Genomic DNA, 57,671 nt, shown 5'->3' on the forward strand with positions numbered 1-57,671 from the left:
CAGATAGGCGGCGTGATCCGGCGTCAGCGTCGGCGCGTCGAAGGCCTGCGGCTTGGCCGCCAGCTCATCCTGCAACAACAGCGTGCCCATCGCGGCGAAGCGCGGCGCCAGCTCGGCGCAAGTGACGATCAGCGCCGGCCTGGCGTCGGCCACCATATAGGCCAGCCGCTCATCCGGATAGCCGGTGTCCAGCGGCAGATAGGCCGCGCCGGCCTCCTGCGCCGCCATCAGCGCCAGGCTAAGGTGCACCGAGCGCGGCAAGGCCACGGCGACGATGTCGCCCGGCTTGACGCCGGCCGCGCGCAACCGGCCGGCCAGATGGCCGACCTGGGCGCGGGTTTCGGCGTAGCCGAGCGTGTGCGTCTCGTCCAGCAGCGCCGGCGCGTCCGGCGTCCTGGCCGCTTGTTCCGCCAACAGCGACGGCAGCGTGGCTTCGGGTATGACGGCGGCGGTGGCGTTGACCTGTTCGATCAAGGTGCGCTCGGCGCCGGTCAGCGGGTCGAAGGCCGACCACGGCAGCTCGGGCGAGAAGGCCAGATGCTCGAGCAGCGCCAGCATCCGTTCGGCCAGCTGCTCCGGCTCCTTGACCAGGTCTCGATACTCGATCAGCAGGCGCAGCCGGTCTCCCGGCAACGCCAGCACCGTCAGCGGATAGTGGGTATGGCCGCGATTGCGCAGCGCGGCGATGCGCGCGCCGTGGTAATCGCGCGACTGCATGTCCTGGTCCGGGTAGTTCTCCACCACCAGCAGCGTGTCGAACAGCGTGGTCGCGCCGGCCAGGCGCTGGATTTCGCCGAGGCCGATGCCGTCGTGCTCCAGCAGACGGATCTGCCGCGTCTGCAAGTCGGCCAGCTGTTCCCACAGCGGCGCGTCCGGCCGCAGGACCACCCGCACCGGGATGGTGTTGCTGAACAGGCCGATATGCTCGTCCACGCCGTCCACCGGACTGAAGCGGCCCGACACCGGCGAGCCGAACACCACGTCGCTCTTGCCGGTCAGCACCGACAGCAGCGCACCCCACATGCCTTGCATCGCGGTGTTCAGGGTCAGGCCGCGTTCGCGGCAGCGTTCGGTCAGCGCGTCTTCCAGCGCTTGCGGCAGCAGCAGTTCGAATTCCCGCACCTCAGGCGCGGCCGTCTGCTGGCCGAACAGCAGCGTGGGCTTGACGCCGTCCAGCGTCTGCAGCCACAGCTGCCGCGCCGGCGTCAGGTCGCGCGCCGCCAGCGCGCGGACCACGCTGGGGTAGTCGACGCGGATCGCCGGCAGCATGTCCGGTCCGTCGCCGTAGGCAGTCAGCAGGTCGCGCAGCATGATGGGCGTCGACCAACCGTCGACGACCAGGTGGTGCGCGGTCAGGAACAGCGTGGACAGCTTGCCGTGGCGCGCCAGCGTCGCCTGCAGCAGCGGGCCGTCGCCGGGGCCGCCGACGGCAAAGTCGCGGTCCAGCTCCTCATGCTCCAGCGCCTGCAGCGCCTCGGCCTCGTCGGCCGACGCGGCCAGCTCCAGCTCGCGCCACGGCCATTGCGGCAGCGCCAGCGGCAGCAGTTGCAGCGGCTCGGCCTGGGCCTCGCTGTCGAAACCGGCGGCCAGCTGCGGATGGCGGCGCAATACCGCCGCCAGCGCGGCGCGCAGCCTGTCGCGATCAAGCTCGCCCTCGAAGGTGACGCGGGTGATGGAGTTGTACTTGCCGGCCGCCTCGCCCAGCTGGGCGTGGAACAGCAGGCCCTGCTGCAGCGGCAGCACCGGCAGCGCGGCGGCCAGGCTGCCGTGGCGCTCGGTCAGCGCCGCCAGTCCGGCGTCGGACAGCGGCGCGCCGCCGCCGCCCAGCGTCTCGGCGGCCACCAAGGTGTCGGCCGCGGCCAGCGGGTCGCGCTCGGCCAGGGCCGAAAGCGACGCGATCGCGCTGTCCATCCGCGGTCCCAGCCTTTCGATGGCGTCGGCGCCGAACAGCGCGTCGGCCCAGGTCCAGTTGACCGCCACCCGCGGCGCGGCGCCGGACTCGTCGACGAAGACATTGGCCTCCAGCCCGTACTGCAGCGGCAGCGCCGGGTCGATATCGACGGCGAAGGCGTCGGCGAAGCGGCCGCCGGCGGCCAGCGGCGTCCATTCGCCGTCGCCGGCCTGGAAGCGGCCCAGATAGTTGAACAGCAGCGCCGGGCGGTTCTGCGCCTCCAGCGCGGCCAGCGCCGGACCGTGCTCGTCGTCCAGATGGCGCAGCACGCCATAGCCCAGGCCGTGATCCGGTATCGCCCGCATCACGCGCTTGACCGCGCGCAGCGCCGCCAGGGCGGCCGCGTCGCCGGCCGGCTGGGCCGACAGGTCGAACAGCGCCGGGTATTCGGCGGTCAGCCAGCCGACGGTGCGGCCAAGGTCGATGCCGTCGTCCGCCGCGTGGCGGCCGTGCGATTCCAGACCGATGCGCAGCCGCTGCGCGTCGAATTCGCCGCGGCAGGCCAGCAGCAGCGAGGCCAGCAGGATTTCCTCCACCGTCGCGCGGCAGGCCTTCGGCAGTTTTTGCAGCAGCGCCGCGCTGGCCGCCTCGCCGAGCAGCGCGCGGCTGTGGCGGGCCGCGTCGTGACGGTCGCGGGAAGCGTCCAGCGCCTTGGCGCTCAGCGCGTCGGCCGGCGCGGCCAAGGTGCCGCGCCACATCGCCAACTCGCCGCGGCGGGCCGGCACCTGGGCCGCCAGCGTTTTCGCCCACTCGCGCAGGCCGAATTCCTCGCGCGGCAGCTGGACGGCCAGACCGGCCATCGCCGCCTCGCAAGCGGACTGCAGCGCCGGCAGCAATGCGCGCCAAGACACGCCGTCGACCGCCAGGTGGTGAATCGCCAGCAGCACATGTTTGCCGTCGGCCCCATCCCGCAGCGCGGCCTGCAGCATCAGCCCGTTTTCCGGGTCCAGGCGCGCGCAGGCGGTTTCGAACAGACTGTCCGGCGTCGCCTCCGGCGCGGCCTCGATCAGCACCCGCGCGTCGAGCGCCGCCGGCGCGGCGTCCAGATGCAGCTGGCCGTCGGCGGCGCGGCTGCGCAATGCCGGGTGGGCGCGCTGCAAGGCCAACAGGCCGGCGGCCAGGTGTTCGGCGCCCAGCGCCGCCGGCGCCTTCAGCCACACGCCCTGGACGAAGCGGCTGGCCATACCGTATTGCTCGGCGAACCAAGCGACGATGGGCAGCTTGCCCAAGGGCCCCGCCGCGTCGTCGGCGGCCGGATTCGCGGCCGACAGCGGCTGCAACGCCGCGGCCATGCCGGCCGGCGTGCGCTTGGCGAACACGTCGCGCGGACGCAGCAGGAAGCCGGCGCGGCGCAACTCGGTGCCCAGGCTCATCGCCGAGATGCTGTCGCCGCCCAGCTGGAAGAAATCGTCGTCGGGACCGGTCTGATCCAGATTCAGCACCCGGGCCACCGCCGCGCACAGCAGGCGCTCGGCGTCGTTGGCCGCCTCGCGTCCGGCGGCGGCGTTTTGCGGCCGGATCGCCGGCAGCGCCTTGCGGTCTATCTTGCCATTGATGTTGACCGGCCATTCCGGCAACACCGCCAGCGCCGACGGCACCATGTAGTCGGGCAGCGTCTCGGCCACCTGCGCCAGCAAGGCGGCGGACAGGCCTTCCTCCTGATGGCGGTCGGCGTCGGCCATCGTGCAATAGGCGATCAGCCGGTGGCTGCCGCCAACCGCCTCGGCCAGCACCACGGCGGCGTTGACGCCCGGCAGGCTGGCCAGCGCGTGCTCGACCTCGCCCATCTCGATGCGGAAGCCGCGCACCTTGACCTGGTGGTCGACGCGGCCGATGAAGTCCATCTGGCCGTGGGCGTTCCAGCGCACCAGGTCGCCGGTGCGGTACATCAGCTCGCCGTCGCCGAAGGGGCTGGCGACGAAGCGGGCCGCCGTCAGCGACGGACGGTTCAGATAGCCCAGGCCCAGGCCGGCGCCGGCCAGGTACAGCTCGCCGGCCACGCCGATGGCGACCGGGCGCAGCGCGGCGTCCAGCACCAGCGCGCGGGTATTGGCCACCGGCCGCCCCACCACCGGCTCTTCGGCGATCGAGCCCGGCGCGCCCAGCGCCGAGATCGTGTATTCGGTCGGCCCGTAGAAATTATGGAAATGCAGCTGCGAGTAGCCGCGCATCTCCTTCCACAGCGCCGGCGGTACCGCCTCGCCGCCGACCATCACCATGCCGGGCTGCCAATGGCCGTCGTCCATCAGGCCGCAGTCCAGCATCTGCCGCAGCAGCGACGGCGGCACATCCATCTCGTCGATGCGCTCGCGGCGCACCAGATCGACCAGCTGCTGCGCGTCGCGGCGCAGCTCCTCGTCGCACAGATGCACTTCCTGGCCCATCAGCAACCAGAACAGCTGCTCCAGCGCGCCGTCGAAGGACAGCGAGGCGGTCTGCATCGTCCGCACGCGGCGGCCGCGGGAGCGGACGAAATCGCCGAACAGGCCGGTCTGCTGGCTCAACAGCAGGTTCAGGAAGCTGGCGTGGGCGATCATCACGCCCTTAGGTTTGCCGGTGGAACCGGAGGTGTAGATCATATAGGCAAGCCGGTCGCCGTCCAGCGGGCGCAGCCGTTCCGCGTCGTCCAGCGGACGGGCGGCATGGGCGGCCAAGCGCGCGCGGACCTCGCCATCGTCCAGGCACAGCGCCGGCAGGTCCGGCAGCCGGTCGCGGACGTCGGTGCGGGTCAGCAGCAGCGCCGGCGCGGCGTCCTCGCACATCAGCGCCAGCCGCTCCGGCGGATAATCCAGGTCCAGCGGCAGGAAGGCGGCGCCGGCCGCCAGCGTGCCCAGTATCGCCACCACGGTGTCGACGCTGCGCGGCACGGCGACGCCGACGACACTGCCGTCGCCGATGCCGCGCGCCAGCAGCTCGCGCGCCAATTGCGCGACGCGGGCCGACAGCTGGCCGTAGCCCAGCCGCTCGTCGCCGCAGACCAGCGCGGTCTCGTTTTCGTATTGCGCGGCGCTGGCCAGGAACACGTCCATCACGGTGCGCACGCCGGCCGGCGCGTTGACGCGCGGGCCCTGCGACCATTCATCCAGCGCCGCCTTCTCGGCGGCGCTCAGCAGCGGCGCCTCGTCCACCGTCGCGCCGCCGGCCAGCGCGGCGATGAAGCCTCGCAGCCGCCAGGCGTGCCATTCCAGCTCCGCCTCGTCGTAGCGCGCCGGATTGGCGCTCAGCTCCACCATCAGCGCCTCGCCCTGCTGCCAGATGCCGAATTCGATGTCTTCGATCGGTCCGACCGCCAGCGGCAGCGTGACGCCGTCCACCTCGTCCAGTTTCAGCGACTGGTCGTAGATCTTCAGATTCAGCGTCGCGCCGTACAAGGCGCGGCGCGAACCGACCATGCCGCTGTCGCGCTGGATCTGCTCGGCGTCGTAGCGCTCGTGGCGGCGCACCCGCTTCAATTCGTCGGTCAGCCGCCGCGCCAGCGCCGGCAGATCGTCGCCGCCGGCCACGTCCAGCGCCACCGGCAGCACATTGACCACCGGCCCGGTCGCGTGCAGCGCCGCCGCCCCCATCCGCCGCATGAAGGGCAGGCCCATCGCCACCCTCGCCTTGCCGCTGATCCGCGACAGATAGGCGAAGGCCGCCGCCATCGCCCGCTGCGGCGCCGCGGCGCCGCCCAGCGCGCGCGTGGCGTCGCCGCGCAGCTCGAAACGCCGGCGCAGCACGTCGACGTTGGCCGCCTCGTCTCCGGCCAGCGCGTCGCGCGACGACAAGGTCGACGGCGCCGGCAGCGCCGCCGCGTAGTCCAGCCAGAACGCGCGGTCCTCCGCGCAGCGCGGGCTGGCCAGATAGGCGTCGCGCTCGGCCGCCACTTCGGCGAAGGAGACGAACGGCGACGGCGGCGGCGTCTCGCCGCGCCCCAGCGCCCGGTAGATGTCGGCGATGCGCCGGTTCAACGCGGCGAAGCTGTAGCCGTCGACGCAGACATGATGGTAACGCTGATACCAGAACCAGCGCTCGCCGGCGCCGTCCGCCAGCTTGAACAGACTATGCAGATACAAGGGACGCTCGCCGTCGGCCGCCAGATCGGCGGCCAGATCGGCGCGCATCCAGTCGCGGGCCCGCGCTTCCGGATCGGCCTCGGCGCCGAGATCCCAGCAGTCTGGCAAGGCCGCATGGTCGCGGGTCCGCAGCGCCGGTCCCGCCGACGTCTCGGCATAGTCGGCGACGACGGTGTCGGCCTCGGCCAGCCCCAACCGTATCGCCAGTCGCAGCCGCTCGGCGTCTATCGCGCCGTTCAGCTCGACGCAGTGGGCGACGGTATAGGTATTCCTCTGTTCGGCGATCTGGTCGGCGAGCCAGATGCCCAGTTGCGAACCAAACAGCGGCAGTTCCCGCTCGATGGCGGATGGTCTTGTTGCAATGCTCAACACGATGTTTTCCTGAATGCGGGTGATTCGGAACGGCGGCTGCGCCGCGGCCTAGCCGCCGCGCAGCGCGAGCGGCCGGATGTCGGTCCATTGGCGGTCGAGATAGTCGACGCAGGCGCCGCGGCCGTCCGGCCCGAAGACCGTCCGCCAGCCGGACGGCACCGACAGCTGCGACGGCCACAGGCTGTGCTGCTCCTGGCCATTGACCAGTACCAGAAAGCTCAGGCTCTCATCATCGAAAGGATTGGTTTGTTCGGTGCTCATCGCGAATGCTCCGGCAAGCGAGCCGTCCCTCGGTCGGGACGATTCTGTGTTGTTCTCAAGGCGCAGCCCACGGCTGCCACAAACAGCCCAGGCCCTGCAGCAGGCCGCCGCGCCAGCAAAGCCAGTCGTGGCCGCCTTCGAATACCTGGTAATGCACTTGGTGGCCGGCGCGCAGCAGCGCCGCATGCAGGCTGTCGTTGACGTCGACCATCACGTCCTCGCGGCTGCCGACCTCCTGAAACACCCGCAGTCGTCCGGACGGCGTCGCACCGGCTTCCAGCGTCTCGGTCAGCCGGCCCTTGCTGCCCGGCAGCCTGCCCGTCGGCGCGGCGCGCGCCTGCTGGTGCAGTTCGACATAAGGCCACCAGAACGAGCCGGACTGGCTGAGCACGCAACCGAAGCGCTCCGGCCAGTGCAGGCCGGCGAACATCGCCGCCAGGCCGCCATAGCTTTGCCCAGCCACGACGGTGCGCTCGGCCAGCTCGCTGAACGGCGCGATCAGCGCCGCCTGCGGCAGCAGCTCCTGCTGCAGCGCCAGCCAGAACTCGGCATTGCACGGCAGGTCCTCTTCGCGGTGCCGGCCGTCTATGCTGTCCACCAGCAGGTAGACGGCCGGCGGCAGCCGACCGCGGGCGGTATCCTCGTCCAGCGCGGCGAACACCGGCAGCCGCTCGGCCCAGCTCTGGCCATCCAGCAACACGGCCAGCGGCCGCTCGGCCCAGCGCTCGCGCGGCGCGTCGCCGGTCTGGTAGACCCAGACCCGGCGCGCCTTGCCCAGCCGCGGACTGTCCCAGCGGATTTCGCTCAGCCGGCGCGGATCGGCACTGCGGCGCTCGCTGTCCCATGCCTGCCAGGCGGACTGGTCCGGCGCCTCGCACAGGTGCAGCGCCGACAACGGCGCGCCCCAGCCGCTGCGGTAGCCGGCGTCGCGGTTCAATGGGTCGGCCACCGCACGACTGATGACGTCCATCCACCACTCGCGATGGCGCTGGCGGTTCTGGGCGGCGTCGGCGCCCCGCTCCGGCGGCGTCTGGCCGGCGTCGGCCGGGATGTAGGCGTAGCTGCCGCGCCAGTCGGCCGGCAGCACCGCCTGCCACCACCAGACATCGGTGTCGCCGAGGCGCGCCAGCGTCTGCGGTTGCGGGCTGTGATGGTCGGTGACGGAGTTGACGTCGGCGTAGACCCGCACCGTCGGGGAACTTGCGGAACCGCCGGCCGGATCGCGCCACAGAAAGGTGACACAGATTGATCCATCGTCCAGCCGCTCGCGCAGCGGCGCGCCCTCCGCCGCCAGCCGCGCCCACCAGTGAGGCGCGCCCGCCTCCGGGTGTTGCAGCCAGGCGGCACTGCGCGCAGCCATTTGATTCAATTCCATTTTTCCCTCCGGATCGCCATGCCAAAAGATTATTAAAACCGTTGTTTTCCGCGCGAAACGACTTGTTTGTTGCATAATGTTAATGATAAATATTATCATTCGCATCACCTGATCGCAATCACAACGCAGATCGGTTCCGGTCCGGACAGTTTCCATTCGCCGCAGCAGCCAACGATTCCTCGCCAGCCAGACGACGCCATAGAACTGCCAGCGGCCGGTCCGCCAACAGGCTCTAAAACAATCTCAAATAATGGGGAACATGAAACGATGGGAACAATCCCGCGCCGCAAACTCTCGCACCTCGCCCAGGCCACCCAACTGGCCCTCGCCTGCCTCGGCAGCATGGCCGCCGTCCAATCGGCATGGGCTGACGCCGCCCAGCAGGATAATCAGACCGCCCTGCCCACCGTCACCGTCACCGGCGAGAAGGTCAACCGCTCGCTGAAGGACACCACCACCGCGGTCTCGGTACTGCGCGACGTGGACAACGGCGACAGCAAATCCGTCTACGACTCGGCGGCGGCCACGCCGAACGCCACGCTCAACGGCGCCGGCATCGTCAATATCCGCGGCATCGAAGGCACCGGCCCCGGCACCGGCTACAACACCCTGGTCTCCGGCTCCCGCCCGCGCGTCAGCACCACGGTGGACGGCATGCCTGAAAGCTGGACCGGCCAACGCTATGTCGACGCCAGCCCGTGGGACGTCGAGCAGATCGAAGTGCTGCGCGGACCGCAGTCGACGACCCAGGGCCGCAACACCATGGCCGGCGCCATCGTCGTCAACACCAAGGATCCGACCTTCGACTGGGAAGGCGCGCTGCGCGCCGGCTACGAGAATCAGGGCGGCCGCGCCACGCTGGCCGGCATGGTCTCCGGCCCGATCACCGACGAACTGGCCTTCCGCATCACCGCCGAGGGTCTGAACGGGCACGGTTACATCGACTACCCGGGCCAGATGCCGTGGGACGCGTCCCAGATCAATCACAGCAGCTACCGCGGCAAACTGCTGTGGAAACCCAGCGCCCTGCCCGGCTTCAGCGCCAAGCTGACGGTGTCGCACCGCAAGGACAAGGGCGAATACCTGAACTACGTCGACGGCAATTATTTCGACTACCAGTACCATCGCTTGTCGACCCAGGCGCGCTACCAGGACTCGTTCAACAATACCGTCAGCAGCGATCTGCAATACCAGTTCAACGACGCCTGGAGCGCCCACCTGCTGCTGGGCCACGCCGACAACGTCAGCTCGTTCAAGGACACCGACACGCCGCCGTTCTACATGCGGCTGGACGAGAAGAGCAACACCGCCGAAATGCGGCTGGCCTACGCGCCGCAAAACGGCTGGCTCAGCGGCATGATCGGGGTCTACTACTACGACCGCGACCAGGATCTGCGAACCTTCCTCTACCCCAATCTCGCGGCGAAAGATCGCCTGAAGACCGAGGCGTTCTACGGAGAGGCCACGCTGGCGCTCAGCGACAAGTGGAGTCTGAATCTGGGCGGACGGGCGGAACGCGAAATGCAGCGCCGCAACACCACCTTCAATCCCGATACTAGCAAGCAAAGCGAGGCCAGCTACAACGTAGGCGAGACCCTGTTCCTGCCCAAGGCCGGCCTCAGCTACCGCTACAGCCCGGACACCACGCTGGGCCTGACCGCGCGCAAGGGCTATAACGCCGGCGGCTCCGGCCTGGACAACGACTACGTCTACTACACCTACAACAAGGAACAGGTCACCGCCTACGAGCTGAGCAGCCGCTCCAGCTTCATGGACAACCGGGTCAGCCTGAACGCCAACGCCTTCTTCAATCAGTACACCGGCTATCAGGCGATACTGAACTCGCGCTTCACCAATATTCCGAAGGGGGAAAGCTACGGTCTGGAAGTGGAGACCCAGGCAAGGGTGACGCCGACGCTGACCATCAGCGCCGGCATCGGCCTGCTGAACACCAAGGTGACCGGCACCGACGCCGCCAATCCCGGCATCGAGGGCAATCAGTTCAACTACGCGCCGCACACGACGGTCAATCTGGGCTTCAAGCAACGCCTGCCGCACAACTTCTATGTCGGCGGCAGCCTGAACCGCGTCGGCTCCTACTACTCCGACATCGTCAACAACCCCAACCTTAAAGCCGGCGACTACACCGTGGTCAATCTGAACACCGGTTACAAGGACGCCCGCTGGGGGGTTCGCGCCTATGTGAACAACCTGACCAACCGGGGCGTGCTGTATTCCCAGATTTCGTCCCGCAGCAATAATCTGGGCGTGGTCGGCGCGCCGCGCACCGTCGGCGTGACCGTGGACTACCGCTTCTTCTGATAGCCGTCCGTCCCGCCCCGGGCGGGTCCGCCGGACCGAATGCCAGCCAAACACCATTGGCTGGCATTTTATTTCCGCAAGCCGCTCGACCGGGGGCGATTTCAGCCGGCGCAGGCCATGACAACGACAGCCGTGCGGCACTTTCTTGCGGCTAGGTGCATAATCCACAATGGAACGACAGGGCGGCGCCCCGCCCTGCAGCCATTGCGGAAACCAAAAACATGCCTGATAGCCAAGCAGTTCCCCGCCCGGTGCACGTCGCACTGCTGGACGACCACCTGATGATCCTGCACGGCCTCGCCGGCCATCTCGCCGGAGAGGACGGGTTGCGGATATGCGGGAGTTTCAGCGCCAGCGCCGACCTGATGCGCGCGCTGAACGACGGGCTGGACGAGACGGCGGACGTGCTGGTTCTCGATTATTCACTGCGTCCCGACGACATCGACGGACTGAATCTGATCCGGGCGCTGCGGATACGCCATCCGCAGTTGCGCATCCTGGTGATGTCGGCGCTGTACACGCCGGCCACGGTGGCGCTGGCCCTGCGCGGCGGCGCCCACGGCTTCATCGGCAAGGAACAGGGGCTAGACGAGCTGGCCTCCGCCATTCGCAGGCTCGCCGCGGGCCAGGGCTATCTGAGCGAGCAGATGGAGCTGGCGCTCAGCCAGCGCAGCACCGAACCGGCCGCCGAATCGGCCCCGCCGCCGACGCTGCTGGACCATCCGGAACTGTCGCCGCGCGAGCGCGAGGTGCTGCGCTGCTGTCTGCTCGGCCTGTCGGTCAGCGACATCGCCGGCAAGTTTTCCCGCAGCATCAAGACCATCAGCAATCAAAAGCAGTCGGCGCTGAAAAAGCTGGGCCTGCGCGGAGACCACGAATTGTTTCAACTGCAGCAACGGCTGGAGGAGAAATGATGCCGGCGCGGCAGCTGGCCGCGCTGCTGGCGCTATGCCTGCTGCTGGGGCATGGCCGCTCCTGGGCCGCCAGTCCGTACAACGCGGCCGAGCGCGCCTGGCTGGCGCACCACCCGGTGGTCCGCTACGCGATAGACCCGCACGGCTGGCCCATCGAGTATCTGGAGGATGGCCAGCACAAGGGGCTGACCCAGGAGTATCTGCAGCGCATAGGCGACATCAGCGGCATCCGCTTCCAGCTGGTGCCGGTAGCCAACCGCCAGCAGGCGATGACCATGATGCTGTCCGGCCGGCTCGACCTGCTGACCGCCACCTCGCCGAAGCTGATTCCGGCGCCGTTCAATCGCCAGCTGCTGTTCAGCGATCCCTACTTTTCCGGCAGCACGCTGCTGGTGACCCGGCCGGACAAGCCGATAGTCTTCGATCCGGCCAAACTCGCCGGCAAGACGGTGGCGGTCGAACAGGGCGACCCGTACGAATACTTCCTGCGCCAGTACTACCCGGAAATCCGCGTCGTGCCGGTCGCCACGCCGCTGGCGGCGCTGGACGCGGTGGCCGACGGCAGCGCCTACGCCGCCGTCGGCCTGGACGCCATCCTGCAGGCGGTGATCCAGCGCCGCTACTACGGCGCGCTGCACATCGCCGGCAGCGTCAGCGAAATGCCGCGCCTGGTGTCGATGGCCGTCAATCTCAACCAGCCGATGCTGCGCAACATCATAGACAAATCGCTGGCCCAGCTGACGGCCGAGGACACCGACACCATCCTCTACAACTGGCTGCACACCACCGATTACGGCATGCCGTCCTGGGGCTCCATCGCCCGCTACTACGCGTTCGAACTGTCGGCGCTGGGACTGGGTCTGCTGCTGCTGGTGCTGTTCGCCCGCAACGCCCATCTAGCCCAGCGCGCCGCCCAGCGCAGCGAGGCGGAAAAGTCGCTGTTCCTGGCGATGATGAGCCACGAGATCCGCACGCCGATGAACGCCATTCTGGCCTCGGTCGAACTGCTGCGCCGCGCCGCGCTGCCGCCGCGCGAGCAGGAGCTGGCGGCGCTGGCCAACGCCTCGGCCGTCAATCTGCTGGAGCTGCTGGACAATGTGCTGGACATTTCCAAGCTGGACGCCCGCAAGCTGGCGCTGGAGCCGGTGGCCACCGACATGGCCGCGCTGGCCAGCGGCGTGGCGGCGATCTACCGCCCCTGCGCCGAGAAGAAGGGACTGACGCTGACGGTGCAGCTGGCCGGACTCTGCGGCCAGCGTCTGCGGATAGACCCGGTGCGGATGCGGCAGATACTCAGCAACCTGCTGAGCAATGCGGTGAAATTCACCCACCAGGGCGAAATCCTGCTGCGTGTGGACCTGCAGCCGGGCGACGCCGGACGCGGCCTGCTGCTGTTGACGGTGAGAGACACCGGCATCGGCATCGCGGCCGAACAGCAGGGCAAGCTGTTCGACGCCTTCAGCCAGGCGGAAGACACCGCTCGCCGCTACGGCGGCTCCGGCCTCGGCCTCGCCATCTGCCGCCAGCTGGTGAATATGATGGGCGGCGACATAGAGCTGGCCAGCCGCGAGGGCGAGGGGACCACGATGACGCTGCGGCTGCCGGTGGCCTGCGAGGCTTCGCCGGTGCTGGAACCGGCGCGCGACGCGCCGGCCGCCGCCGACGCGCCGCGGCCGCACGATCCGATACTGGTCGTCGAAGACCAGCCGGCGAACCGTTTCGTCATCGAGGAGCAACTGCTGGAACTGGGCTACCGAACCGAGATGGCGGAGGACGGCGCCACCGCGCTGGCCCTGCTGGACCAGGGCCGCCGCTTCGCCATGGTGCTGCTGGACTGCAATCTGCCCGGCGCCAGCGGCTATGAGCTGGCGCTCAGGATGCGCCAGCATCCGGCGCTGAAATGGCAGCCCTATCTGCCCATCGTCGCGATCTCGGCCACCACCGGCATCGAGCACCAGCAACGCTGCCTGGAGAGCGGCATGGACAGCTGTCTGTCCAAGCCCTTGCGGCTGGAACAGCTGGAGCAGATGCTGGCATTGTGGCTGGATCACCGGCCGCGCACCGGGCCGGCCGCGCCTCCGACATCGGCCGACGCCAAGGAAGACCTCTACCTCAGCAGCTGCGCCGACGACGCCGAACGGCTGCGGCAGGCGCTGGATAGCCGGGACTGGCCTCAGGCGACCCATCACGCCCACCGCCTGCACGGGGCGGCGCTCAGCGTCGGCCACGGCGAGCTCGCCGAGATCGCGGCGTCGATGCAACTGGCGTTGCAGCAGCCGCAACCGGATCCGCGGCGGCTGCGCGGCCAGCTGGACGCGGCGCGCGACGCGCTGGTCCGCCGCCAGGCCTGAGGCAGGCGCTCAGCGCGGCGGAAACCACCATTGGTCGCGGAAGGCGTCGCGGATGCGGGAGCGCTCCAGATCGCCGGTCTCCATCTGCCGGGCGATCAGGGCGTAACGCAAGGCCAACACGACGCCGATGGCCGAAGCCATCACCAGATTGTAGGCCAGCAGATAAGGCAGGCCGTAGATCAGGGCCAGCGCCGCCAACAGCGGGCCGGCCGCCGTGCAGTACCAGATCAGCCGCGAGGTCTTCGCCGCCACGGCGCGGACCGCCTGATGATCGTCGGGCCGCAGCCAGTCCTGCCCGTCGCCCCCGCCCACCGGCGGCCGCAACAGACGCTTCAGCGTGGAGAAGGCCCGAAACGGCGCCAGCAGCGGCGCCAGAAAAAACCCAAAGAAACGCATATCGATTCCCGCGATAGTTGAACAGGCTCTCAATCAGCCGTCTCGCCTTCGGAGATGAACAAATGATTGCCGCTGACGCCAAACAGGCCGGCAACCTCCTCCGGCTCGAACTGGCCGTCCCGGACGCCGCTCCGGAACGCCGCCGGTGGAATGGAACCGCCGGCGCCGCCATCGGCGTGCGCCGCATGATTCAGCGAACGGAAGAATTGCCTCAGATCGCTCTGGCTCAATTCATCCACCACCACCTCGCCGGCCGCCTGCCGGCGGCCGGGCGCGCACCGCGCGCGCAGACGGAAGCTCGCATAGGCCCGCATCGCGCAGCGTTTGCGCAGCACGCGCAACTGCGAATGGGCGCGCTCTTCGCGCTCGAACAACCAGCGCGCCCGGCCTTCGGCCCGGACCTCGGTCCGCCGCCGCCCATCGTCGACGAAGGACAGCCAGGCGCAATACGCGGCCCCCAGCGCCGCCACCGCGCACGGAATGACGAAGGGAGCGGACAGCACGGCCAGCATCGCGGCGAACCCCAGCGCCCCGACGGCCAGCAGCGCCGTCTGCAACGGCCGCTCGACCCCGTCCGCCGGCTGCGGCGGCGGCGCCTCGGATGCCGACTCCCCCAGCGCCGACCGCAATTCGGCCAAACGGTTGCTCGCCCGCCCCGGGCGCATCGCCTTGCTTGCGCTCTCCATCGTCACACCTAAATTTATTTAATAAAGTAGGTATTTTAATAAACTTTTTCTAACCTTGCCAATAACGAAGCCGCCCGGTGTCGATATGGACGAAGCCTTTGCCTGGATAGTAACCGACCCCGCCGGCGCGCAGAGCCGCCGACATCTGCCACAGCTGCGCCGTCGTCAGGCCGCGCACCCGCATGTCGACCGCCTTGCCGTAGGTATGCATGGAATTCCTGGCCGCGCCTTCTATGCCGCGATTGCGCAGCGAATTGCGATAAGCCGAGGTCACCACCAACGGTTCATACACCCCGTTGGCCAGATACCAGCTCTGGATCGCGTACAGCATGTTGAGCAGCCCGAGATCCATCTGCCTCACCTCGCCGACAACGGTGTCGCGCAGCATCTGGCAAGCCTCGACATAGCCGTCGCGCAACCAGCCCTCGCGCGGATCCCACAGCAACAGGCGGCGGCGCTCGCCGGTCGCCTGCCTGTGGATCACCACCTCGCGCGGCCGCTGCCAGATCGCCGCGAACGGATTGCCGGCCTGAGAGACGGCGGCCAACTCCTCGGCGACGGAGCGTTCGGCCAGCGCCGGCAGCCCCGCCAGCGCCAAGAAGGCGCCGCCGGCCTGCTTGAGAAAAACGCGGCGGGACAGATCGCCCGGCACAGCGACGGAACCGGCCACGCTACATCGCCAGCGAAGAGGGAGTGGGCTTGGGATTGCGCGCGTCCTTCATCACATCGGCCGGAGACTCGCCGCTCAACAAGCGCTTCACCAGCGTCTGCTCGGTTTCACCGAGGGCGCCCATCCGCCGCTCCACCCGCTCGGCCAGGCCTTTGGCGCCGTGCGCCTCCTCCAGCGCCACATTGATCATCAGATCCTTGCGGTACTTCGCATTGCCGCGCATCTGGAAGAAATCCAGCAGATTGCGATCGACATTGACGCCTTCCGGCTTGGCCTGGGCCGCCTGCTGCATCGCCGCCATCTTCTGCACCTCGCGCGGCGCCAGCGGCGTGACGTCGGTCGGCCGGATCGCCTGATCCACCAATTCGCGCGTCAGATTGGCATGGCCGGAAACCGCGGCGCGGCGCACCGCGGAGGCGTCCAGCGCCGTGATCGGCGCGCTGCTCATCGGAAACAGCGTGGACAAGGGCATGTCGCCCAAGGCGTTTTGCTGGCTCAGCGCCTCGGAGCGCAAGAAAAACTTGGCGACATTGCTGTCGGTCATCGACGCCGGCGGCGCGCCGTCCAGAAAGGCGTCCCGCTTCCATTCGTCGAAACGCTCCCGCAAGGCGTCCGGCACCTCGCCCTTGAAATAGCTCGACCTCAACTCTTCCGGCAGAACGGCGGCAAGCTGACGCTCATACACAGGTATGTTCACCGTAGACATCCATCACACCCTTTTGCGTTAGACCCGATCATTACCGAATGATACCTTGCTCTTTCAGGGCCGGCGTTTCGCCGGCGGCCACCCGCTCCATCCCTGCCTGCAATCCCAGCAACTTTGCCAGGCTCACCACTCCGGACACCGACAGGCTGGCCATCGCGCTTTGCTGCAGCATCGACGCCTCGGCCTCGCTCTTGGCCGCCACGAAGTTGACCACCGGATCGCGATCCGGCGAATGATTCTTGGAAAAACCCACCACCACGAAAATCTGCTCGTCGGGCAGCCTGCCGTCCGGGCGGCGCTTGACGCCATCCTGCATCAGGCAGATTTCATCGCCGGATGCGATCCGCTGCATATAGGCCACATACCGGCGCACCTCGGCCAGACTCATCACGCCGGCCGGCTGAAACTGGGGCATGCAGCGCTTGGCCAGGCTGGAAGCGACGGTCGCCGTATCCGCGATGACATACACCGAGGCGGCGGCGAAAGCTTTCTTGAGCTTGGCCCAATAGCCCGCCACCATGAAAATGCGTCCGTCATCGTACATATTGATTCCCTTCACTCAGTCGCCGCGAGCGAACAAGACTCTTGGCGCCAAGACCAGGAGATTTAGCGTTTCTTTTAGTTCCATTACTACTAGAGTGTACCACAAGGTCACAAAAAATCATTTCCCAGGAGTGCAAGCAGTTATTAAGCCAAATGAAGCGTTATTCGCGAGAGTTTGCGCCCGCCACGACAAAATACCGTCGCGCCTGAGCAGCGAAAAGGCAAAAAATGCCGCCATGCGGCCATTGGCCGGCGGCGCTCAAGCGGCCGCGACCGGCGATCATGATAGACAGGATGCGCTCCGGATTGTTTCATCCGCGACGAAAATCGCGGCGCGGTGCCAAGACCTCACGCCACCTCTTCGCCGCTCAAGGCATGTCGGAGCTTGGCCGCCGTGCCATCCACCCACAGCAGGAAGTCGCGGATGCTGGCCACCAGCTCCTGAAACTCCTCGGCCAATGCCGGGTCGTTGAGATCCTTGGCGGTCCAGTACGCCATCGTCTCCAGGCTGTTGGCCAGGTGGCCCCGAATGCTGACGCCGTGGGCCAGCTCGTTCGCCTGCTCCTGGGTCAGCACGCCCGCCTTCACCGCCTCGTCGATCAGACTGGCCAGCGACAGGGTCTTCTGCGCAATCTCCTTGAGCACCGCTTGGATTTTTTTCATATGCAACCTTTCAAGCCCTTCCCGCCTCGTCAAGAGTCGTCGACAAAACCTCGCGGAACACCCGGATCGGGATGCCGGCATCGCCGGCGCAAGCCGCGCGGCAAGACTGCGCGGCACGACATCGGCGGCCCTCTCGGCAACACCCCCGCGCCGCCTTCCGATGCAAACGAAGTGGGGCGAGAATATCATACAAAAGAAAAATGTTATAGTAAGATATATACTTTAATAAAACTGAAAATGAAAAATCCGGGATGAGCGGACCCGACTCGCCGTGCCAAAGGCAAAAATTCGCATTCAATATCATCGACATGCGCGCCACCTCCGCCTCGCTCGAGATCGCGCGTCGCAAAAAGGCGGCGACAAGGTCGACGCAACAGGGCCGTATTGCTATCGTCAAAAGATAAAGATATAGTATGATTACTATTTTGATTAACAAATAAAGAAACACGTCCAGGCCGCGCAAGCGCCTCCTCGCAAGGAGACCAGGATGCTCAAGCAAGACCATGCCGGCGACGCGTCCGTCGCCCCGAAAGAAGTGGAAGTGGAACTGAGCCAGGAAGATCGCAACAACTTTCTGCGCATCGCCGAAGCCGCGCAAAGGCGGCAGGCGGCGGAACTGCGGGCGGACCGGCCCAGCGCGCCCGCCCCGCAGACCAAGGCCCCGATGTAAGGCGACCACCCCGAGGCCTACATGCTCTCTCACAAGCTACTTGAGAACTACCGACTGCAATGCCTGGCGGTCCGCATGCTGGAACAGGCCGCGCTGGACCTGGCTTCCCAGGCGCGCAGCCCGGCGGAAGCCGGCCTGAGCAAGCAGGAGCGCTATATCAGGAACCAGGCCGTCGCCAATCGCCGCGAGGCCGAGCGCTGGCTCAGCGACGACGACGAAGCCGGGCGCGGCTTCAATTTCCGCCTGTGTTCGGCCGTCATCGGCGACCACCTGCGGCTGGACCATGTCCCGACCGAGGAAATCGCCTCCCACCTGCGCAAGGCCGTCATCCAGTCGCCGGCGGAAATGGCTCTGATCCTGAGCAATCTGCGCAGAAACATGATGAACGAAACTTCGCCGATGGCGGAGCCCGCCCTCAGAGCAAGCATATGAGCGTCAAGAAGCTGAATATTTTCGACTACAACCCGTTTTTGCTCGACGAAGACCAGCGCAACCACGCCGATCCGCTGCGGGCGGCGAAACCAACCCTGGTCGGCGGCGCCGCGCTGTCGCACGGCTCCTTCGTGCTGATCGCCCGGCTGGGCGGCTTCGCCCAGCTCGGCCGCCTGGTGGTGCGCGCCTTTCTGCGCCAGGACGGCTGGCGGCTCACCACCCGCGCGCTGGTCAGCGAACATCATGAGCACCAGGATGAAAAATGGCATAACGGCATCATCGAACAACAGGACGTGCTGCAGGACTTCGGCTGCTATTCCAGCTATATCGCCCGGCCGGAAAACATCCAGTGGCATGAGACCGTGCTGCGCCACCAGTCCCGCTGGCACGGCTCGCTGGACATGATACGGCTGGTCGAATTCCTCAAGGCCGGCAATCCGGCCATGCACGCCGGCGCCGTCCAGGAAGCGGAGCGCGATCTGCGGGCCTGGTATCGGCATGCCGCCGGCGCCTCGCTGCCGGAAACAGACGACAAGCGCATGCTGCATGTTTGAGTCCCGACGCGAAACGCTGGCGTTCGAACTCGCCAGACCCTTCCTGAGGTCGACGACGGCGCGCGCCGTCGTCGAACTGTCGTCGCCGGCCTGCGCCCGCACCGTGGTGAACCTGACGCTGGAACGTTTCGATACCCGCGGCGTCTTTCTGTCCGCGATCGAGCATCACATCGCCTTCGACGCGCTCGACGCCGCCTTCATGATCGATCACGGCAGCCACGAAGACCTGCGCATCCTGCTGCAGCAATGCCGGCGGCAATTGCGCCGCGCGCTCCGGGAGGTCCCGGCCGCCGACTGCCCCGATCAGGCAGAACTGGGCCGCATCCTGTCGCTGCCCTGGATCCTGGCCGCCTGAGCCGGAAACAAAAAAAACCTCCGCGTCGCCGCGGAGGTTTTTTCATTGCCGAAACCGTGTCAGTCGCGGTTGCCGCCAAAGGCCAGCAGCAGCTGCAACAGGCTGGTGAACAGATTGTAGATGCTGATGTAGATCGACAACGCAGCCGAGATATAGCTGTTCTCGCCACCATCAACCACCATCTTCACCTGCCACAGAATCATCAGCGAGCTGAACAGCGCGAAAGCCGCGGAAATCATCAGCTGGAAAGCCGGCATGCGCAGGAACAGGTTGGCCACCACCGCCACCATCAGCACGATCGCGCCGACGGTCAGGAAGTTGCCGAGGCCGGACAGGTTGCGCTTGGTGGTGCTGGCGATGCCGGCCATCACGAAGAACACCACCGAAGTGGCCGCGCCGGCGGTCATGATCAGCTGGCCGCCGTTGGAGAACTTCAGCGCGAACTGCAGCAGCGGTCCGAGCAGCACGCCCATCATAAAGGTGAAGCCCAGCATCAGGAACACGCCCAGCGAGCTGTAGCGGTTCTTCTCGATGGCGAACACCAGGCCGTAGAACACCGCCATGATCAGCAGCATGCCGATGATGGGGCTGCCGGCCAGAAAGGCGAAACTCATATGGGTGCCCACGATGGCGCCCATCACGGTCGGTATCATCGACAGGCCCAGCAGGCCATAGGTGTTGCGCAACACCTTGTTGCGCGCATCGGCCATCGGGGTCGATTGATAGGCCGTCTGAAAATCCGGGTGCATTGTGACGCTCTCCTGAGTTGTGTTGTGCTGGAATCGCTTGGAATTGTAAGCAAGAGACCATGGCCAAGGGAATAAGTTTCCGTTTCCCGCCCGGACTTGTCATTCATCATCGCCTGCGCTATGATTCCGCCTCTTCCGTGTATTGCAGATGCGGCCAGCAGGCCGGTTTTGCAAGTCCCCGGATTGCGAGAGTGGCGGAATTGGTAGACGCACTGGATTTAGGTTCCAGCGCCGCAAGGCGTGAGAGTTCGAGTCTCTCTTCTCGCACCATCTAGACTTTATCCTTAGGCGGCCCAAACCGCCCGCAAGGCGCCAAAAACTGCAAATAAAGACTTGCAGGCAATTCGCCAATTCACAACAGCCCGCCCGAAGCCCCTGCTTTTCAGCTGCTGGTTGCCCCAAACGGTCCCGCCGCCTGTCCCAAGCGCGCGATGGCGGCCCACTGCGCTAATCGGCATTGGCCTCCAGCCAGCCGCGAGCGGCGTCCAGCACCCGTTGCAATTCCCGTTCCGAGCCGTCCAGCAGCGTCGCCAGCTCCCGGCGCCGGCCATGCCTGGCCGCATCCTCCAGTTCCCGCAGCCTCTCAACCAAGGCCTGCGCGCCGAAGGAGCCGACGCTGCCGCGCAATGTATGCACCCGGCGCGCGCCCTCGACCAGCTCGTCCGCCTCCAGCGCCTCCCGTATCTGGCCCAGATGCTGCCCGCCGGTATCGATCAGCAACTGCATCAAGGCGCGGACCCGCCCGCGCGCGCCATCGCTGCCGCTCGCCAGCAGCATCAGCTCGGCGGAGAATATCGGCGGCGGCCCCGCCGGCGGCGCCGGCTCCGCCGCGCCCAGATGCCGGGCCAGCACCGCGAACAGCTGCCCGGCCTGAATCGGCTTGGCAACGAAATCGCTCATGCCGGCATCCAGGCACTGCTGCTGCTCCGCCGGCGACACGGCCGCGCTCATCGCGATGACCGGCAGCGTCAGGCCCAGTTCCCGACGGATCAGCCCGGCGGCGGCGTCGCCATCCAACTCCGGCATTTGCCTGTCCATCAACACCAGCGCATAGTCCCGACCGTTCTTGCGCAGCATTTCCACCGCCTGCCGGCCGTTTTCCGCCACATCCACGCGCAGGCCGGCCAATTCCAGCATGCCGCAGGCGACCTCCCGATTGATCTCGTTGTCCTCGGCCAGCAGGATGCGGGCACCGCCGAAATCCGGCGGCGCCAACGCATCCCCGCCGACCGGACTCCCGCGCCGCAAACCGGCCAGCCGCAGCGACTCGGCCAAGGCGCCGGTGGTGACCGGCTTGGCCAGCACGCCATCGGCCAGCGCGATGTCGACCGCGTGATCCAGACTGTCCCTGTCGTCGGCATTCACCATCACCACCAGGCGCAACTCGCTGCCTGGCCAGCGCCGCCGGATGGCCTGGCACAGCGCCAGCCCGTCCTGCCCCGGCATCCGCCAGTCGACCAGCACGGCGTCCCACGCCGCCACGCCCTCGGCCTCCAACAAGGCCAGCGCCTCGGCGGCGCCGGTCACCGCGCGCGCCTGGCAATCCAGCCGCCGGGCATGATTCAGCAAAGCCCGGCGACTGTCGGCGTTGTCATCCACCGCCAGCAGCTTGCCCACCTCGCCGCAATCCGGCCGCAAGGCCGGCGATTCCGCCGGCGTCAACGGCAGGCTGAAGCTGAAGCGGCTGCCCTGGCCCGGCTGGCTCTCGGCGTCCAGCCGGCCGCCCATCAAACGCACCAGATCGCGCGAGATCGCCAGGCCCAGGCCGGTGCCGCCAAAACGCCGCGTCGTCGATGAATCGGCCTGGGCGAAGGCGGTGAAAACCTGCTCCAGCTGCGTCTCGCTCATGCCGATGCCGGTATCCCGCACCGAACAGCGCAGCAGCGATCCGTCCGCGCCGTCTTCCCGCTCCAGCGCCACCCTCACCTCGCCGCGCTCGGTGAACTTGATCGCGTTGCCGGCCAGATTCACCAGCACTTGCTGCAAACGCAGAGCGTCGCCGTTCAGCGACGCCGGCACGTCGGGACTCACGTCCAGCACCAGTTCCAGCGGCTTGCGCGCCGCGTTCATCGACATGATGGCCGCCAGCGTTCCCAGCACCTCGTCCAGCTCATAGCGGGCGTTGCCGACTTCCAGCCGGCCGGCCTCGATCTTGGAGAAATCCAGAATGTCGTTGAGAACGGACATCAGCGCGCGGCAAGAGACCTGGATCATGTCCAGATATTTGCGCTGGGTGATGTTGAGCGAGGTGCTGGACAACAGCTGCAACATGCCCATCACCCCATTCATCGGCGTGCGGATTTCGTGGCTCATATTGGCGACGAACTCGCTCTTGGCCCGACTGGTGTTCTCCGCCTGCTCCTTGGCCAGCTCCAGCATGCGCTTGGCCTCGCGTTCGGCGCTGATGTCGCGGGCGATACCGACAAAGCCGGACAGCCAGCCGTCCTGCCAGATGCCCGTGAACACCAGGCCGACCGGCACGCCGCTGCCGTCCTTGCGACGGTAAGTCCACTCCCGGGAAAAACTGCCGCCAGAACGGGTCTTCTCGACGAAAATGTCGAAACCCTCGACCGGCCTGCCCAGCTCCTCGGCCAAGACCCGGCCGTACTCGTCGATCTCTTCCTGCATATGCAACGCCATCGGCGTGGACAGCCCCACCAGCTCGTCCGCCTGGTAACCCAGCATCTGCTCCGCCCCGGCATTGAACACCGTGATGACGCCGCGCAGATCGGTGGCGACGATGGCGAAGGCGCTGGCCGAATCGATGATGCCGCGCAGCCTCGCCTGCAAGGCCTCCTTCTCCCGCTCCGCCTGCTTCAGCGGCGTGACGTCGGTGACGAACAGATAGAAGCCGTCGACCCGGTCGCCGTCTCCATGCGGCACGTACTGGGCCAGCAAATGGTGCTCGCGCCCGCTCAGATCGATGATGCAGCGCTCGGCCAGGCTGGCCTGCCCCAGCAGCGCGCCCTGGATATAGGGCTGATTCAGCTGGAAGCGCTCCTCCCCGGTCACCTGCCGCAGATGCTTGCCCCTGACATCCTCTTCGCCCAGCCCCATCCAGTCCAGATAGGCGCGATTGGCGAACACATTGCGCAAACCCTTGTCCCAGTAGCTGACCATCGCCGGCATCGAATCCAGCACCCGCGGCAGTTCCGACTGGACATCGCCGCCGTCGCCCCAGCCCGGTTCCGGACTGCCGGCGTCCCAGCACAGGCCGACCACCCGCGCCGGCCGCCCGTCCCCGTCCGGCTTGATCTCCGCCACCAGATGCAAGCGGCGCTCGCCGCCGGCGCCGTCGACGACGCGGCAGTCCCAGCCCGGGGCCACCGCCGCGCGGAAATCTCCATCGAACAGCAAGGCCCAGCGCGCCATCTCGTCCGGATGCAGGCAGGCCCGCCAGCGCTCGGGCGACGCGGACTCCGACTCGTCGACGCCATGCAACTCGCGCATCCGGCCATCCCACGACAGCTTGCGGCCGACAATCTCCCACTCCCAGGTGCCCAGACCAAATGCCGCGGCGGCCAGCGCCAGCCTCTCCTCCAGCGCCGCCGCCCGCCCCCGCTGTCGCCTGAACTCGTCCGCCTCCTCGACCAGCAACGAGAACGCGCCGTCATCCAGCCTGGCAAGCCTCAACAAGCGCCATTGCGCTTCGCCGTCCCTGGGCAGCAGACGCGCCTCCAGCCGGCACTCGGTCAGCTCGCCGCGCGCCAGCCCCGCCAGCGCCCCGCCGGCCGCCGCCCAGTCGTCTGCATCGCACAGCTGGCCGAACGGCCGTCCCAGCAGATCCTGACGCGAATACCCCAGCCATCCGCACAGGCGGCGATTGGCCTCGATCAGCCGCCACTGGCCATCCAGCGCGCCGAGACCGACGGCCGCGTTCCCCAGCATGCCGCTCAAGCGCCGGCGCTGCCGCGAACCGCGCCATCGATCCAGCCAGACGATCAACAACGCCGCCAGCGCGAATCCCCACGGCCAGCCGGATGCGCCGCCCGAAACGCCGCCGGCATGGGCGAACGTCGACTCGACGGCCAATGCCGCGGCCGCCGTCCACAACGGCGGCGAAGGAAGACAGCGGCTCGGCGACAAATGATCGGGCACGGCAACAGCTCCAGAAAGACGTCGGCGGCGCCGACGCGGGGACCACTCACAACAACAGGAATTCAGCTTCCACCTCGTTACCGTGCCCGCGGTACACAAGCCGCGAACACAGCGCGCGCACCAATTCCACGCCCCGCCCATGCCGGCGCTCACCGGCGCGTTGGCCAAGCCGCTCCATCAAGGTGTGATGGTCGAAACCGGCGCCGCTGTCGCGCAACTGGATGCGAATGCAATCCCGCGCCTCTTCGCTGCGACGCTCCAGCTGCAATGCGATCCAGGCCTCTTCCAGCGCGGCCAGCTTCTCGCGTCGCGACGTGAAATAGCGTTCATAGCCATCCGGCTGCTCCTTGAGACCGGGGTCCAGCCCAAGCACGCCGTGATCCAAGGCATTATTGAACAATTCGGATACCACCAACAGCACCTGCTTGAATTGCCGGCCGCGCAGGCCCAGCTGATTCAGCCAGCCTATCAGCAAGGGAATGGCCTGATCCCGTCTCAATTCGGCGGCATTGAACTCCATCCTCACCAGCCAATTGCTCAACTGGCCGCCATCCTCCCGCCCCAGATGATCGGCCACGCGATTCAGCGCGGCGTTGACCCCGGCCTCCAGGCTCACCACGCCCAGCGAAATGTCGTCGCGGTTGGCCGCGCCCGCCAGATGCCCCATCACCGCCAACCGTATCGCATCCAGCGGCGCCTGCCGTCCGCCGCCGGCCATCGCCTGCAGAATGCGCGGATTGCCGAACTGCTCGCCCGCTGCGTTTTCCGCCTCGGTCAGGCCATCGGAGCATACGACCAGTTGGCCGCTGACATCCCAGAAATACGATTCGCTGCCCCAGCGGAATTCGCCGGCATCGAGAATGCCCAGCGGCGGGTACTGAGACCGCCATTCCTTCAACAAGCCGCCCTGCTCCGACACGAACATCACGCAGGGGATGCCGCCGTTCCAGACCTCGATGCAACCAAGCTCCCAATCGATGGTGATCAGCGCCGCCGCGACGAAACGCCCGACCGGCAGCAACCGGTTCAGTTTGGCGTTGATCTCGCGCGCCATCGCCGACAAGGGGAAACCGCGCCGCGCCATCGCGTAGAAGATGTCCACCGCCGGCAGACAGGCCAGCGCCGCCGACAGGCCGTGGCCGGTGCTGTCGGCCAGCATCAGACACAGCTGGCCGGCCGGCGACAACGCCCGCGCCAGCACATCGCCGCTGAACTGCTCGGCCGACAGCTGCCAGCTGGACACGCCCGGCAGATCCAGCTCCTCGCTGCCGACGATGCTGTCCAGCACATGCTTGGCGAACAGTTGCTCCCGCTCGTTGCTGTTGAAATAATTGAGCAGTTTTTTCGAATCGGCCGAGATCCGGCTCTGCATCTCGCTGATGCGCTGCATCACGCGGATCTTGGCCGCCAGCATGGTCAGATTGATCGGCTTGGCCAGGTAGTCGTCGGCGCCGATGTCCAGACTGCTGATATGGGCCTCCTCGTCGCTGCGGGCGCTGAGGAAGATGATGGGCAGCCAGCGGCTGCCGCAAAGCTGGCGGATCTGCCGCGTGGCCTCGTGGCCGTCCATCACCGGCATCATCATGTCCATCAGGATCATGTCGGGCAGCTGCAGGCGGCACTGCTCCACCGCCTGCAGGCCATTCTCGGCATACGCGACGGCATGGCCCATCTCCTCGATCACCAGGCCCATCAACAGCCGCGTCGGCTCGGCGTCCTCCGCCACCAGCACGGTAAACCTATGCTCCATCGCCGCTCCCGCTCAAGTGGGACGGGCTCCGCCCGCCGCCACATCCCAACGCCATTGCCCGGCGCCGGACTTGAGAAATGAATCCGCGCCGCGGCCGCAAAAATACATGCGGTTGCTAATGCGATATGGCGCATAAGGCCTGCACTGTCAAACCGGCGCGCGCGAGCCGCGCCGTAGGAAGGTTCCGACTTTAAGCGGCAAAGAGGGAAAAACCGCCCTGCTGGAATAGCTTGATCGGGCAGCGGCATATTTTGATTGTGCCTATCTCGATAATAGTTCTATCTGAATAGGTATTCCGTCGCGCAAATAGACGATGAGCAGGCACTCAGCTCAAAAAGATGGTGGCAGACCATCATGCCGCCGCTGTTTTTATGGCCACGCCCATATCGTCGACAACAGGACCGGCTCCCCTTCCCGCCATTACGCCGGCATGCCGGTCTTCAATTCGGGCGCCTTGTTCGATGGCGACTGCCTTTCCCGCAGTTGGAGGGGAACGGCGTCCGCGTCGTGTCCCGCAACGGCAGAGACGACACGCCAAGAAAACGGAAACGATAGACCGCGCGATCTCTTTCCACTGAGCGCCCGAACGGCATGCGCCTCGGTGGAAAATCACGATTCCGGAGATAGAGATGGACAACAGCGTGCTCGGATGGAACGGGGAGCGTCTCGACCCGGTCAGCGGCGCGACCCACCTGGGCAACGGCTACCGGGCTTACAGCCCGGCGCTGATGCGATTCCACTGCCCCGACAGCCTGAGTCCGTTCGGCGCAGGCGGCGTCAACCGGTACGCCTACTGCGCCGGCGATCCGGTCAACCGCGCCGATCCATCCGGCCACCTGAGCTGGCAGGCCTGGACCATGATAGGCCTGGGCGCCACCGGCCTGGGGCTCGCGGCGCTCACAGCCGGGACGTCGATTGTCGCCTCCGGCGGGATCATCGCCGCGCTGGAAAGCGCCTCGGCCATATCGCTGGCGATAGGCGGAGCGGCCGCGGTGGCTGACGCGGCCGCGATAGCGAGCGGAATCTTCGAGGAGAGCAATCCGAAGGCGTCGGCGATATTGGGCTGGGTGTCGTTCTCGGCAGGAATGTTGTCGCTGGGAACCGGGCTGGCCTTCGCCGGGCAAAGGCTGCTGGCCGCCCGCGACACGATGACGATGGGCCTGGACAGCGAGTTCCGGTTTATCACCTCCCTCGGTCGCACGTCGAGAACCAAGCCGCCGTTCAATACAATGATGTCGGTGATATTTGCAGACGTATTCAAGCCCTCCGCGGACCAGCTCTACCGGAGATTGAATATCTGGGCGCATGGGCGAGAGCTGGACCGCATTTGCATCGGCGGGAAGCCATCGACCATAGACGAGTTGATTGACCGGCTGGTCGAAGAAAATATCGATATAACCGATTACAACGTCGTCAGATTCATCACATGCAATTCGGCCGATCTGGCGCGGGCATTCACGGAAAAGACATCGATGGCGGCGACGGGTTTCCTCAAGGATGTCACCGTCCGCGGGCATGCCGTCAGCGCATTAAAACGGATATCAAGACAGACACGTAAACTCCCAAACACTGGGGCAGAACTACGTTTTACACAGCTCGCGGATCTATATCGCGACCACGCCATACTTTCGGGCATCGATATTCTCGAAGACCGGGAATTTTTCCGCGTCATCAGCGGCAGTCCCGTATCCTTCAGAAGCCTGCCGGAGCAAGAAGAGATCATAGAGCGAGTAGACGGTTATCCGCCGCCGGGATGGTCAATGGAAAACTAGTCAACTTCAAAACAATCAACCTTGCTTCGCGGCGACGCTGCCGGGAACGGTACAGGCTCGATGCCGGGAACAAACCGCAGCGGCCCGGTCCAATGGCCGAGGCCGGCTATCCGGCAACGGTGCCGTCCGCCCCATGGCAAAGAATCTGCATGGCGGTTTCGGGAGCTCCCGGCGTCGGGCGCGATCGGGTATAGTAAGCTTCATGCTCCCCCGCCTCCGAAGGCCCGAATCAAGCAAGCAAAGGGATATATTTGGGGGTATCAAATAGCTGGCCAATCTCTTGAAGCCAGTAAAATCAAGGGTTTAAGCTCAATATGCTATTGATGATCGACAATTACGACTCCTTCACCTACAACTTGGTCCAGTACTTCGGCGAGCTGGGCCAGCAGGTGAAGGTGTTCCGCAACGACGAAATCACGCTGCAGCAGATAGAAGAACTGCAGCCGAAATACCTGGTGGTCTCCCCCGGCCCGTGCACGCCCAACGAGGCAGGGGTATCGGTGCCCGCCATCCTGCATTTCGCCGGCAAGCTGCCCATCATGGGCGTCTGCCTGGGCCACCAGGGCATAGGCCAGGCCTTCGGCGGCAAGGTCGTGCACGCCAAGCAGCTGATGCACGGCAAGGTGTCGCCGGTCAGCCACAACGACGTCGGCATGTTCCGCGGCCTGCCCAACCCGGTCACCTGCACCCGTTACCACTCGCTGGTGATAGAGCGCGAGACGCTGCCGGACTGCCTGGAGATCACGGCCTGGACCGACGACGGCGAAATCATGGGCGTGCGCCACAAGACGCTGCCGGTAGAAGGCGTGCAATTCCACCCGGAATCCATCCTGACCGAGCACGGCCACCGCATGCTGGACAACTTCCTGAAGGAATTCGCCTGATGCGGCCGCTGGCGATGTTGCTGGCCGCGCTGCTGGCCGCGCCGGCCTGGGCCGGCGCGCTCGACGACTGCACGCAAAAGCAGGCCGACACGCCGGCGGTCGCCGCCTGCCTGAAACAGCGCCACGACGAGGCGCACAGGCAGTTGACGGCGCTGGAGGACAAGGCGATGGTCGCGATGCGCCAGCTGGACGCCACCACCGACAACCGCTACCACGCGGCGCGCGCGCTCAGGCGCGCCCAGCAGGCCTACGAGGCCTACCGCCGCCAGCAGTGCGACTGGGTGGAGGCCGGCTACGCCAGCGGCAACGGCGCCGGACGCGCCCGCCTGGCCTGCGAAATCGACCTGGATACGCAAAGGCTGGCCGAGCTCGGCCGGCAAAGCTCATAGGAATACCGCACGATGATCAGTCCGCAAGCGGCACTGAACCGTCTTATCGACGGCAATGAACTGTTTTACGACGAGATGCTGGCGCTGATGCGCCAGATCATGCGCGGCGAACTGACGCCGGCGCAGACGGCGGCCATCCTGATCGGCCTCAGGGTCAAGGTCGAATCGGTATCGGAAATCGCCGCCGCCGCCACCGTGATGCGCGAATTCGCCACCCATGTGCCGGTGGCCGACCGCGGTCACCTGGTGGACACCTGCGGCACCGGCGGCGACAAGTCGCACACTTTCAACATCTCCACCACCGCCGCCTTCGTCGCGGCGGCGGCCGGCGCCCGCGTCGCCAAGCACGGCGGCCGCTCGGTATCGTCCAGTTCGGGCAGCGCCGACGTGCTGGAGCGGCTGGGCGTCAATCTGCAACTGACGCCGGAGCAGGTCGGCCGCTGCATCGACGAGATTGGCCTCGGTTTCATGTTCGCGCCCAACCATCACAGCGCGATGAAGCATGTGGCGCCGATCCGCAAGGAGCTGGGCGCGCGCACCATCTTCAACATTCTGGGGCCGCTGACCAATCCGGCCGACGCCGACAATCAGCTGATGGGCGTCTTCCATCCCGATCTGGTCGGCATCCAGTCGCGGGTGTTGCAGCAGCTCGGCAGCCGCCACGTGATGATCGTCCACGGCTGCGACGGCCTCGACGAGCTGACGCTGTCCGGACCGAGCCGGGTGGCGGAGCTGAAGGACGGCGAAATCCAGGAATACCAGCTGGAGCCCGGCGAGTTCGGCCTGGCGACATGCGAGCTGAAGGCCTTGCGCGCCGACACGGCCGAGCAGTCGCGCGACCGTCTGCTATCGGTGCTGGACGGCGAATCCGGCCCGGCGCGCGACATCGTGCTGTTCAACGCCGGCGCCGCGATTTATACCGCCGATATCGCCCCAAGCCTGGCCGACGGTGTTACCATGGCGCGCGAAGCGCTGGACAGCGGCAATGCCCGCCGGAAGCTGGATCAGCTGGTCGCCCTGAGTCACAAGCTCGCCCGCTGAATTCAAGACAAGGACAGCGGCGCGCCACCCGCCGCCGCTCTTCTTCAACCGCATCGAAACCGTGCTGAAACCATCATGACCAAAATATCCAAAGACATCTTCAAGGCCTACGACATCCGCGGCATCGTCGGCAAGACGCTGACCGCCGCCGTCGCCCGCCAGATCGGCCAGGCGGTGGGCTCGGAAGCCCGCGCCCGCAAGGTGCAGGCTATCGTGGTCGGACGCGACGGCCGGCTGTCCGGTCCGGAATTGTGCGAAGCGCTGGCCGACGGCATCCGCGCCGCCGGCGTCGATGTCATCGATATCGGTCGCGTGGCGACGCCGGTGCTGTATTTCGCCGCCCACCAGCTGGGCACGCTGTCCGGCGTGATGGTCACCGGCAGCCACAACCCGCCCGACTACAACGGCTTCAAGATGATGCTGGCCGGCGACACGCTGGCCGGCGACGACATCCAGCGGCTGTACCAGCGCATCGTCGACGCCGAGCTCGACGACGGCGCAGGCGGCTACAGCACCGCCGACGTGGCCGAGGACTATTTCGAGCGCATCACCTCCGACATCAAGCTGGAACGTCCGCTGAACATCGTGGTGGACAGCGGCAACGGCGTGGCCGGCGCCTTCGGCCCGCTGCTGTACCGCCGCCTGGGCTGCAAGGTTCGCGAGCTGTTCTGCGACGTGGACGGCACCTTCCCCAACCACCACCCGGACCCGGCCAAGCCGGAAAACCTGAAGGACCTTATCGAGGCGCTGCAGAAGACCGACGCCGAGATCGGCCTGGCCTTCGACGGCGACGGCGATCGCCTGGGCGTGGTCACCAAGGAAGGCAACATCATCTGGCCGGACCGCCAGCTTATGCTGTACGCCGCCGACGTGCTGGAGCGCAATCCGAAGGCCAAGGTGATCTTCGACGTCAAGTCCACCCGCCTGCTGAAGCCGTGGATCAAGCAGAACGGCGGCGTGCCGGTGATGGCGCGCACCGGCCACAGCTTCATCAAGGCCAAGATCAAGGAGACCGGCGCGCTGTTGGCCGGCGAGATGAGCGGCCACGTGTTCTTCAAGGAGCGCTGGTACGGTTTCGACGACGGCATCTACACCGGCGCCCGGCTGCTGGAAGTGCTGTCCCGCGTCGAGGACCCGAGCGAGCTGTTGAACGCGCTGCCCAACGCCGTCTCGACGCCGGAGTTGAACCTGAAGATGGCCAAGGAAGGCGAAAACCACGCGCTGATCGCCAAATTGCAGGAGTCGGCCAAGTTCGACGACGCCGAGGAAGTCAACACGCTGGACGGCCTGCGCGTCGAATACAAGGACGGCTTCGGCCTGGCGCGCGCCTCCAACACCACGCCGGTGATCGTGCTGCGCTTCGAGGCCGACGACGAGGCGGCGCTGGAGCGCATCAAGGGCGATTTCCGCCGCGTGCTGGCCACCGCCACCGACGCCAAGCTGCCGTTCTGACGCATCGCGGCCCGCCCGCGCGGCCGCCGCGACACATTGCCAGGGGACATGGCCCAGCCATGTCCCCGTTGTATTGAAAGGAATCCCATGTACCAACTGGCCGCCAGCCACTTCACCACCGCGCGCGACCTGCTGCGCTTCGCCGTGTCGCGCTTCAACGAAGCCGAACTGACCTATGGCCACGGCACCCACAACGCCCACGACGAGGCCGCGTATTTGATCTTGTCGGCGCTGCAATTGCCGATAGACACGCTGGACCCTTACCTGGACGCCAGGCTGCTGCCGGAGGAGGTGGAGCGCGTGCTCGAGCTGATCCGCCGCCGCGCCGAGGAAAAGGTGCCGGTCGCCTACCTGACCAACGAGGCCTGGCAGGGCGAGTTCAATTTCTACGTCGACGAGCGCGTACTGGTGCCGCGCTCCTTCATCTACGAGCTGCTGGGCGAACCGCTGGCGCCGTGGATAGAACACCCGGAACTGGTGCACCGCGCGCTGGACCTGTGCACCGGCTCCGGCTGCCTGGCCATCCAGCTGGCCCACCACTACCCGGACGCCGAGATCGACGCCGTCGACATCTCGCTGGACGCGCTGGAAGTGGCGGCGGTCAATGTCGAGCACTACGGCCTGCAAGACCGGATCAATCTGGTCCACACCGACATGTTCGAGGGGATAGAGGAAAAGTACGACCTGATCATCTCCAATCCGCCCTACGTCGACGCCGAATCGGTGGAGGAACTGCCGGAAGAGTATCTGCATGAGCCGGAAATCGCGCTCGGCTCCGGCGAGGACGGCCTGGACGCCACCCGCGAAATCCTGCGCCGCGCGCCGGAATTCCTCAACGAGCGCGGCGTGCTGATCGTGGAAATCGGCCACAATCGCGACATGCTGGAAGAGTGCTTCCCCACCCTGCCCTTCATGTGGATGGAAACCCAGAGCGGCGACGGATTCGTCTTCCTGCTGACCCGCGAAGACATTGTCGACGCCGGCATCTGATCGGACCGCAAAGCCGCCAAAACCAAGCGTTTGGCGGCTTTTCTCATTTATCCCGCGGCCCGGCGGAGACTACCAGGCGCTCCGCCCTCCCGCGCTTGGCCGATATGGCTCGAAATGTTTGTCCAGGTGACTGACGAAGGCCCTCACCTTGGCCGACAGATTGTTCTTCATCGGATAGACCGCGTGAATGTCGGCCGCCGGAAATTGCCAGTCGCCAAGCACTTCGCGCAATCGGCCCGAGCGAAGATAGGGCGCGACGTTCCATTCCGAGCGCAACAATATCCCCAGCCCGCGCAATGCCCAGTCGACAGCCACTTCTCCATCGTTGGTCGATACCGTCCCGCGAACCTTCACATTGGCTTGCGCAGTCCCGGAATGAAGGTGCCACGCGCCATAGGTCTCATCGCTTTCGCGAATCACGATGCAGCGATGACGCTGCAGATCGATCGGAGACGCGGGGATGCCGAAACGCTCCAGATAGGCCGGCGACGCGCACAAGAGACGGCGATTGCTGGCGATCCTCCTGGAGGTGATGCGGGCATCGGGCAATTCGCCGAATCGGATGCATACATCGAATCCCTCTTCGATCAGGTTGACCGGACGGTCGGACAGGCATAGCTGCACTTCGACATCGGGATGAAGTTCGGCGAAATCCGCGATGGCGGGAGCGATGAATTGCCGGCCGAAACCGAAGGTCGCGTTGACGCGCAGCAGTCCCTTCGGAACGGCCTGTGCGCTGGCCAGCCTTTGCTCCAGCTCCTCCAGTTCGCCAAGAATCTTCCTTCCCTCCGCCAGATACAGCTCGCCCTCATAAGTCACCGCGGCGCGTCTGGTGGTGCGGTTCAACAGCCGGATGCCCAGCCGCGCCTCGAGATTGGCCAAGCGCCGGCTGACGGCGGCGGTGGATACGCCAAGCTCTTGCGCGGCGCCGGACAGCGTCCCGGCCTTCACCACTTCCATGAAAAAAGCGACGTCGGATACCGAGCTCATTTTTGCATCCAAGTTAAAAACAGTTTGATATTTTCATTATTGTACAAAAATTTGCAATCAAATAACTTGCCTCTGAGGAAAGCCGTCCCGCTTTCAGCATCATTGGGAGACAAGAATGACCGCATTGCAAAGCGCGCCCCGGACGCTCTACCGGAAACTGGTCGAGACCCACACGGTGGCGCGGCTGGATTCGCAGAACGTGCTGCTGTTCGCCGATCTGCACATCATGAACGAATACACCAGCCCGCAAGCCTTCGCCGGCCTGGCCGAAGCCGGCCGCGACGTCATGCTGCCTGGCCAGAACGTAGCCGTGGTCGACCACATCATCCCCACCCACCCGGTGGCGATCCGCATCATCGAGGAGCCGAACTCGGCGCTTCAAGCCTCGAATCTGGAGAAGAACTGCGCGCGCCACGACATCCCGCTGTTCAATGCCAACGACCGTTTCCAAGGCATCGAACATGTGATCGCGCCGGAACTGGGCATGATTCGTCCCGGCATGGTCGTTCTCTGCGGCGACAGCCACACGACGACCTATGGCGCCCTGGGAGCGCTGGGTTTCGGAATCGGCACCTCCGAGGTCGAGCACGTATTGGCGACCCAGACCCTGGTGTATCGCCTGGCGCAGACCATGCGCATTGATGTTGCCGGCCGTTTGCCGCCAGGAACGACCGCCAAGGACCTTATCCTGCTGATCATCAAGCGGATAGGCGCGCACGGCGCGCGCGGCCACGTCGTCGAGTTCTGCGGCGAAGCCATTGACTCGTTGACGGTGGAAGCGCGGATGACCTTGTGCAATATGGCGGTCGAGGCCGGCGCGCGCGGCGCGCTGATCGCGCCGGACGCGCTGACGCTTGAATACGTCGCGAGCCATTGCCCCGATCTGACCGGCGCCACGCTGGATGCCGCGAAGGCCGATTGGCGCACCCTGCGTAGCGACGATGGCGCCCGCTTCGACATCGAGCTTGAATTCCAGGCCGGCGACGTCGAGCCCTACGTCACCTGGGGCACCAGTCCCGACCAGTCGATTCCGATCAGCGGCCGCATTCCCGCCATTGCGTCCGCGCCGGAAGGCCCCGGCCGGCTCACCATGGCGCGGGCGCTGCGCTACACCGGCCTGGCCGAGGGCGCCCGGCTGGAAGGACTGCCCGTGCAACGCGTCTTCATCGGCTCCTGCACCAATGCCCGCATCGAAGATTTGCGCGCCGTCGCGCAAATCGTGCGCGGGCGACGCGTGGCGCCTTCGGTGCGCGCCATGATCGTGCCTGGCTCCGGCGAAGTGCGCCGCCAAGCCGAGAAAGAGGGTTTGGCGCAACTGTTCATCGAGGCCGGCTTTGAATGGCGCCAGCCCGGCTGCTCGATGTGCCTGGCCATGAACGACGACGTCCTCGCCCCCGGCGAGCGCTGCGCCTCCACCACCAATCGCAATTTCGAAGGCCGCCAAGGCCGGGATGCGATCACCCACCTGATGAGCCCGGCGATGGCCGCGGCGGCCGCCGTCACCGGCTGTATCACCGACGTTCGTAAACTGGGAGCTCAAGCATGACCATTCAAGCCCGCATCGAAGGCATGGCCGCGCCGTTGCCGGTCAGCAATCTGGACACCGATCAAATCATGCCGAAGCAGTTTTTGCGGCGCATCGACAAAGCGGGTCTGGCGGAAGGCCTGTTGTACGACATGCGTTTCGACGCGGATGGGAAGCCTCGCCCCGAATTCGTTCTCAATCAAGCGGAATACGCGGCGACCGAGATCCTGGTCGCCGGGCCGAATTTCGCTTGCGGCTCCAGCCGCGAGCATGCGGTCTGGGGCTTGCAGCAATACGGCATCAAGGCGGTGATTGCGCCGAGTTTCGGCGAAATCTTCTACTCAAACGCGATGAACAACGGCCTGATGCTGGTCGCGCTCGACGAGGCCGATGTCGACACCATTCTGGCCGACGTCTCCAAGCCGGAACACAGCCGGCTGGTGATCGACGCCGCGTCGATGAGCGTGCGCAGCAAGAGCTTGACGGCGTCTTTCTCGCTGTCCGAGCGCCATCGCCGGATGTTTCTGGAAGGCCTGGACATGATAGGCGCCACCCTGGCCATGCAAGAGCAGATCCGCGCCTTCACCGCCGGGCATTGGCGGCAGCGGCCTTGGCTGAAGGACATCGCGTCAACGACAAAAAACCGTTTGGCGTAAGCGGAGCGTCCTGTCGGGCTCGTCCCGGCAGCGCCGTCAGGCAATATTCGAGGAGACAAAAATGCACATAGAGGAAACCGTTTCAAACGAGCCGGCAGACAATGGGCTCTGGCGCCAGCTGATGGCAATGCGCATCGGACCGCTCCCCCTGCCGCTCTATCTATCGCTCGCGGCGATTGTGCTTGCGGCCGCGCTCAAGCATCGCCTGCCAAACGACCTGATCGGCGGTCTGGCCGTCATGATGTTGTCCGGCATGCTGCTGGGAGAGCTGGGTAACAGAATTCCCGTGCTCAAGCATATCGGCGGCTCGGCCATCCTCTGCCTGTTTGTTCCCTCGGCCTTGCTGGGATACAAGTTGTTCGACCCCGACATGCTGAAGGCGCTGACCACGGCGATGAAGACGGCCAATTTGCAATATCTGTACATTTCATGCCTAGTGGTCGGCAGCATTCTCGGCATGAGCCACAAGGTTCTGGTGCAAGGTTTTTTACGGATGTTCATTCCGCTGTTAGTGGGCACGCTGGGAGCCGTGGCCGCGGGCCTGATCGTCGGCATATTGTTTGGCTACACCGCTGAGCACACCTTCTTCTACATCATCATTCCCATTCTCGGCGGCGGTATCGGCGAGGGAATCCTGCCGCTTTCCATTGCGTATTCCGAAATCAATCGTATCCCGCAGGCGCAGATTGTCGCCACGCTGATTCCGGCGGCGCTGATCGGCAATGTCGTCGCCATCCTGCTGGCCGGGCTGCTCAATTTTTATGGCAAGAGACGCCCGCGGTTCAGCGGCAATGGCATGCTGGTTAAAACCGGGGAGGATCAGGCCTTGCTGGCCGCGCGGCACGAGGCTCCGATCAATTTGAGCCTGATGGGGGCGGGCCTGCTCCTGACTTGCGCCTTTTTCACGCTGGGCGCCTTACTTGCGCCGATCACCGGCATCCCGGGGCCTATCCTGATGATTATCGGAGCGGCGCTGCTCAAGGTGAGCAAGATCATGCCGGCGCATATGGAGCTGGGCGCCTACCAGATGTACAAATTCATGACGAATAATTTGACATTCGCCATCCTGGTCGGACTTGGGACCCTCTTCGTTCCATGGAATCAGATGATTGCCTCCGTCACCGCCGAATATGTTCTGCTCTGCGCGGTGATCGTGATGTCCATGGTGGCCAGCGGCTTCGGCATCGGCCTCTTGCTGAAGATGTATCCGGTTGAATCGGCGATTGTCACCGCATGCCACAGCGGCCTGGGCGGCACCGGCGACGTGGCGATTCTGTCGGCCGCCAATCGGATGGAAATGATGCCCTTCGCCCAGATTTCCACCCGTATCGGCGGGGCATCGATGATTGTTCTCGCCACGCTTCTGATGAAGTTTTTCCATTAGCAAGGAACCGTTGACGTACGCTAAGCCGGCCCAGACGGTGCAAGCCGCACGGCGAGGACATGGAAACGGCGACGGGCGCCCTCAGGCATCCGCCGCCGTTCGACTGCCCGGCTCAGGATGCGGCGGCCGCGGCCTGTCCCGCCGCCTCCGCCAGCAGCAGCGCCAGGAATTCGCCGGCGTGCTCGCTGGCCAGCAGGCGGCCGGCCTCTCCATCCATCTCGTCCTCGCCGCCATCCGCCGTCGCGCCGGCCAGGCATCCGGCGACCAGACCGGCCACGCGCGCCGCAGCCGTCAAGGACTCCGCCTCCACGGTCAATTCGTCGCAGACCTCCCGCAACGGGTGCGGCTCGGCGCCGAAGAAGTCGGCCAGATCGGCCAGGCCCCATTCGCCGTCGTCCGCCACCACCTCCTCCACGGCTGGACTTTCCTGGGACGGCGGCTCATCGGCGGTCGCCTGGAAAAAGGCGGCGGCGGAAAAGCCGGTCAACGGCAGCGCATCGTCCGAGGCCGCCGCCGCGGCGTCGGCCGTCTCGCCTACCCCACTTTCCAGCAGCGCCTGCTCCAGCAGGCTGCCGGCATAGTCGGCCAGCTCCGCCGCCGACATGCGCGCGCCCAGCGCCGCCTCGTCGCGCGCCGCCATCCTGTCGCTCATCGCCACATCGGCGCCGGCTTCCGCCACCAGCTGCGCCACCAGCGCCGCTCGCGACAGCTGGCGGTGCTCGGCCTGCAGCAGGGAAATCTGGCCGAAGGGATCGTCCACCTCCGGCGCCGGCTCCGCATCCTCCTCGCCGCCGACGGGAATCTCCCGCAGTTCGGCCAGACGCAGCCAGGCCTCGACGTCGTCGAAAACACGGCGCTGGAAACGCATCACGCCATCGGACGCCGCCGCGGGCTCCGCGCCCATCACCTGCTGCATGATCTTGCTGGCGGCCAACTCCCGCGACAAATCGGTGCCCAGCGGGAACAGCGTGTTGTGCTTGGCCTCCTTGGTGACCGCGCCGTCCAGCTGCACATAGAAGGTGTTCATCTTGATCAGGTGATTGCGGTTCATGAACCAGGCCTGGCCCTCCGCCAGGTCCACCAGATCGAGATAGGTCAGCCGGTTTTCCTCGCGGTAGCTGGCGTCGCCGGTGTCGACCAACCGGTCCGATCCCTCGGACAAACGCTTGCCCCCGGCCCAGGCGTACACCCCCTGGCCGGCGCGCTTGATCGCGATGTCGGCGGTTTCCTGATCCTCGGTCTTCAGGAAGATCTTCATGCCGGTGTTGGCCAGGATGCGCGAGGCCTCGATTTCCGAGCCCTTCTTGAACGACGGATAGTCCTGGCCGGCGAAGATGACGCTGACGCCGAGCGAGCGCGCCTGCGCCGCCACGTCGCCGAAGCCCTCCACCGCATAGGAGCCGTATTCGTCCATGATGGCCAGCAAGGCGGTATCGGAATTGGTGGGCCGGGAATCGACGATGTCCTGCTTGCTGCCGGTCAGTTGCGCCTTCAGCGACACCGACAGCGCGTTCTTGATGCCGGCCACCGTCAGCCGGCCCAGATTGGCCAGCGACGACGGCGCCTTCTCCAGCGCCGGCAGCATCACGTACAGGATGCGGCGGTTGTACACCACGTCCTGAAAATCGACATCGCCCCACTCGACGTTGCAGATGTGGCCGTAGGTGCCGGACAGCAGGCCCAGCAGCTCGGTGAACTGCATCGTCAGGAAGCCGTGCTGCTTGCTGGCCTGCTCCCAATAGGTGTCGAAGGCCGACGGATCGTCCTGCTTGGCCTTCATCGCCTCCCGAAAGCCGGGCAGCTCGTCCAGATAGCCGGTCAGCTGCTCGCGGGCATAGCCCGGGATGCTGTCGTCGCTCTCGAGCTCGCCCAGCTTGTCCAGCCGCATGTAATCGCGCAGCACCTGCACCGACAGCGTCACCTTGCCGGCGTCGCGCAACGCCACCAGTCCGCGCATCAGCGAACGTATCATCGCCTCGGCGCGGCCGCGCCACATCGCGCCGTCGCCGCCGCCGTCCGGCCGCATCAGGCCGGTCACCAGCTCGGTCAGCGTGTCGGCCGAACCGTAGGTGAACGGATTGAAGGTGTTGGAATGGATCTGGCCCAGCAGGTCCATCTTGCCGCGCGCGCCGTCGGCGTCGTCCTCGTCCAGCACCGCCAGTTTTTCGTAGCCGGTAGACGAAATGAAGTTCAGCACCAGCAGGTCGTCCTCGCGGCCGTACATCTTGGCCATGGTGACGATGTCGAACCAGGTTTTCGGGTCGGACTTGCCGTCCACCATGATGACGCCGGAGCCGTGGCCTATCGCCTGGCAGATCAGCCCCTCCAGCGCCACGGTCTTGCCGCCGCCGGTGGTGCCGAACAGCGTGGCGTGCACCCGCATGGTATCGTCGCTGACCCAGATCTCCTCCTTGGTGTCCATCGCGTTGCCCATGCACCACACGCCCTTGCCGCCCCTGTCCGGCGGCCCCTCCATCCGCGTCCACGCCAGCTTCTTGTCGCCGCCGGCCACCGGCCGCCAGAACGGTCCCTTCGGGTGGTCCACCACCTTGTTGCGCGCCATCAGCAAGGCCGCGCCGACGGCTGCCGCGGTGGCCAGCGGAAAGATCGGGCACAGCAGATAGGCGATGCCGGCGGCGGCCAGGAAGCTGGGCTCGTTGCGGCGTATCCAGCCGAAAATCTTGTGCGAAAGCGGAACGACGTCGCGTTCCACCTGACTTCTGCGCATTGCTGTCGCCATCAATCCCTCTTGTCCGAAAACACCGATTGCATCGTCACCTCGTCAGCGTTCGGCAGCAGCCTGCCGCGCCGCGCCTTCCATGCGCTGGCGCAGCCCCGCGTCGGCCGATTGGTACAGGCGGTCGAAGGCGCCGGCCTTCAGCGCGTTGTCGTGCGCCTGCTGCTGCCACTGCCTGACCTTGCCTTCCTGCGCATACCAGGCGGCGGCGCCGACCGGCAGCACCACCAGCGCCGCCAGGATGGCGGCGCACATGCCGAACTGCGGCAGGAAGCGCCGCACCGTCATGTCGCTGGCGGCGAGCTTGCGCTGATGCTGCTCGCTCAGATTGATCAGCCGCGCCAGCGAGTCCTCCACCGCCATGAAGCGGTCGTCCACCATCGCGATCAGATCGCTTTCCAGTTTTTTGAATTCTTCTTCCATCGCTGCCTCCCCCTGACCTCTTGCCTAGCCTAGAACTCCATCCTGGCCACATCCGGCGTCGGTCCCGCCTCCCGGACCGGCGCCTTGGCCGCCGGCTGGCCGACGAAGTCGCCGTCTATCACCGATTCGATGAAGTCGTAAAAACGGCCGCTGCTCAAGGCGCGCTGTTTGTTGCCGCCGTCGAAATTGACCACCCAGCCGCCGCTGCCGGACTTAGAGCTGATGCTGGCCACGCCCTCGACCAGCTTCAGGCGGTCGCCGACCTTGGGCATATAGCCGACCAGCGGCGCGAAGTAGCTGGCGTAACTTCGGATCTGCGAATCGCGCGACTCGACATACTGCAGAAAGTGGACCTTCCAGCCGGCGGCGTCCACCGCGTCCATCAGCCTTTGCGCATCGCAGCGCGGCGCCTTTTCGTCGAAGGCCAGGTAGACGGCGCTGGGCGTCATTCGCGTATCCTCGTCGGCCACCTTGTCCACCAGCCCCAGCTCGATGATGTCCTGGTGCCCCACCTTCAGCCAGCCGCCCTTGTCGTCGCGGAACGGCTGGATGGCGATCAAGCGCTCGGCCCGGGCCGTCGGCAAGGCCTCGACGGCCGGCTCGATGGCGCCGTCCATTCTCTGCCGGCGCTGTTGCGCCGCGTCCCGCCGCAGCAGCTCGCCCACATCGGCCTCGCCCTGCTCCAGGAAATGGCCGAACAGCGCCCGCGCGTCGGCGGGCCGGGCGTCGAAACGGCCGGCCTCGACCTCGGCGCGCGCCCAGCGCTGGAAACGCTCGTGGATAGCGGCATCGGTTTCCGGCAACACCTCGCCGACGCCGAAACGGCCGGCCAGCAAATGCGCCAGCTCCGGCGCGGCCAACAGCGCCACCTCGGTCAGCAAGGCGTGGCGTCCGGCCTCGCGCACCTGCGCCTCCCGCTCGTCGGCGGCCGCCTCCGGAACCGCCTGGGACGACGACGGTTCCAGACCGACAAGCAGATTGTCTCGGACGAACTGCGCCTCCTCCCGCTGCAAGGCGGCCAGCGTCGGCGACAACTGCCCCAGCCAGGTCAGCGCCAGTTCCACCCGCTGCGCGCCCAGCAACAGCTCGGTGAAATCGGCGGCCAGCAGCCGCTGCAGCATCGGCACGGCCAGGCCGGACGGCCGAAACGGCGTCGACAGGTCGGCGCCCACGCCCAGCAGCCCCATCAGCAAGGAGGCGGTCAGCTGCGACCACAAGTCCTCCAGCGGATCGTCCGGCGCGTGGCGGCGAGGCCGGCGCAAGGCGCGCGGCCGGTCTTCCCGCTGCTCCGCCCACTGCGCGGCCAGGCGCAGGCGCGCGGCGAGCAATTCCCTCAGGCTGCGGAAATAACCGGCCTGCGGCAGCCGTATGCACTGGGCGACCGGATCGAACAGCGGCGCGGCGCCGCTCTCTTCGCGCACGCCCAGTTCCGCCAGAATGGCGTCGCCAAGCCGCTTCAGCCCATCGTCGCCGGGCGCCTGCCGCGGCGACCGCGGCGGCGCCAAACCCAGCAACTGCGCGCCATTGAAGACCGAGCACCCCTTGAGCGCGCCCATCGGTCCCGGAAACAGCAGCAGGCCGGCCTGCGCCCCAGGCAGCAGGCTCAGCGCCGGCTGCCGCCGCTGCAGCAGTTGGACCTGCTTGTAGGTGAACCAGCGCGGGTCGGCCGATCCCGCCGGCAACGCCGCTTGCAACAGCAGATGATTGATGCCCCGGTACACGGTGCCGGTCACCGGGTTGAAATGGCGCGCGCCGCCCAGCGGCAGCCGCAAGACCGCCTCCGGGTCCGACGCCGCCAGCGCGTCGTGAAGCCGTCGCGCCGCTTCCGTCGCGTAATGCCGGCCCGCGGCCGGATTTGCCTGCGTCATTGCACCCTCCCCAGGTAGAAGCCGGCCACCGAGCCATGCAATTCGTCCTCGGCGCGGCCGCTCATCGAAGCCAGCGTCGCCAGCGCCGCCAGATAGTCGTCGGCGGCCCGGACGAAGACCGGATCGCCCTCGAAGCCGGCATGCCGGCGCAGGGCCGGCAAGGCGCCGGCGCCCAACTCCGTCGCGCGCTCCTCGGCCAGCAGCGTCATCACGCACATGCGCTCGACCGCCAGTTGCAGAAACGGCAGGTAGGACCAGCGCGCGTCCTCCTCCTCGTCCAGCGCCTCCGGCGGCCACTCGCCGGCCAGCCCCTGCTCCGCCAGCGCCGCCTCGAACGCCATCTCCAGCTGAGCGTCGCAGCCGGTCGAAATCATGTCTCGCCCATTCATAATAATTATATTTTAATTAGTATTTCAATATAACAATAAAATAAAACCCCAATAAAGACGCCCGCTCAGGCGCCGACCGCCAGCACGCGCACGCCCGTCGGCCGGCTTTCGCTCTCCATGCTCAGGCCCTTGTAGAGATTTTCGATCTCGGCCGTTTCCTGCGCATGCGCCAGCGGCACCGCGCGCACCACCGCGGACGGCCCGGCCTCGGGCTCCACCGGCAACACCGGAATGACATCGTCGTCGGCATCCCGACCGGGCAACGCCCCCCTGCCGGCCTCCGCCGGCAGCGGCGGCTGATCCAGCAAAGCGATCCGCTCCACCCGCCGCACCATGCCGGACAGCGCGGAGCCGATATCCTGGCGCAGCGTATGGCGGTAATTGACGGTGCCATTGACCCTGGCCGTCGGCATCAGCAGCACATGATCGGCATGGATATCGCCGGACAGGGTGCCCGCCACCACCACCACCCTGGCGTGCAGATCGCCGTTGACGTCGCCGCCCTGGCTGATGATGACGATGGGATCGCAGTCCGCCACCGAGCCATTGGGGATCAGGCTGCCCAACACCTTGCCCGACACCTTGACGCCCCGGCCGATGAAGATGTCGCCGTGGATTTCCATGTCGATCTCGATCAGCGAGCGGATCTGCTCGCGGGTAATCGTCGGCGTGCTGGGCTTGGGCGCCTCGGCCACGCCGGCGCCGGCCAGCCTCTTGCCCGCCTCCTGCTCCAGCGCTTCCGCCTGGCGGATAGACTGCAGCTTGCTGACGGTATCGCTGCCCAGCAGCATCTTCGCGAAAAACTTGCGCATATCGATAATCCTTTGCCTTGTCGACTCAGAAACTGACCTTGTAGCGGCCGCGATCGGTTTCCACCACTTGCGCCTGCTGATCGATGCTCTGAATCACCTCGCCGTTCTTGAAATGATCGCCCACCCGCAATTCCGCGGCGCTGCCGTTGGCCTTGCGCACCCACACCGAAGTGGCCGACATGCCCAGCACCTTGCTGGCGCCGTCGCCGTCGCGCGTCTTTTGCTGCGCCCGCTCAACATGGCCGGAACGGGTGGATTTGGCGGCGCTCAGCTGGCGGTTGCGCGCGGTCAGCGTTTTCACTTCCTTCTCCAGCCGGGCCACCTTGGCCTCCATCGTCTCCTCCGGCGCAGCGGCCTTCGGCTGCGAAGCGTCGCCGTCGGCCGGCCGCTCGACCGCGGCGGTCTTGCCCCCCAACGCGGCCTTGCCGGCGGACGGCGCCAGCAACGCCGGCTCCTTCTCCGGCGCGGAGGCCTCGACGACCAACGGCGACGCCGTGGCCGGGGCCGTTGCCGCCGGACTCAGGGTCGTCGGCGCCGCTTGCGCCGGTTGGACAAGCGCCGGCGCGGCGGCGGCCGGCGGCTGAAGCTGCTGCTGCTGCTGCGCGGTCGGCAACGGTCTGGCCGGTTCCATGGCCTGCATCGGAGCGGCCTGGCCGGTATCGGGAATCGGCTGCGTCATGAAGAATTTCTGCACGATGGGCTTGCCCAGCATCACCAGCACCACGCCGCCGATCAGCACCAGCAGCGCGATGCGCTGGGTATTGCGCTTCGGCGCCTCCGTCGCGGACGTCTCATCGGACTCGTCCTCGAACTTCAGCTCCTGGTGGGAAGCGGCGGACGCCGGCTTCGCGGCGCTGCGCGCCACCGGCGGCTCGTCCTCGAAGCCCAGCCGGTCGTCGTCCAGCGCCAGGCTTTCCGCATCGCCAAAATCGTGCACTCCGTTCATTCTGACACCTCGTCGAAGATTTGATTAATCCGTTCGCTGATAACTATGTTATATTGAAGTACATACTAAATCAAACTTTTTGGAGAAAGCAATGCCCGCTTTGGACATGCCGGCACTGCCCGCGGCCGACCCGCTGACCATCCCGTATCGCAGTGCCGCGCCTCGCGACTACGCCCAGGCTCGCGACATCCTGGTAAAGGCCGGCCTTCGCGCGGCGGACATCGCGAAAAACAGACTGAACCACCCGGCCGGCGACAAGTCGCTCGCGCAGCGGCGCAGCAACTTCATCGTCAATCAAGGCCGGCTGCAGGCGGCGCTGGGCTTCGTCAAGCTGGCGCTGCTGGCCGATGGCGGGCCGCGCGCGCCGGTAAGCCTGTACTGGAAGATAGGCGAACGCGTGGTGTTCCAGGCCAAGGCCTCGCCCAGCGCCGACGTCTGCGACGGCGTGCGCCGCATCTGGATGTCGGCCATCTGGCAAGACATCTGGGACAAGGGCGTCTCCAAGCAGCAGATCGATCTCGCCAACCTCCCCGGCGCGATGTTCCAGAGCGGCAAGGCCCTGTTCGACAATCCCGCCGCCGGCAGCGCGCGTTACAGCGCGCAGGCCAGCGCGACGCTGGCCAGCGGCGGCGAAATCCTCATCAACGGCCGGCCCGCCCAGCCATTCCGCAGTTTCAGCCTGGACGCCACACTGTCCAGAACCTGCCTGAACGGCGCGATGACCTACACCGGCGCCGGCGCCGCCCTGCCGCTTTACCAGGCGCCCTATCCGGGCCTGTTCCAACCCTGAGCCGCACCATGCCCGATAAAAAAGACCTGCTGATCCTGGGCGGCCTCGCCGCGCTGCTGACCGCCGGCTTCGGCTGGCTCGGCGTTTCCGCCGCCGAACCGGCGCGGGCCGCCGCCAGCCTGATGGCGATCGGCCTGCTGCTCGGCAGCTTTCTCAATGTCCTGGTCTACCGGCTGCCGCGGATGCTGCAGGCCGATTGGGAGCGGGAGTGCGCGGAATACGTCGGCCAGCCTCCGCCGGCGACCGGGTTCAGCCTCGCGCGACCGCACTCGCACTGCCCGGCTTGCGGCAACACGCTGCGCCCCTGGCAGCTGGTGCCGCTGCTGGGCTATGCGCTGCTGCGCGGGCGCTGCGGCTTCTGCGACGAAACGATAGGCATCCGCTACCCGCTGGTCGAGCTGCTGACCGGCTGCGCTTTCGCGGCCATAGGCTGGCGTCTCGGCTTCCAGCCCGCCGCCTTCGCCCAGCTGGCGCTGTGCTATCTGCTTCTGGCGCTGGCATTGATCGACTTCGACAGCCGCTTGCTGCCGGACTGCCTGACCCAGCCGCTGCTGTGGCTGGGCCTGCTGGCCAATCTGTTTCATTTAATGGTGCCGCTGACGGACGCGGTGGCCGGCGCGATGGCCGGCTATCTGTCGATGTGGGGCATCGCCGCCGTCTTCCGCGCCCTCACCGGCAAGGACGGACTGGGACAGGGGGATTTCAAGCTGGTGGCGGCGCTGGGCGGCTGGCTGGGCTGGAGCGCCGTGCCGCTGATCATCGGATTCGGCGCGACGATGAGCGCGCTGTCCGGTCTGCTGTTGATACGCGCAGGCCGCCTCGACGCGGACCAGGCCCAACCGTTCGGCCCCTGGCTGATCGCAGCCGGCGTCGTCGCCTGGCTGTGGGGCGGAAAAATCACCGCCTGGTATCTGGCCGCCGCCGGGTGGTAAGGCGGCCGCAGCCATCAAAACAAATGCCTAAAAATTCAAAAAGCAAATGCCAATAAAATTTTTAGCCATTTTAAGTATATTTACGCATACAGAGTTGTTTAAAATATCAGTATCATCTGTTAGGTCCAAATAGTAAATTCAGAACAAAAACAAATGACCTGGCATATTGAAGACGATGTAGGCGTGATCATCAGAGGTTCCGAGGCGAGTTGCGCCCACTGGATGCGGCAGATTCGCCAAAAACGCATGCAAGGCCATCCGTCCTCCACCCGCGGCACGTTGCGCATGGTCGACCATCGCGGCCTGGTCGTCGCCTGTCTGCTCGACTTCTCCACGGCCAGGTCCGATACCGCGGGCCATCCGTCCAGACGGGCCGCGGCGGACGAACCCCGCGCCTGGCTCGATCAGGACAGCGGCTGACGCGCCGGCGCCGCCGGCACGCCGCCGTCGGCCAGCATCTCCCTCAACGCCGGCTCCGACACCGCCGGCGAATACAGATACCCCTGCCAGTAGTCGGCGTCCATTTCGCGGATGGCCTCAAGCTGCGCCGGCGTCTCCACCCCCTCGCACACCGTCTGCATTCCCAGATCCCGCGCCATGCGAATCAGATTGCGCATGATGATATGGTCGCGCTCGACCTGAAGCATCCGCCGGGTGAAGCTGCAATCGATCTTGATCGTCGTGGCCGGCAGGTGGCGCAAATGCTCCAGCACCGAAAAACCGGTGCCGAAATCGTCTATCGCCACCCGGACGCCGATGGCGCGCAGCTCCCGCACCACGCCAACCATGGTCGGCAGATCATGGAACAGATAGGACTCGGTGATCTCCAGCTCCAGCGCCGACGGGTCGACGTCGGCGCGCCTCAACAGGCGTTCCGTCTTGCCCGGCAGCGAGTCGGTGATCTGCCGTCCCGACAGATTGACGGCGACGGTGAAGCCGGGCACCCGCCACGATGCCAACGCGCGCACCGCGCTCTCCATGCCCCAGTCGCCCAGCTCCACGATGAAGCCGCTCTCTTCCGCCTGCGGAATGAAACCGGCCGGTCCCTCCAGCCCCGGACGGCCGGGGCGCGCCCAACGCATCAGCGCCTCCGCGCCGGAGATCCGCGAGGTGCGGCAGCAAAGCTGCGGCTGGTAGTGCATGCGGAATTCGCGGTTGCGCAAAGCCGCGGCCAGGCCTTCCCGGCTTGGCGTCTCAAACGAATGGTCATGCATCGTCACACTCTTCCGAAATCTTGATTTGCCCAAATCGCCGCCAGTGGCCGGCGGGCGAAACCCGCCCGCCGGCGCCAGCCTATTTGCCGCCCATCCGCTTGTGGCCCCACACGGCGTTGCCTACCGTGGACGCGCCGCCGGACATATCGGTCAGCCTTGGCGTGTTGACCACGCCCAGCTGGTTCTTGCCGTCCTGCAGCGAATCGGACTGCGGATTGATGTTCAGCCAGTTGGCTATGCGGTGCGGCAGCGAAATCATCAGCCCCATGGTCATGAAAGTGACGCCGATCACCACCGCGGCCATCAGCATCGGCTTGACCAGGAAATCCAGCGAGGCGCCGATGGCGGTCGAGCCGGTCACCGACATCATCATTTCAAAGGCGAACGGCACCGCCACGTTGAATAGCGTCATCGAGGCGCAGAAACCCAGCACCACCAGCAGCGGGAACAGCGTGACATAGGCCAGCAGCCCCCAACCGGTCTCGGCGCGGCTGTGCACCAGCGAATCGCCGTCCGGCAGCATGTGGAAGATCATCCACAGCGGCGAGGCCAGCACCGCCACCACCAGCCAGATCACCCACTCCAGCGTCATCAGCACGAAGTAGATGGTCGGCAGCGACGGCAGCAGCATGGTCAGCACCATGCTGGCCATGATGGCGGACTTGGCCATCATCGTGGCCACGTCGGCCATGCCGGCGCCGGAGATCGACTTGACGGCGTTGGAGATCATCGCGTTGTCGCCCGAGGACTTCGCGGCCTCGCACTTGGCCGGCGCGCCGGCCGGACCGGCCACGGTGTCGCGGCTGTCGCAGACCAGCATGTCCAGCGTGGTGGTGCCGAACATGTTCAGCAGGCCGCCCAGCCGCTGCACCGCGTCGAAGGCGCCGACGTCGTAGGCGCTGTTGCCGAAACCGAACAGCAGATTGCGCAGCACCCGGTTCTCCACCTGTATCTGCAACTCGGTCAGCGCCGATACCGCGCTGGCGTTGGCCGCAGAGGCCAGGTTGCCGAAGAAGCCGCCCAGAATGCCCTGCACCGAGAAGTTGACCGTCTTGAACGCGTTCTTGAACGCCATCCGGGCCTGGTCGTTCAGCGCCATGCCGGCGCGGGTCTCGTCGCCGATGTCCTTGAAGGTGAACTTGGGCTCGCCGGAGTAATAGATGTAGTTGTCGATCTCGCCGCTGAACGACGAGTACTTCTGGTAGAAGTTGCCGAGCCCCGGCCAGCCCAGCTTCTGCACCGCCTTGACGTTCTCCTTGATCACACCGCTCATGTCCATGTCGATGGCGCTGTTCATCTGCGTCAAATAGGCGCCCGCCAACAGCGCCAACGAGTTCTCGTCCAGCACGCCGCCGCTCTGCCGCAGCAGGTTCTCCACCGCCTTCCGCAGCCAGACTGCGGCGCGCTGTATCGCCCCGCACTGGCTGGACAAGGGCGCCTGCGCGCAATCGACCTTGCTGCTGTCGTAATTGGCCGGCGTACCGCCCGCCGCCGCCCCCTGTCCGGACGAGGCCGGCGTGCCGGCGCCGCTGCAGATGTCCGACACTGACTGGGTGATGGCCTGGGTCGAGCCGGATATCACGCCCCACAAGGTGGTGGCGCTGCTGGCGCCAGCGGCATTGCTCGCGCCGCCGGCGCTGGCGTCGCGCTTGCCGCCGCCTGAGGCGCCCGGCGTCGAGCCGGCCAGCCCCAGGTTCTTCGCCGAATCGACGCACACCACGCTGGCCGTGATCGCGGCGAAGGCCGTGGCCGCCATCGCGGTGTTGTTGAACAACGAGACCGGCCGGCTGTGGACGTAGCCGTTGCCGGGCAGGAACACGCGGGACGCCAGCACATTGGCCGCCTCGTTGCCTATGTAATTGCCCAGCAGCGCCAGACCCACCACCATCACCTGGATCGCCGACAAGCCGCCCGGCACCACCGGCGCCGAGAACATCAGGCCGCCGACGCCGCGCAGCGGCACGATCACCGCCGACCAGCGCTTGCCCAGCACCACGCCCTCCTGCGACGAATAGATCAGGCCCATCGCCATGATGTAAAACGTGATCAGCGGCGTGAACCACAAGGCCACGTCGGCCGCCAGCGCCATGCCGGTGGTCATCGGCGCCGAGTTCACCCCGGTGGCGTGGATGCCGTAGTAGGACAAGGCGTCGCTGCCCAGCACCCGCTCCAGAAACACGAAGCCAATGCCCTTGGCCCCTTCGCTCAATACGCTCATACCCTCTCCCTATCGCCCATTGATCGCGCCCGCCGGCGCGCCCTGGCCCAATCCGGCCAGCTGCCGCTCGCGCTCGGCATTGCCCTGCATGCCGGACGAGGCGGCGAACAGCCGCTCGAAGCGCAGCTGCGATTGCGCGGTTTGCAACTGGATCTCCGTCGACAACTGCTTCAGCATCACCCGGCAGCCATTGGCCTGCCCGGTGCTCAACTGGCCTATCACCTTGGGCGTGAACATCTGCACCGTGCTCATCAGCTGATTGATGCGGTCCTGCGCCATCCAACCCTCCAGATAACTGTCGTAGCTCTGGCTGAATACCGAGGCTTGCTGGGCGCGGATCGCCAGTTCCTCCTGGTACGCCGGCGAGCCCGGCGGACTGGTGAACGGCAGCGTCGGCTCCAGCCCCAGCGTCAGCCAGGCGTTGCGGCGCACCATCTCCTTGTCGGCCGCGCCGGCCGGCAGCAATCGGCCGTCGGCGCCCAGCCTCGGCCCTATCGCGTACGGCCGCATCACCGCCGCGCGGCGCTCGGCCGGGTAGTTGCCCACCCAGGCATAGAAGGACACCGGCTGGTCGCCGGCCTGCAGCCAGCCGGCCAGCTCGCCGCGCTCCTGCCGCGCATGGCGCTCGATCACCTGCTGGTTGGCGCGCACGCCGCCGGAAGTGCCGAAGTCGGACGCGCCGTCGGCGTTCGGATACGACGGCAGATTCTGCTTGCCCCAGGTGGCATCCTGCTGCTGGCGACCCAGATTGCTTTCGAAACCCAGTTTTTTCAGATACAGCTCGAATTCCTTGCGCATCTCCTCGATGCGGTGCTTCCAGTTGTCCAGCTTTTGCTTCTGCGTCAGGTACCAGCTGATGAACGGCCCGATATAGGGCACGTTCCTGATAGTCTCCGCCGAGATCTTGGTGGTGATGTTTTCGCGTATCACCTTCTTGATCCAGGCCTTGAAATAGTCCTCGACCTGCTGCTTGACATAGTCGGCCGCGCTGTTGACCAGCGAACGCACGATCTGGTCGCCGTTCAGGCCGCCAAGGTATTGCACCGTCGGATTGCGCGACGCCCACACCACCGCGTCGGCCACCTGGCCGGCCAGGCCGGGCAAAGCCCTGGCCATGTCCTGGGCGATCGCCTGGTTGCTCATATTGGCCAAGACCTGCGGCGGATACTTGCCCTGGACGTACTGGATCAGCGCCCCCTGCATCTTGGCCACCAGTTCGTTGGCCAGCGCGTCCTGCATGCCGTAGTAGTCCAGACTGGAAGCCTCCAGCAACTGCGGCCGCAGCCAGTCGTAGTCGCCGACCGCGTCGCGGTAGGTCTGGCTGCCCTCGCCGGCCGGCAGCGCCTGGGCGTCCTGGCGCAGCTTGGCCAGCTGTCGCTCGACATAGGCCTGCTGCAGCGCCGGATAGCCGCTCAGCGTCTGGCTCTGCGCCAGCGCCTGCAGCCGCTGCGCCAACTCCGCCCCGCCCTGGCCGGCCCCGTAGCCGGCCGCCGCCGCCTCGGCCCGCGCGGAGGCGATGGTGCCGGTCAGGCCGGGCACCATCTGCATGCCCAGCAGGCAGGCCAGCGCCACCCCCGACACGCCCTGGACCCAGCGTTTGCCGACCGCGGCCTTCAGGCGTCCCTTATTTGGCATAGCTCTGCACGGTCTGGCTTTGCCGCAGCTTGCGCAGGCGGTCGCCCATCGCCAGCCTGGCGTTGTTGGCCGCCATCACCGCCAGCAGCCTCTCCTGCCGCAGCGACGACTGGTACTGGCTGAGCAGCAGGCCGGACTGCACCGCCAGCAATTGCACCTGCGCCTTCATCGCGGTGCCGGGGTTCATGTTCTCTATCGTCTGCTGCGACATCGACAGCAGCACATCGGACACGGTCTTCACCTCCTCGGCCGACAGGTCGTACTGGCGATAGCTGTCATAGGCCACCAGCTGAGCCGAGTTGTAGCCGATGCGGCGCGCCTCGTACTCCTGGGCCGCCGGATTGTTCTTGATCAGGCTGGAGGCCGCCGGCGGCACCGGTTCCAGGCCTATGGTCAGCTTGGCGTTGTAGTCGGCCAGCTTGCGCTCGTCGGCGCTGGGCACGTCGCCCGGCGCGAACGACAGCGGCTGCTGCACCTGCTGTTTCTGCTGCGGCGTGGCGCTCTGGAACCAGTTGGCCAGCGCGCCGTAATAACCCTGGATGGCGGTGCCCTGGTCCATATTGCCCGCCATATTGCCGGTGACCGCCTGCAACTGGGCGGTCATGCCGCGCCGCGCCGTCATCGCCGCGCCGGGCGAGCCGGTGTTGTTGGCGTCCTCTGGCACCGAGCCCGGCTTCGGCAGCGAGTTGCCGCACCAGATGTCGCACTGCTGCTGACGCGTCTTGTCGCCCTCCTGCCCCATCTTGTCCCGCATCGCCTCGGCTTGCTGGCGCTGCTCCATCATCTGCTGCACCTGCTGCGCCAACTGCTGTATCTGCTGCTGCAGAATCTGCGCCACCTGGCCCAGTATCTTGTTGAGGATGTCGGTGGGCCAGTCCGCCAGCGCCGCCGTCGGCGCCAGCGCCAGACCGCCGCCCAGGGCCAGAATCAATACTCGCCGCTTCAGCGGCAGCAGACGGAATTTCGTTTTGATATCCATTGCATCAAACCTTTACTTAATACGGATTGGACGAACGGCCCGGCTCGTCCAGCCGCCAGCCCTGGCTGGCAACCGGCGGCGGCTGGATCGGGCAGGCATCCCACACCGGATCGGGCGCGTCGCTGTCCTTCGGCCACTCGACCGTGTTGTCAGGCTCGCCGGTCTCCTTGGCCTCGCCCTGACCCTTGTCCGGCATAGCCACCTTGCCTCCGCACAGCATCGTGGTCGGCCCCTTGGGCGGAAACGGATTCTTGTAAACCTGGTCATGCGCCTCCCAATGCAGATTGGGGCCGGTGTTGTTGCCGCCGCTGATGCCGGAATAAGCCAGCAGATCGCCGCTGCGAACGCGCTGGCCGCTTTTCACCGCGATGGCGCCCAGGTGCAGATAGCGGGTCAGATAGCCGTTGGGATGCTTCAGATTGACGAAATTGCCGGCGTTGCTGACGTTGTAGGCCACCCGCTCCACCACCCCGTCGGCCGGCGCGTAGATCGGCGTGTTGGACGGCAGGCCGATGTCGTCGCCGTAGTGCGGTCGGGTCGTGCCCAGCACCGGGTTTCTGCGCGCGGCCGAGGCCGGGCTGGTCACGCGCACCGAGCCCTGGAACGGCGCGGCGAAGCAAAAACCGCCGCTGCCGCCTGCGGCGACTGTCGAATCCGCGCCGGCGCGGCCGGAAGTCAGCAGCACGCCGGCGCTGCCGGCGGCGATCGCGGCCAGCGTGGCGGCGAAACAGGCCAGGAAAGTCTTCATTTATCCAGCTCGTCCATTTTCAGCCACACCGCGCGCGCGGCCGTGATCGCCCGGCGGTGTCCGGCATAGTAGGCGTCGTCGCCATCGTCGTGCCGCAGGCGGGAAAACAGGCTGCGGCTCAGGTTGTCGGCCAGGATGGCGCAGGCCGCGTTGTCCGGCCGCTGCATCGCCGGGTCGTATAGATCCAGCGCCGGCGAGGTGACGGCCGCGACGTAGTCGTAACGGTTGAAGCGAATGGTGGAAAGGTAGGCATTGCGGCCGGCTCGGGCGATCTCGGCCTGCCGCGCCAGCTTGTCCAGCCGGGCCTGGCTCGCCTGCGGCAATGCGGCCGGCCGCTTGCAGCGCGCGGCCGCCGGCTCGTCGCCGACCAGTTCCACGCACCACGCCGACCCAGGTCCCGACAAGCGGTCGAAGCGGGCGCGCGCGCTGCCGGCTTCGGCATCGCCGAGCGACGAAAACTGATAGTTGTAGCGGAAGTAATCGCCAGCCATCTTCCGGCAGCCGGCCTCGAACAACACGCCGGCCAGCGTCAGCGTCGCCTTGTCTCGGCGGTTGCGGATGGCCGTCATCATCCCATCGGCGCCATTGCCGGCCAGGAAGGCGCTGAACGCCTTGTGCGGTCGAACGCGCGCCAGCCCATCGATGGCCGCCGCCTCGACCGCCCGCGTGACCACGACATCGGCTCGCGCGGCGGAAACCGCCTCGGCGGCCGCCGTCTGCGCCAGCGTCAACGACAGCATCGCGACTGGGATTACCCTCATTTTCACACCAAAAAGTTTATTAAAATGTATACTAAATCAAACTTTATCAGAAGCGCACCAAAAAAAACACTGTTTTGTGACACCGCCGGACCATCCGTTGCCAGACATGGCCTTTATGCCAGGATGGGGCGAAACGCGTCCGCTCCATCCCGGCCTGACAGATCACTCGTCGGCGATAGCCTGCGTCTTCTGCCGCACGCCTTTGCGGCGCGGCGGCGGCGCCGGAATCAACGACGAATTCAGCGCGGCGATGTCCATGAACTCGTGCAACATGTCCAGACTGCGCGTCGTCGCCTCCTGCTTGACCACGATATTCTTCTCCTCCATCAGCAGCGTGTCGCGGATGGCGGCGACGATTTCCGCCTTGCCGCGCAGATCCTTGTCCGACTCGATGTCGTCCAGCTTGGCCAGCAGCCGCTGCAGCACCACCCGGGCGCCGTCGCGCTCCTGCTCGGCCTGATGCTCGTACGACTTCAGCAGATCGTCCATCTCGCGCGCAATGATCTGCACCTGCGGCTCCGGCTTCACCTGCTTGCGCTCCCAGTGGGAGACCGCCACCTTGCGCCGGCCGAACAACTGGGCGAACGAGTCCTGATTGATCGACAAGCGCAAGCGCAGCGTCGGCATGTCCACCTGGCCGAACGGGAAACGCTCCGGGTGCGCGGCGTACCAGCGCACCAGATTGGCGATCGCGCCGTCCACCGGCGTATCGGCGTTCTTCTTGACGATGGTGGACCAGCGACCGTGGGTCTGAATGCCGAGCGCGGCCAGCGCCTGCGCCACCGTGGCGCCGAAATACTCCTTGAACGCGTCCAGATCCCGACCGACGATGGGCCTGTCCTCCGGAAACGCCAGCACCGCCGGCCGTCTGGCCGAGACGTCCATGACATCCTCTTTGCCTCCGTCGGGAAGCAGGGATTGTTGTTGGTTCATTCAGTACCCCAATACATTATGCAAAACACACAAGCGGAATCGGTGCAGTATACCTTACACCTTCCGCAACCACCGTCGGCCGATGGCGAGCCCATTGCCGTCCGGGCCGCGCTCCTCCGCCGTCCGGCTCATCCCCAACCGGGGTATTCCCGCCGCAGCGCGGCCCAGATCTTCAACACATGCGCGGCATACGGCCGCGCCCGCGCCGGATTCGGACTGTGATAGGCGCCGATGCCCGCCTCCCAGCTGCCCCGCCTGCCGACCTCCGTCGACAACAGCCAGGCGGCGACATGGGCATTGACGCAAGGATCGTACAGACGCGCCCGGTCTATGCCGTAGCGCGCCAGCTTGGGCAGCCAGTAGTCGTTGATCTGCCAGTAACTGATATCGACGCTGCCGTTGCGATTGCGCCCGGTGACGTACGGATTGTCGAACTGCACGCCGGACTCCTTCACCTTCAAGGCCATCAACAGCAGATACGGCACGCCGAAGCGGCTGGAGGCATCCAGGGCGCAATTGGCGGTTCGACGGACGTCGAAGTGCTCCGGCGGCGCTTCGGCGCGCGCCGGCAAAGCGGCGCTCAGCGTCATAAGCGCGAGCACCACAATAAAAAGTTTTATCATAGTTACTATTATATTGAACTTTAAAAAGAAAGAAAGTGACTTCACCACCCCGCCCCAGGCTACACCGCGAGACTGTTCGCTCCCCGACATCCCGAATCGTCCTCCACAACAACCATCCAGCCTGCGCCTCCGTGCAGTCCAAGAAACAAAATACAGACAATTCCCATTATAATTAGAGAAAGGTTGGCAGCCCGATACGACACCGCGTCCCAAATCAAATACCGAAGCTTCCCGCGATTGCGCCGGAATCATTTTGCGCGCGCCATCACGAAAGACCGCAACCCTAAACCGGACTGCGGCGACGGCCATCGCGCGCAAAACGCGTCAAAGCACTTCGGCATGCCCGCCACACCCTGCAGCCCGTTTACCGGCCCTCGCCACGCCGACTCAAGCGAAGACAATCGAAGCACATGGACCCGAATCAAAAACTCAAAGAAACGCTGGGCATCTACCGTGACAGAATCTCGATCCTGAAAAAGGGATACGCTCAAGAACGCTATCGCATCGAGCAGATCGGCCGCTCTTTCCTCGGCGACCTGCCCACCCGCGAGATCACCAGCGTCGACATCGCCAGCTATCGCGACCAACGATTGGCGCAAAACAATCCCAAAACCGGCAAACCGTTGTCCACCGCCACGGTGCGGCTGGAAATGTCGCTGCTCAGCAACTGTTTCGACATCGCCCGCATCGAATGGGGCCTGTGCGACAACAACCCAGTCTCCAACGTCCGAAAACCCAAGATCCCGCCAGGCCGGGACCGCCGCATCACCCCGCGAGAAGAACGACTGATCCTGCGCTACGCCCACGCGCACTCGAATCCGCAGCTCTACTCCATCGTCGTCATCGCCCTGCAAACCGCCATGCGCCAGGGCGAGATCCTCAATATGCGCTGGGAGTACATCAACCTGAAGACCCGCGTCGTGCATCTGCCTGAAACCAAAAACGGCACCAAGCGCGACGTGCCGCTGAGCTTGAAGGCGCGCGACGCGCTGATCCGGCTGGGCGTGCATACCAAGGGACGGGTCTTCGGCTACAGCGCCGCCGGCTTCAAATCCACCTGGCGCGTGATGATGCAGGCACTGGACATCCAGGATCTGCACTTCCATGACGCCCGCCACGAAGCCATCTCGCGGCTGTTCGAACTGAACAGCCTGGACATGATGGAGATATCGGCCATCTCCGGCCACAAGTCGCTGAGCATGCTCAAGCGCTACACCCACTTGAAAGCGCACAAGCTGGTAAGAAAGCTGGAGGGAAACAAGAGCAAGGGCAAACAAGTGGTGTTGGATCACATGATCCCCTACCCGGCCGTCGTGGTGCACAGACAGAACACGGTTACCGTCCGCCTACGGTGGATTACGAACTGCTGCCATACGCCTGGCGCGGGATGCGCTACTACGGCGCCTGATGACTTCTCCTCCAGAACTATTTGGATGACGAGTCAATTCGAATTACCAATGCATGGCAATGGTATCTATTAACATAAAACAAGCTACAAAATGAAAACGCGGATGTCATCTTTTAGGCACAGAGTCATAATATCGCACCACTTGTCGCCGATTTCTCCTACCATATATGGCATGAGATAATTGAGGTTTTTCGAGATGCCATATTAACACAAGCACTGAGCTATAGATTCTGGTAGTAAAAACATTTTTAATACCTCAGATACATCTGCAGCAATTCACCTATGATTTGCATACCAATGCAATTCTAATAGAAACTAAGCTCGAATTGTGACAGGTTTTTGTAGCTTAATGAGAATGGCACAAGCATTGTGAACATCAGAATCCCATTTTTAGTATACCGCTATCTGAAACCAGTACATTAGTGATTTTGCAATCCGTCGGTGGCATTTCACAGCTCATCTTTTAAGTTGCATGTCATTGGAATTGTCGGATTCAATATTGAGGTTTCAACTTTTCCAGGACTATGGAAACTGGCATCCAAGTTCTGCGAAATCATTGCGGTGTATTGGAGAATATGGAATTTGGCAAAGCTTTTTTACAGCTGCATAAATCCTATCGCAAATAACTATATGCGCTTATTATGTTTACGCTCCATGATTTAATCATGAATCCTAAATATTTATACAGCTGCATTGGTTACAGGTTTTTTCAAAGCATCAGGACTTATTTGCAACCGTTTGTCTAATAGATCAATTGACATTTAATGAATTCCTCCCAAACTTATTTAATGACAAGTGACATTTAATAAATTTGGCAATGGTAACTATTTAGAGAAGAGTAAAATAAAAGCCCGCCAAGTCGCCTTTTTGGATTTAACTTATGCAAGGTATTCTGTGAATATAGTCATATTCCTCCCTCCTGGAATGAGTGAGTACCATTCAAGTTCTTCAATTATTCAATTCATTTTGAACTGTGCAGATGTAGCAAGTTTCATCGCTGGATGTACAAAGTTAATGCCATGCCTATTTGAAAAAGCAAGCGCTTGCGCAACCATGCATAATAGTTGTGTCAAATACCAGCCGATGGCAAACATCTAGAAGAAACAGGCTTTGCGAGTGCTATCCTTGTGCAATATGGCATGCTCTGCAATAGAGTCTTGACCCAAGCATTATCAAACTTGCCAATAATGGTCAAATGTAATGTTTGGGTCTTGATCAAACCGCTCCTGTCCACACCTCATGGCAAATATTGAATATGCCATTGGTACCTGGCATTGGTGCGGATATTATTGGTTCTGC

47 protein-coding genes and 1 tRNA gene (1 of these 48 only partly in view) are annotated in these 57,671 nt (G+C 65.4%); 21 read left to right on the plus strand and 27 right to left on the minus strand.

What is annotated here, in order from left to right; translation table 11 throughout:
• The 3 genes in view from CXB49_RS11680 to fes are tightly spaced (at most 55 nt apart) and all read right to left on the minus strand, a layout consistent with a single transcriptional unit that may run on beyond the window.
• A protein-coding gene (locus tag CXB49_RS11680) for a non-ribosomal peptide synthetase (protein WP_233492784.1) crosses the window boundary here: on the minus strand, positions 1-6,378 show its 5' portion. The gene continues 2,118 nt to the left of window position 1, outside the view; only the first 6,378 of its 8,496 coding nucleotides appear in the window; the start codon lies at positions 6,376-6,378; the stop codon falls past the left edge of the window.
• Positions 6,379-6,426: 48 nt separating this feature from the next.
• Entirely contained in the window at positions 6,427-6,639 is a 213-nt protein-coding gene (locus CXB49_RS11685) for an MbtH family protein (RefSeq protein WP_101708559.1), read from the minus strand.
• Between the two features lie 55 nt (positions 6,640-6,694).
• Positions 6,695-7,999 (minus strand): enterochelin esterase, encoded by a 1,305-nt coding sequence (gene fes, locus CXB49_RS11690; RefSeq protein WP_101710690.1) that lies wholly within the window; start codon positions 7,997-7,999, stop codon positions 6,695-6,697.
• A gap of 282 nt (positions 8,000-8,281) precedes the next feature.
• Here fes and CXB49_RS11695 point away from each other — a divergent pair, with 282 nt between their 5' ends.
• The 3 genes from CXB49_RS11695 to CXB49_RS11705 all read left to right on the plus strand — a co-directional run bounded on the left by CXB49_RS11695 (position 8,282) and on the right by CXB49_RS11705 (position 13,601).
• Entirely contained in the window at positions 8,282-10,336 is a 2,055-nt protein-coding gene (locus CXB49_RS11695; protein WP_101708560.1) for a TonB-dependent receptor, read from the plus strand.
• Between the two features lie 221 nt (positions 10,337-10,557).
• Positions 10,558-11,250 carry a response regulator transcription factor gene (locus CXB49_RS11700; protein WP_101708561.1) on the plus strand — a complete coding sequence of 231 codons (693 nt, stop codon included), beginning with the start codon at positions 10,558-10,560 and terminating at the stop codon, positions 11,248-11,250.
• Positions 11,250-13,601, plus strand: coding sequence for an ATP-binding protein (locus tag CXB49_RS11705; RefSeq protein ID WP_158300795.1), 2,352 nt, complete (start codon positions 11,250-11,252; stop codon positions 13,599-13,601). Before CXB49_RS11700 ends, CXB49_RS11705 begins: the two co-directional genes overlap by 1 nt.
• Positions 13,602-13,610: 9 nt before the next feature.
• Here CXB49_RS11705 and CXB49_RS11710 read toward each other — a convergent pair whose 3' ends face one another.
• From CXB49_RS11710 to CXB49_RS11735, 6 genes are all read right to left on the minus strand, one after another.
• Entirely contained in the window at positions 13,611-13,997 is a 387-nt protein-coding gene (locus CXB49_RS11710; protein WP_101708563.1) for a hypothetical protein, read from the minus strand.
• A gap of 29 nt (positions 13,998-14,026) precedes the next feature.
• Positions 14,027-14,683, minus strand: coding sequence for a hypothetical protein (locus CXB49_RS11715; protein ID WP_158300796.1), 657 nt, complete (start codon positions 14,681-14,683; stop codon positions 14,027-14,029).
• Between the two features lie 49 nt (positions 14,684-14,732).
• Positions 14,733-15,353 carry a DUF882 domain-containing protein gene (locus tag CXB49_RS11720; protein WP_158300797.1) on the minus strand — a complete coding sequence of 207 codons (621 nt, stop codon included), beginning with the start codon at positions 15,351-15,353 and terminating at the stop codon, positions 14,733-14,735.
• 1 nt (position 15,354) lies between these two features.
• Positions 15,355-16,050, minus strand: a complete 696-nt coding sequence (locus CXB49_RS11725) for a DUF2267 domain-containing protein (protein WP_158300798.1) — start codon at positions 16,048-16,050, stop codon at positions 15,355-15,357.
• 40 nt (positions 16,051-16,090) lie between these two features.
• Positions 16,091-16,603, minus strand: a complete 513-nt coding sequence (locus CXB49_RS11730; RefSeq protein WP_101708567.1) for a hypothetical protein — start codon at positions 16,601-16,603, stop codon at positions 16,091-16,093.
• A 347-nt stretch (positions 16,604-16,950) separates the two neighbouring features.
• Entirely contained in the window at positions 16,951-17,265 is a 315-nt protein-coding gene (locus CXB49_RS11735) for a hypothetical protein (protein ID WP_101708568.1), read from the minus strand.
• Between the two features lie 487 nt (positions 17,266-17,752).
• Between CXB49_RS11735 and CXB49_RS11740 the strand changes: the two genes are divergently transcribed.
• The 4 genes from CXB49_RS11740 to CXB49_RS11755 are packed head-to-tail and all read left to right on the plus strand — an operon-like array spanning position 17,753 to position 19,276.
• Positions 17,753-17,935 (plus strand): hypothetical protein, encoded by a 183-nt coding sequence (locus tag CXB49_RS11740; protein WP_101708569.1) that lies wholly within the window; start codon positions 17,753-17,755, stop codon positions 17,933-17,935.
• Between the two features lie 21 nt (positions 17,936-17,956).
• Complete coding sequence (locus CXB49_RS11745) at positions 17,957-18,367, plus strand: hypothetical protein (protein WP_158300799.1); 411 nt, start codon at positions 17,957-17,959, stop codon at positions 18,365-18,367.
• Positions 18,364-18,921 (plus strand): hypothetical protein, encoded by a 558-nt coding sequence (locus tag CXB49_RS11750; protein WP_101708571.1) that lies wholly within the window; start codon positions 18,364-18,366, stop codon positions 18,919-18,921. Before CXB49_RS11745 ends, CXB49_RS11750 begins: the two co-directional genes overlap by 4 nt.
• Positions 18,914-19,276: a hypothetical protein gene (locus CXB49_RS11755; RefSeq protein ID WP_101708572.1), complete on the plus strand. Its 363-nt coding sequence runs from the start codon at positions 18,914-18,916 to the stop codon at positions 19,274-19,276. Before CXB49_RS11750 ends, CXB49_RS11755 begins: the two co-directional genes overlap by 8 nt.
• Positions 19,277-19,335: 59 nt before the next feature.
• On the opposite strand, the gene CXB49_RS11760 is transcribed toward CXB49_RS11755, so the two are convergent.
• Complete coding sequence (locus CXB49_RS11760) at positions 19,336-20,025, minus strand: Bax inhibitor-1/YccA family protein (protein ID WP_101708573.1); 690 nt, start codon at positions 20,023-20,025, stop codon at positions 19,336-19,338.
• A gap of 185 nt (positions 20,026-20,210) precedes the next feature.
• On the opposite strand from CXB49_RS11760, the gene CXB49_RS11765 reads away from it, so the two are divergent.
• Positions 20,211-20,295 (plus strand) — tRNA-Leu (locus CXB49_RS11765).
• Positions 20,296-20,472: 177 nt separating this feature from the next.
• Here CXB49_RS11765 and CXB49_RS11770 read toward each other — a convergent pair.
• Positions 20,473-24,123, minus strand: coding sequence for a PAS domain S-box protein (locus CXB49_RS11770; RefSeq protein WP_158300800.1), 3,651 nt, complete (start codon positions 24,121-24,123; stop codon positions 20,473-20,475).
• Between the two features lie 46 nt (positions 24,124-24,169).
• Positions 24,170-25,873, minus strand: a complete 1,704-nt coding sequence (locus tag CXB49_RS11775; protein WP_101708575.1) for a fused response regulator/phosphatase — start codon at positions 25,871-25,873, stop codon at positions 24,170-24,172.
• A 629-nt stretch (positions 25,874-26,502) separates the two neighbouring features.
• On the opposite strand from CXB49_RS11775, the gene CXB49_RS11780 reads away from it, so the two are divergent.
• The 6 genes from CXB49_RS11780 to prmB all read left to right on the plus strand — a co-directional run bounded on the left by CXB49_RS11780 (position 26,503) and on the right by prmB (position 32,401).
• Positions 26,503-27,645, plus strand: a complete 1,143-nt coding sequence (locus tag CXB49_RS11780; RefSeq protein ID WP_101708576.1) for an RHS repeat-associated core domain-containing protein — start codon at positions 26,503-26,505, stop codon at positions 27,643-27,645.
• 314 nt (positions 27,646-27,959) lie between these two features.
• Entirely contained in the window at positions 27,960-28,529 is a 570-nt protein-coding gene (locus CXB49_RS11785; RefSeq protein WP_101708577.1) for an aminodeoxychorismate/anthranilate synthase component II, read from the plus strand.
• Positions 28,529-28,918, plus strand: coding sequence for a lysozyme inhibitor LprI family protein (locus CXB49_RS11790; RefSeq protein ID WP_101708578.1), 390 nt, complete (start codon positions 28,529-28,531; stop codon positions 28,916-28,918). The genes CXB49_RS11785 and CXB49_RS11790 overlap by 1 nt, the downstream gene beginning before the upstream one ends.
• A 12-nt stretch (positions 28,919-28,930) precedes the next feature.
• A complete protein-coding gene (gene trpD / locus CXB49_RS11795; RefSeq protein WP_101708579.1) occupies positions 28,931-29,959 on the plus strand; it encodes an anthranilate phosphoribosyltransferase in 1,029 nt (342 codons plus the stop codon).
• Positions 29,960-30,034: 75 nt separating this feature from the next.
• Positions 30,035-31,411, plus strand: a complete 1,377-nt coding sequence (locus tag CXB49_RS11800) for a phosphomannomutase/phosphoglucomutase (RefSeq protein ID WP_101708580.1) — start codon at positions 30,035-30,037, stop codon at positions 31,409-31,411.
• 87 nt (positions 31,412-31,498) lie between these two features.
• Complete coding sequence (prmB, locus tag CXB49_RS11805; protein ID WP_101708581.1) at positions 31,499-32,401, plus strand: 50S ribosomal protein L3 N(5)-glutamine methyltransferase; 903 nt, start codon at positions 31,499-31,501, stop codon at positions 32,399-32,401.
• Between the two features lie 69 nt (positions 32,402-32,470).
• Here prmB and CXB49_RS11810 read toward each other — a convergent pair whose 3' ends face one another.
• Positions 32,471-33,391, minus strand: a complete 921-nt coding sequence (locus tag CXB49_RS11810; protein ID WP_101708582.1) for a LysR family transcriptional regulator — start codon at positions 33,389-33,391, stop codon at positions 32,471-32,473.
• 115 nt (positions 33,392-33,506) lie between these two features.
• On the opposite strand from CXB49_RS11810, the gene leuC reads away from it, so the two are divergent.
• The 3 genes from leuC (at position 33,507) to CXB49_RS11825 (ending at position 36,956) form a co-directional block, all read left to right on the plus strand.
• Complete coding sequence (gene leuC / locus CXB49_RS11815; RefSeq protein WP_101708583.1) at positions 33,507-34,937, plus strand: 3-isopropylmalate dehydratase large subunit; 1,431 nt, start codon at positions 33,507-33,509, stop codon at positions 34,935-34,937.
• A complete protein-coding gene (gene leuD / locus CXB49_RS11820) occupies positions 34,934-35,572 on the plus strand; it encodes a 3-isopropylmalate dehydratase small subunit (RefSeq protein WP_101708584.1) in 639 nt (212 codons plus the stop codon). The genes leuC and leuD overlap by 4 nt, the downstream gene beginning before the upstream one ends.
• A 61-nt stretch (positions 35,573-35,633) precedes the next feature.
• Entirely contained in the window at positions 35,634-36,956 is a 1,323-nt protein-coding gene (locus tag CXB49_RS11825; protein WP_101708585.1) for a 2-hydroxycarboxylate transporter family protein, read from the plus strand.
• Between the two features lie 112 nt (positions 36,957-37,068).
• Here the strand turns inward: CXB49_RS11825 and CXB49_RS11830 are convergent, their stop codons facing one another.
• The 6 genes from CXB49_RS11830 to CXB49_RS11855 form a co-directional block, all read right to left on the minus strand.
• On the minus strand, positions 37,069-39,684 hold the full coding sequence (locus tag CXB49_RS11830; RefSeq protein ID WP_158300801.1) for a TraM recognition domain-containing protein: 2,616 nt from the start codon (positions 39,682-39,684) through the stop codon (positions 37,069-37,071).
• Between the two features lie 54 nt (positions 39,685-39,738).
• Positions 39,739-40,116 (minus strand): hypothetical protein, encoded by a 378-nt coding sequence (locus tag CXB49_RS11835; RefSeq protein ID WP_101708587.1) that lies wholly within the window; start codon positions 40,114-40,116, stop codon positions 39,739-39,741.
• 29 nt (positions 40,117-40,145) lie between these two features.
• The gene (locus tag CXB49_RS11840; RefSeq protein ID WP_101708588.1) at positions 40,146-41,984 is read right to left on the minus strand and encodes an ArdC-like ssDNA-binding domain-containing protein; all 1,839 of its coding nucleotides are present in this window, start codon (positions 41,982-41,984) and stop codon (positions 40,146-40,148) included.
• Positions 41,981-42,358, minus strand: coding sequence for a hypothetical protein (locus CXB49_RS11845; RefSeq protein ID WP_101708589.1), 378 nt, complete (start codon positions 42,356-42,358; stop codon positions 41,981-41,983). Before CXB49_RS11845 ends, CXB49_RS11840 begins: the two co-directional genes overlap by 4 nt.
• A gap of 80 nt (positions 42,359-42,438) precedes the next feature.
• A complete protein-coding gene (locus CXB49_RS11850; protein WP_101708590.1) occupies positions 42,439-43,185 on the minus strand; it encodes a polymer-forming cytoskeletal protein in 747 nt (248 codons plus the stop codon).
• Between the two features lie 25 nt (positions 43,186-43,210).
• Positions 43,211-44,131 carry a hypothetical protein gene (locus CXB49_RS11855; RefSeq protein ID WP_101708591.1) on the minus strand — a complete coding sequence of 307 codons (921 nt, stop codon included), beginning with the start codon at positions 44,129-44,131 and terminating at the stop codon, positions 43,211-43,213.
• A 91-nt stretch (positions 44,132-44,222) separates the two neighbouring features.
• Between CXB49_RS11855 and CXB49_RS11860 the strand changes: the two genes are divergently transcribed.
• The 3 genes from CXB49_RS11860 (at position 44,223) to CXB49_RS11870 (ending at position 46,273) form a co-directional block, all read left to right on the plus strand.
• The gene (locus CXB49_RS11860) at positions 44,223-44,921 is read left to right on the plus strand and encodes a hypothetical protein (RefSeq protein ID WP_101708592.1); all 699 of its coding nucleotides are present in this window, start codon (positions 44,223-44,225) and stop codon (positions 44,919-44,921) included.
• A gap of 8 nt (positions 44,922-44,929) precedes the next feature.
• Positions 44,930-45,853 (plus strand): A24 family peptidase, encoded by a 924-nt coding sequence (locus CXB49_RS11865; RefSeq protein WP_233492786.1) that lies wholly within the window; start codon positions 44,930-44,932, stop codon positions 45,851-45,853.
• 153 nt (positions 45,854-46,006) lie between these two features.
• Positions 46,007-46,273, plus strand: coding sequence for a hypothetical protein (locus tag CXB49_RS11870; protein ID WP_101708593.1), 267 nt, complete (start codon positions 46,007-46,009; stop codon positions 46,271-46,273).
• Here the strand turns inward: CXB49_RS11870 and CXB49_RS11875 are convergent.
• The 8 genes from CXB49_RS11875 to CXB49_RS23540 form a co-directional block, all read right to left on the minus strand.
• A complete protein-coding gene (locus CXB49_RS11875) occupies positions 46,258-47,067 on the minus strand; it encodes an EAL domain-containing protein (RefSeq protein WP_101708594.1) in 810 nt (269 codons plus the stop codon). The genes CXB49_RS11870 and CXB49_RS11875 overlap by 16 nt on opposite strands.
• 79 nt (positions 47,068-47,146) lie before the next feature.
• The gene (locus CXB49_RS11880; protein WP_101708595.1) at positions 47,147-49,285 is read right to left on the minus strand and encodes a DotA/TraY family protein; all 2,139 of its coding nucleotides are present in this window, start codon (positions 49,283-49,285) and stop codon (positions 47,147-47,149) included.
• A 9-nt stretch (positions 49,286-49,294) separates the two neighbouring features.
• Positions 49,295-50,920, minus strand: coding sequence for a hypothetical protein (locus CXB49_RS11885; protein ID WP_101708596.1), 1,626 nt, complete (start codon positions 50,918-50,920; stop codon positions 49,295-49,297).
• The gene (locus CXB49_RS11890; RefSeq protein WP_101708597.1) at positions 50,910-51,899 is read right to left on the minus strand and encodes a hypothetical protein; all 990 of its coding nucleotides are present in this window, start codon (positions 51,897-51,899) and stop codon (positions 50,910-50,912) included. The genes CXB49_RS11885 and CXB49_RS11890 overlap by 11 nt, the downstream gene beginning before the upstream one ends.
• A gap of 16 nt (positions 51,900-51,915) precedes the next feature.
• On the minus strand, positions 51,916-52,647 hold the full coding sequence (locus CXB49_RS11895) for a M23 family metallopeptidase (protein ID WP_101708598.1): 732 nt from the start codon (positions 52,645-52,647) through the stop codon (positions 51,916-51,918).
• The gene (locus CXB49_RS11900) at positions 52,644-53,408 is read right to left on the minus strand and encodes a hypothetical protein (RefSeq protein WP_158300802.1); all 765 of its coding nucleotides are present in this window, start codon (positions 53,406-53,408) and stop codon (positions 52,644-52,646) included. The genes CXB49_RS11895 and CXB49_RS11900 overlap by 4 nt, the downstream gene beginning before the upstream one ends.
• Before the next feature lie 162 nt (positions 53,409-53,570).
• Positions 53,571-54,341, minus strand: a complete 771-nt coding sequence (locus tag CXB49_RS11905) for a hypothetical protein (RefSeq protein WP_158300803.1) — start codon at positions 54,339-54,341, stop codon at positions 53,571-53,573.
• Between the two features lie 128 nt (positions 54,342-54,469).
• Positions 54,470-54,931 (minus strand): lytic transglycosylase domain-containing protein, encoded by a 462-nt coding sequence (locus CXB49_RS23540; RefSeq protein WP_158300804.1) that lies wholly within the window; start codon positions 54,929-54,931, stop codon positions 54,470-54,472.
• A gap of 443 nt (positions 54,932-55,374) precedes the next feature.
• On the opposite strand from CXB49_RS23540, the gene CXB49_RS11915 reads away from it, so the two are divergent.
• Complete coding sequence (locus CXB49_RS11915) at positions 55,375-56,445, plus strand: site-specific integrase (RefSeq protein WP_199406678.1); 1,071 nt, start codon at positions 55,375-55,377, stop codon at positions 56,443-56,445.
• Positions 56,446-57,671: the final 1,226 nt, after the last annotated feature.

This window comes from Chromobacterium sp. ATCC 53434, from assembly GCF_002848345.1.
Taxonomy (GTDB): Bacteria; Pseudomonadota; Gammaproteobacteria; order Burkholderiales; family Chromobacteriaceae; genus Chromobacterium.

What these genes read in the sequence shown, in the direction of transcription:
- CXB49_RS11685 (WP_101708559.1), bottom strand. Translation starts at nt 6,639, where the DNA reads ATGAGCACCGAACAAACCAATCCTTTCGATGATGAGAGCCTGAGCTTT.
- fes (WP_101710690.1), bottom strand. Translation starts at nt 7,999, where the DNA reads ATGGCTGCGCGCAGTGCCGCCTGGCTGCAACACCCGGAGGCGGGCGCG.
- CXB49_RS11695 (WP_101708560.1), top strand. Translation starts at nt 8,282, where the DNA reads ATGGGAACAATCCCGCGCCGCAAACTCTCGCACCTCGCCCAGGCCACC.
- CXB49_RS11700 (WP_101708561.1), top strand. Translation starts at nt 10,558, where the DNA reads ATGCCTGATAGCCAAGCAGTTCCCCGCCCGGTGCACGTCGCACTGCTG.
- CXB49_RS11705 (WP_158300795.1), top strand. Translation starts at nt 11,250, where the DNA reads ATGCCGGCGCGGCAGCTGGCCGCGCTGCTGGCGCTATGCCTGCTGCTG.
- CXB49_RS11710 (WP_101708563.1), bottom strand. Translation starts at nt 13,997, where the DNA reads ATGCGTTTCTTTGGGTTTTTTCTGGCGCCGCTGCTGGCGCCGTTTCGG.
- CXB49_RS11715 (WP_158300796.1), bottom strand. Translation starts at nt 14,683, where the DNA reads ATGGAGAGCGCAAGCAAGGCGATGCGCCCGGGGCGGGCGAGCAACCGT.
- CXB49_RS11730 (WP_101708567.1), bottom strand. Translation starts at nt 16,603, where the DNA reads ATGTACGATGACGGACGCATTTTCATGGTGGCGGGCTATTGGGCCAAG.
- CXB49_RS11735 (WP_101708568.1), bottom strand. Translation starts at nt 17,265, where the DNA reads ATGAAAAAAATCCAAGCGGTGCTCAAGGAGATTGCGCAGAAGACCCTG.
- CXB49_RS11740 (WP_101708569.1), top strand. Translation starts at nt 17,753, where the DNA reads ATGCTCAAGCAAGACCATGCCGGCGACGCGTCCGTCGCCCCGAAAGAA.
- CXB49_RS11745 (WP_158300799.1), top strand. Translation starts at nt 17,957, where the DNA reads ATGCTCTCTCACAAGCTACTTGAGAACTACCGACTGCAATGCCTGGCG.
- CXB49_RS11750 (WP_101708571.1), top strand. Translation starts at nt 18,364, where the DNA reads ATGAGCGTCAAGAAGCTGAATATTTTCGACTACAACCCGTTTTTGCTC.
- CXB49_RS11755 (WP_101708572.1), top strand. Translation starts at nt 18,914, where the DNA reads ATGTTTGAGTCCCGACGCGAAACGCTGGCGTTCGAACTCGCCAGACCC.
- CXB49_RS11760 (WP_101708573.1), bottom strand. Translation starts at nt 20,025, where the DNA reads ATGCACCCGGATTTTCAGACGGCCTATCAATCGACCCCGATGGCCGAT.
- CXB49_RS11775 (WP_101708575.1), bottom strand. Translation starts at nt 25,873, where the DNA reads ATGGAGCATAGGTTTACCGTGCTGGTGGCGGAGGACGCCGAGCCGACG.
- CXB49_RS11780 (WP_101708576.1), top strand. Translation starts at nt 26,503, where the DNA reads ATGGACAACAGCGTGCTCGGATGGAACGGGGAGCGTCTCGACCCGGTC.
- CXB49_RS11785 (WP_101708577.1), top strand. Translation starts at nt 27,960, where the DNA reads ATGCTATTGATGATCGACAATTACGACTCCTTCACCTACAACTTGGTC.
- CXB49_RS11790 (WP_101708578.1), top strand. Translation starts at nt 28,529, where the DNA reads ATGCGGCCGCTGGCGATGTTGCTGGCCGCGCTGCTGGCCGCGCCGGCC.
- trpD (WP_101708579.1), top strand. Translation starts at nt 28,931, where the DNA reads ATGATCAGTCCGCAAGCGGCACTGAACCGTCTTATCGACGGCAATGAA.
- CXB49_RS11800 (WP_101708580.1), top strand. Translation starts at nt 30,035, where the DNA reads ATGACCAAAATATCCAAAGACATCTTCAAGGCCTACGACATCCGCGGC.
- prmB (WP_101708581.1), top strand. Translation starts at nt 31,499, where the DNA reads ATGTACCAACTGGCCGCCAGCCACTTCACCACCGCGCGCGACCTGCTG.
- CXB49_RS11810 (WP_101708582.1), bottom strand. Translation starts at nt 33,391, where the DNA reads ATGAGCTCGGTATCCGACGTCGCTTTTTTCATGGAAGTGGTGAAGGCC.
- leuC (WP_101708583.1), top strand. Translation starts at nt 33,507, where the DNA reads ATGACCGCATTGCAAAGCGCGCCCCGGACGCTCTACCGGAAACTGGTC.
- leuD (WP_101708584.1), top strand. Translation starts at nt 34,934, where the DNA reads ATGACCATTCAAGCCCGCATCGAAGGCATGGCCGCGCCGTTGCCGGTC.
- CXB49_RS11825 (WP_101708585.1), top strand. Translation starts at nt 35,634, where the DNA reads ATGCACATAGAGGAAACCGTTTCAAACGAGCCGGCAGACAATGGGCTC.
- CXB49_RS11830 (WP_158300801.1), bottom strand. Translation starts at nt 39,684, where the DNA reads ATGCGCAGAAGTCAGGTGGAACGCGACGTCGTTCCGCTTTCGCACAAG.
- CXB49_RS11835 (WP_101708587.1), bottom strand. Translation starts at nt 40,116, where the DNA reads ATGGAAGAAGAATTCAAAAAACTGGAAAGCGATCTGATCGCGATGGTG.
- CXB49_RS11840 (WP_101708588.1), bottom strand. Translation starts at nt 41,984, where the DNA reads ATGACGCAGGCAAATCCGGCCGCGGGCCGGCATTACGCGACGGAAGCG.
- CXB49_RS11845 (WP_101708589.1), bottom strand. Translation starts at nt 42,358, where the DNA reads ATGATTTCGACCGGCTGCGACGCTCAGCTGGAGATGGCGTTCGAGGCG.
- CXB49_RS11850 (WP_101708590.1), bottom strand. Translation starts at nt 43,185, where the DNA reads ATGCGCAAGTTTTTCGCGAAGATGCTGCTGGGCAGCGATACCGTCAGC.
- CXB49_RS11855 (WP_101708591.1), bottom strand. Translation starts at nt 44,131, where the DNA reads ATGAACGGAGTGCACGATTTTGGCGATGCGGAAAGCCTGGCGCTGGAC.
- CXB49_RS11860 (WP_101708592.1), top strand. Translation starts at nt 44,223, where the DNA reads ATGCCCGCTTTGGACATGCCGGCACTGCCCGCGGCCGACCCGCTGACC.
- CXB49_RS11865 (WP_233492786.1), top strand. Translation starts at nt 44,930, where the DNA reads ATGCCCGATAAAAAAGACCTGCTGATCCTGGGCGGCCTCGCCGCGCTG.
- CXB49_RS11870 (WP_101708593.1), top strand. Translation starts at nt 46,007, where the DNA reads ATGACCTGGCATATTGAAGACGATGTAGGCGTGATCATCAGAGGTTCC.
- CXB49_RS11875 (WP_101708594.1), bottom strand. Translation starts at nt 47,067, where the DNA reads ATGCATGACCATTCGTTTGAGACGCCAAGCCGGGAAGGCCTGGCCGCG.
- CXB49_RS11880 (WP_101708595.1), bottom strand. Translation starts at nt 49,285, where the DNA reads ATGAGCGTATTGAGCGAAGGGGCCAAGGGCATTGGCTTCGTGTTTCTG.
- CXB49_RS11885 (WP_101708596.1), bottom strand. Translation starts at nt 50,920, where the DNA reads ATGCCAAATAAGGGACGCCTGAAGGCCGCGGTCGGCAAACGCTGGGTC.
- CXB49_RS11890 (WP_101708597.1), bottom strand. Translation starts at nt 51,899, where the DNA reads ATGGATATCAAAACGAAATTCCGTCTGCTGCCGCTGAAGCGGCGAGTA.
- CXB49_RS11895 (WP_101708598.1), bottom strand. Translation starts at nt 52,647, where the DNA reads ATGAAGACTTTCCTGGCCTGTTTCGCCGCCACGCTGGCCGCGATCGCC.
- CXB49_RS11900 (WP_158300802.1), bottom strand. Translation starts at nt 53,408, where the DNA reads ATGAGGGTAATCCCAGTCGCGATGCTGTCGTTGACGCTGGCGCAGACG.
- CXB49_RS11905 (WP_158300803.1), bottom strand. Translation starts at nt 54,341, where the DNA reads ATGAACCAACAACAATCCCTGCTTCCCGACGGAGGCAAAGAGGATGTC.
- CXB49_RS23540 (WP_158300804.1), bottom strand. Translation starts at nt 54,931, where the DNA reads ATGACGCTGAGCGCCGCTTTGCCGGCGCGCGCCGAAGCGCCGCCGGAG.
- CXB49_RS11915 (WP_199406678.1), top strand. Translation starts at nt 55,375, where the DNA reads ATGGACCCGAATCAAAAACTCAAAGAAACGCTGGGCATCTACCGTGAC.